56 protein-coding genes and 1 tRNA gene (1 of these 57 cut by a window edge) are annotated in these 54,490 nt (G+C 62.5%); 20 read left to right on the top strand and 37 right to left on the bottom strand.

From position 1 onward, the window contains the following. The 4 genes in view from moaB to AC2FMM_RS12205 are tightly spaced (at most 4 nt apart) and all read right to left on the bottom strand, a layout consistent with a single transcriptional unit that may run on beyond the window. Positions 1–541 carry the 5' portion of a molybdenum cofactor biosynthesis protein B gene (gene moaB, locus AC2FMM_RS12220; RefSeq protein WP_496684345.1) on the bottom strand. The gene continues 2 nt to the left of window position 1, outside the view, so only the first 541 of its 543 coding nucleotides appear in the window; the start codon lies at positions 539–541; the stop codon is cut by the window's left edge — 1 of its three bases falls inside, at position 1. 4 nt (positions 542–545) lie between these two features. Further along, positions 546–1,166: a LysE family translocator gene (locus AC2FMM_RS12215; RefSeq protein ID WP_496684343.1), complete on the bottom strand. Its 621-nt coding sequence runs from the start codon at positions 1,164–1,166 to the stop codon at positions 546–548. Further along, complete coding sequence (locus AC2FMM_RS12210) at positions 1,163–1,762, bottom strand: metallophosphoesterase family protein (protein WP_496687652.1); 600 nt, start codon at positions 1,760–1,762, stop codon at positions 1,163–1,165. The genes AC2FMM_RS12215 and AC2FMM_RS12210 overlap by 4 nt, the downstream gene beginning before the upstream one ends. Beyond that, positions 1,759–2,526, bottom strand: a complete 768-nt coding sequence (locus AC2FMM_RS12205; protein ID WP_496687649.1) for a uracil-DNA glycosylase — start codon at positions 2,524–2,526, stop codon at positions 1,759–1,761. The genes AC2FMM_RS12210 and AC2FMM_RS12205 overlap by 4 nt, the downstream gene beginning before the upstream one ends. 93 nt (positions 2,527–2,619) lie before the next feature. On the opposite strand from AC2FMM_RS12205, the gene AC2FMM_RS12200 reads away from it, so the two are divergent. The 8 genes from AC2FMM_RS12200 (at position 2,620) to AC2FMM_RS12165 (ending at position 8,406) form a co-directional block, all read left to right on the top strand. After that, positions 2,620–3,225, top strand: coding sequence for a scavenger receptor class F, member 2 (locus tag AC2FMM_RS12200; RefSeq protein ID WP_496796695.1), 606 nt, complete (start codon positions 2,620–2,622; stop codon positions 3,223–3,225). 65 nt (positions 3,226–3,290) lie between these two features. After that, positions 3,291–4,226 (top strand): aspartate carbamoyltransferase catalytic subunit, encoded by a 936-nt coding sequence (locus AC2FMM_RS12195; RefSeq protein ID WP_005979082.1) that lies wholly within the window; start codon positions 3,291–3,293, stop codon positions 4,224–4,226. Next, positions 4,223–4,741 carry a hypothetical protein gene (locus AC2FMM_RS12190; protein ID WP_496796694.1) on the top strand — a complete coding sequence of 173 codons (519 nt, stop codon included), beginning with the start codon at positions 4,223–4,225 and terminating at the stop codon, positions 4,739–4,741. The genes AC2FMM_RS12195 and AC2FMM_RS12190 overlap by 4 nt, the downstream gene beginning before the upstream one ends. Then, a complete protein-coding gene (locus AC2FMM_RS12185; RefSeq protein ID WP_496684328.1) occupies positions 4,726–5,112 on the top strand; it encodes a hypothetical protein in 387 nt (128 codons plus the stop codon). The genes AC2FMM_RS12190 and AC2FMM_RS12185 overlap by 16 nt, the downstream gene beginning before the upstream one ends. Further along, positions 5,109–6,389 carry a dihydroorotase gene (gene pyrC / locus AC2FMM_RS12180; protein WP_496796693.1) on the top strand — a complete coding sequence of 427 codons (1,281 nt, stop codon included), beginning with the start codon at positions 5,109–5,111 and terminating at the stop codon, positions 6,387–6,389. Before AC2FMM_RS12185 ends, pyrC begins: the two co-directional genes overlap by 4 nt. Beyond that, positions 6,389–6,994: a glycerol-3-phosphate 1-O-acyltransferase PlsY gene (plsY, locus tag AC2FMM_RS12175; RefSeq protein WP_496796692.1), complete on the top strand. Its 606-nt coding sequence runs from the start codon at positions 6,389–6,391 to the stop codon at positions 6,992–6,994. Before pyrC ends, plsY begins: the two co-directional genes overlap by 1 nt. A 172-nt stretch (positions 6,995–7,166) precedes the next feature. Next, positions 7,167–7,640, top strand: a complete 474-nt coding sequence (locus tag AC2FMM_RS12170; protein WP_496681783.1) for a YHS domain-containing (seleno)protein — start codon at positions 7,167–7,169, stop codon at positions 7,638–7,640. A 232-nt stretch (positions 7,641–7,872) separates the two neighbouring features. Beyond that, positions 7,873–8,406 carry an outer membrane protein gene (locus tag AC2FMM_RS12165; RefSeq protein ID WP_496796691.1) on the top strand — a complete coding sequence of 178 codons (534 nt, stop codon included), beginning with the start codon at positions 7,873–7,875 and terminating at the stop codon, positions 8,404–8,406. Positions 8,407–8,453: 47 nt separating this feature from the next. On the opposite strand, the gene AC2FMM_RS12160 is transcribed toward AC2FMM_RS12165, so the two are convergent. Continuing rightward, positions 8,454–9,437 (bottom strand): quinone oxidoreductase family protein, encoded by a 984-nt coding sequence (locus tag AC2FMM_RS12160; protein ID WP_496681786.1) that lies wholly within the window; start codon positions 9,435–9,437, stop codon positions 8,454–8,456. Between the two features lie 192 nt (positions 9,438–9,629). Here AC2FMM_RS12160 and AC2FMM_RS12155 point away from each other — a divergent pair, with 192 nt between their 5' ends. Further along, positions 9,630–10,487: a DUF2189 domain-containing protein gene (locus AC2FMM_RS12155; RefSeq protein ID WP_496741496.1), complete on the top strand. Its 858-nt coding sequence runs from the start codon at positions 9,630–9,632 to the stop codon at positions 10,485–10,487. A 20-nt stretch (positions 10,488–10,507) separates the two neighbouring features. Here AC2FMM_RS12155 and AC2FMM_RS12150 read toward each other — a convergent pair whose 3' ends face one another. Together AC2FMM_RS12150 and AC2FMM_RS12145 are read right to left on the bottom strand one after the other, a co-directional pair. Next, entirely contained in the window at positions 10,508–11,494 is a 987-nt protein-coding gene (locus tag AC2FMM_RS12150; RefSeq protein ID WP_496681791.1) for an NAD(P)H-quinone oxidoreductase, read from the bottom strand. Positions 11,495–11,558: 64 nt separating this feature from the next. Then, a complete protein-coding gene (locus AC2FMM_RS12145) occupies positions 11,559–12,251 on the bottom strand; it encodes a COQ9 family protein (RefSeq protein WP_496796690.1) in 693 nt (230 codons plus the stop codon). 112 nt (positions 12,252–12,363) lie between these two features. Here AC2FMM_RS12145 and rpsU point away from each other — a divergent pair, with 112 nt between their 5' ends. Next, positions 12,364–12,570 carry a 30S ribosomal protein S21 gene (rpsU, locus tag AC2FMM_RS12140; protein ID WP_007818122.1) on the top strand — a complete coding sequence of 69 codons (207 nt, stop codon included), beginning with the start codon at positions 12,364–12,366 and terminating at the stop codon, positions 12,568–12,570. 302 nt (positions 12,571–12,872) lie between these two features. Continuing rightward, a complete protein-coding gene (locus tag AC2FMM_RS12135) occupies positions 12,873–14,027 on the top strand; it encodes a CAP domain-containing protein (protein ID WP_496796689.1) in 1,155 nt (384 codons plus the stop codon). A 36-nt stretch (positions 14,028–14,063) separates the two neighbouring features. Here AC2FMM_RS12135 and ppk2 read toward each other — a convergent pair whose 3' ends face one another. Both ppk2 and AC2FMM_RS12125 read right to left on the bottom strand, forming a co-directional pair. After that, complete coding sequence (gene ppk2, locus AC2FMM_RS12130) at positions 14,064–15,026, bottom strand: polyphosphate kinase 2 (RefSeq protein ID WP_496796688.1); 963 nt, start codon at positions 15,024–15,026, stop codon at positions 14,064–14,066. 133 nt (positions 15,027–15,159) lie between these two features. Next, on the bottom strand, positions 15,160–15,618 hold the full coding sequence (locus AC2FMM_RS12125; RefSeq protein WP_490359842.1) for an Lrp/AsnC ligand binding domain-containing protein: 459 nt from the start codon (positions 15,616–15,618) through the stop codon (positions 15,160–15,162). A 135-nt stretch (positions 15,619–15,753) separates the two neighbouring features. On the opposite strand from AC2FMM_RS12125, the gene ald reads away from it, so the two are divergent. After that, entirely contained in the window at positions 15,754–16,872 is a 1,119-nt protein-coding gene (gene ald, locus AC2FMM_RS12120) for an alanine dehydrogenase (protein ID WP_496712255.1), read from the top strand. A gap of 99 nt (positions 16,873–16,971) precedes the next feature. Here the strand turns inward: ald and AC2FMM_RS12115 are convergent, their stop codons facing one another. From AC2FMM_RS12115 to AC2FMM_RS12100, 4 genes are all read right to left on the bottom strand, one after another. After that, a complete protein-coding gene (locus AC2FMM_RS12115; RefSeq protein ID WP_496681805.1) occupies positions 16,972–17,778 on the bottom strand; it encodes a mechanosensitive ion channel family protein in 807 nt (268 codons plus the stop codon). A gap of 57 nt (positions 17,779–17,835) precedes the next feature. Then, positions 17,836–18,264, bottom strand: a complete 429-nt coding sequence (gene mscL / locus AC2FMM_RS12110) for a large conductance mechanosensitive channel protein MscL (RefSeq protein WP_496796687.1) — start codon at positions 18,262–18,264, stop codon at positions 17,836–17,838. 261 nt (positions 18,265–18,525) lie between these two features. After that, positions 18,526–18,975, bottom strand: a complete 450-nt coding sequence (locus AC2FMM_RS12105) for a YtoQ family protein (RefSeq protein WP_005979113.1) — start codon at positions 18,973–18,975, stop codon at positions 18,526–18,528. An 89-nt stretch (positions 18,976–19,064) separates the two neighbouring features. After that, positions 19,065–19,697: a class I SAM-dependent methyltransferase gene (locus AC2FMM_RS12100; RefSeq protein ID WP_496796686.1), complete on the bottom strand. Its 633-nt coding sequence runs from the start codon at positions 19,695–19,697 to the stop codon at positions 19,065–19,067. 84 nt (positions 19,698–19,781) lie between these two features. Here AC2FMM_RS12100 and AC2FMM_RS12095 point away from each other — a divergent pair, with 84 nt between their 5' ends. After that, positions 19,782–20,666, top strand: a complete 885-nt coding sequence (locus tag AC2FMM_RS12095; protein ID WP_496796685.1) for a LysR family transcriptional regulator — start codon at positions 19,782–19,784, stop codon at positions 20,664–20,666. Between the two features lie 46 nt (positions 20,667–20,712). Here the strand turns inward: AC2FMM_RS12095 and pheT are convergent, their stop codons facing one another. The 7 genes from pheT to AC2FMM_RS12060 form a co-directional block, all read right to left on the bottom strand. Beyond that, a complete protein-coding gene (pheT, locus tag AC2FMM_RS12090; protein WP_496796684.1) occupies positions 20,713–23,109 on the bottom strand; it encodes a phenylalanine--tRNA ligase subunit beta in 2,397 nt (798 codons plus the stop codon). Between the two features lie 257 nt (positions 23,110–23,366). Continuing rightward, the gene (locus AC2FMM_RS12085; protein WP_496796683.1) at positions 23,367–23,822 is read right to left on the bottom strand and encodes a hypothetical protein; all 456 of its coding nucleotides are present in this window, start codon (positions 23,820–23,822) and stop codon (positions 23,367–23,369) included. After that, positions 23,819–24,892 carry a phenylalanine--tRNA ligase subunit alpha gene (gene pheS, locus AC2FMM_RS12080; protein WP_149776263.1) on the bottom strand — a complete coding sequence of 358 codons (1,074 nt, stop codon included), beginning with the start codon at positions 24,890–24,892 and terminating at the stop codon, positions 23,819–23,821. Before pheS ends, AC2FMM_RS12085 begins: the two co-directional genes overlap by 4 nt. Positions 24,893–24,965: 73 nt before the next feature. Next, positions 24,966–26,033, bottom strand: coding sequence for a Hint domain-containing protein (locus AC2FMM_RS12075; RefSeq protein WP_496796682.1), 1,068 nt, complete (start codon positions 26,031–26,033; stop codon positions 24,966–24,968). 112 nt (positions 26,034–26,145) lie between these two features. Next, entirely contained in the window at positions 26,146–27,516 is a 1,371-nt protein-coding gene (locus tag AC2FMM_RS12070; RefSeq protein ID WP_496796681.1) for a glutamate--cysteine ligase, read from the bottom strand. Between the two features lie 77 nt (positions 27,517–27,593). Continuing rightward, entirely contained in the window at positions 27,594–28,121 is a 528-nt protein-coding gene (locus AC2FMM_RS12065; RefSeq protein ID WP_496712247.1) for a hypothetical protein, read from the bottom strand. A 157-nt stretch (positions 28,122–28,278) separates the two neighbouring features. After that, complete coding sequence (locus tag AC2FMM_RS12060) at positions 28,279–29,004, bottom strand: 16S rRNA (uracil(1498)-N(3))-methyltransferase (protein WP_496796680.1); 726 nt, start codon at positions 29,002–29,004, stop codon at positions 28,279–28,281. A 12-nt stretch (positions 29,005–29,016) separates the two neighbouring features. On the opposite strand from AC2FMM_RS12060, the gene ubiA reads away from it, so the two are divergent. The 3 genes from ubiA to AC2FMM_RS12045 all read left to right on the top strand — a co-directional run bounded on the left by ubiA (position 29,017) and on the right by AC2FMM_RS12045 (position 32,298). Continuing rightward, the gene (gene ubiA / locus AC2FMM_RS12055; protein ID WP_496796679.1) at positions 29,017–29,979 is read left to right on the top strand and encodes a 4-hydroxybenzoate octaprenyltransferase; all 963 of its coding nucleotides are present in this window, start codon (positions 29,017–29,019) and stop codon (positions 29,977–29,979) included. Between the two features lie 65 nt (positions 29,980–30,044). Further along, positions 30,045–31,976 carry an OmpA family protein gene (locus AC2FMM_RS12050; protein WP_496681828.1) on the top strand — a complete coding sequence of 644 codons (1,932 nt, stop codon included), beginning with the start codon at positions 30,045–30,047 and terminating at the stop codon, positions 31,974–31,976. Position 31,977: 1 nt separating this feature from the next. Continuing rightward, the gene (locus AC2FMM_RS12045) at positions 31,978–32,298 is read left to right on the top strand and encodes a hypothetical protein (RefSeq protein WP_496681830.1); all 321 of its coding nucleotides are present in this window, start codon (positions 31,978–31,980) and stop codon (positions 32,296–32,298) included. A 4-nt stretch (positions 32,299–32,302) separates the two neighbouring features. Here AC2FMM_RS12045 and AC2FMM_RS12040 read toward each other — a convergent pair whose 3' ends face one another. The 3 genes from AC2FMM_RS12040 to pgsA are packed head-to-tail and all read right to left on the bottom strand — an operon-like array spanning position 32,303 to position 33,668. After that, positions 32,303–32,746 carry a molybdenum cofactor biosynthesis protein MoaE gene (locus AC2FMM_RS12040; RefSeq protein WP_170342340.1) on the bottom strand — a complete coding sequence of 148 codons (444 nt, stop codon included), beginning with the start codon at positions 32,744–32,746 and terminating at the stop codon, positions 32,303–32,305. A gap of 4 nt (positions 32,747–32,750) precedes the next feature. Beyond that, a complete protein-coding gene (moaD, locus tag AC2FMM_RS12035; protein WP_496687597.1) occupies positions 32,751–32,996 on the bottom strand; it encodes a molybdopterin converting factor subunit 1 in 246 nt (81 codons plus the stop codon). 3 nt (positions 32,997–32,999) lie between these two features. Further along, the gene (gene pgsA, locus AC2FMM_RS12030; protein WP_093963574.1) at positions 33,000–33,668 is read right to left on the bottom strand and encodes a CDP-diacylglycerol--glycerol-3-phosphate 3-phosphatidyltransferase; all 669 of its coding nucleotides are present in this window, start codon (positions 33,666–33,668) and stop codon (positions 33,000–33,002) included. A 190-nt stretch (positions 33,669–33,858) separates the two neighbouring features. On the opposite strand from pgsA, the gene AC2FMM_RS12025 reads away from it, so the two are divergent. Continuing rightward, a complete protein-coding gene (locus AC2FMM_RS12025; RefSeq protein WP_496796748.1) occupies positions 33,859–34,758 on the top strand; it encodes a DMT family transporter in 900 nt (299 codons plus the stop codon). Here the strand turns inward: AC2FMM_RS12025 and uvrC are convergent. The 8 genes from uvrC to AC2FMM_RS11985 form a co-directional block, all read right to left on the bottom strand. Continuing rightward, positions 34,743–36,617: an excinuclease ABC subunit UvrC gene (gene uvrC / locus AC2FMM_RS12020; RefSeq protein ID WP_496796747.1), complete on the bottom strand. Its 1,875-nt coding sequence runs from the start codon at positions 36,615–36,617 to the stop codon at positions 34,743–34,745. The genes AC2FMM_RS12025 and uvrC overlap by 16 nt on opposite strands. Before the next feature lie 290 nt (positions 36,618–36,907). Then, complete coding sequence (locus AC2FMM_RS12015; protein WP_496687593.1) at positions 36,908–37,687, bottom strand: SDR family oxidoreductase; 780 nt, start codon at positions 37,685–37,687, stop codon at positions 36,908–36,910. 21 nt (positions 37,688–37,708) lie between these two features. Then, positions 37,709–38,659, bottom strand: coding sequence for a calcium/sodium antiporter (locus AC2FMM_RS12010; protein WP_496687591.1), 951 nt, complete (start codon positions 38,657–38,659; stop codon positions 37,709–37,711). Between the two features lie 168 nt (positions 38,660–38,827). Then, a complete protein-coding gene (locus AC2FMM_RS12005; RefSeq protein ID WP_496796678.1) occupies positions 38,828–39,625 on the bottom strand; it encodes a S49 family peptidase in 798 nt (265 codons plus the stop codon). A gap of 104 nt (positions 39,626–39,729) precedes the next feature. Beyond that, entirely contained in the window at positions 39,730–40,491 is a 762-nt protein-coding gene (locus tag AC2FMM_RS12000; RefSeq protein WP_496796677.1) for an ABC transporter permease, read from the bottom strand. Continuing rightward, positions 40,488–41,417, bottom strand: a complete 930-nt coding sequence (locus AC2FMM_RS11995; protein ID WP_496796676.1) for an ABC transporter ATP-binding protein — start codon at positions 41,415–41,417, stop codon at positions 40,488–40,490. The genes AC2FMM_RS12000 and AC2FMM_RS11995 overlap by 4 nt, the downstream gene beginning before the upstream one ends. Before the next feature lie 90 nt (positions 41,418–41,507). After that, the gene (locus tag AC2FMM_RS11990; RefSeq protein ID WP_496687583.1) at positions 41,508–42,032 is read right to left on the bottom strand and encodes an SRPBCC family protein; all 525 of its coding nucleotides are present in this window, start codon (positions 42,030–42,032) and stop codon (positions 41,508–41,510) included. Positions 42,033–42,106: 74 nt separating this feature from the next. Further along, positions 42,107–43,399: a TAXI family TRAP transporter solute-binding subunit gene (locus AC2FMM_RS11985; RefSeq protein WP_496796675.1), complete on the bottom strand. Its 1,293-nt coding sequence runs from the start codon at positions 43,397–43,399 to the stop codon at positions 42,107–42,109. 172 nt (positions 43,400–43,571) lie between these two features. On the opposite strand from AC2FMM_RS11985, the gene AC2FMM_RS11980 reads away from it, so the two are divergent. Then, positions 43,572–44,666 carry a CaiB/BaiF CoA transferase family protein gene (locus AC2FMM_RS11980; protein ID WP_496796674.1) on the top strand — a complete coding sequence of 365 codons (1,095 nt, stop codon included), beginning with the start codon at positions 43,572–43,574 and terminating at the stop codon, positions 44,664–44,666. A gap of 80 nt (positions 44,667–44,746) precedes the next feature. Here the strand turns inward: AC2FMM_RS11980 and hemE are convergent, their stop codons facing one another. Then, entirely contained in the window at positions 44,747–45,781 is a 1,035-nt protein-coding gene (gene hemE / locus AC2FMM_RS11975) for a uroporphyrinogen decarboxylase (RefSeq protein WP_496796673.1), read from the bottom strand. 106 nt (positions 45,782–45,887) lie between these two features. Here hemE and hemC point away from each other — a divergent pair, with 106 nt between their 5' ends. Together hemC and AC2FMM_RS11965 are read left to right on the top strand one after the other, a co-directional pair. Further along, the gene (hemC, locus tag AC2FMM_RS11970) at positions 45,888–46,850 is read left to right on the top strand and encodes a hydroxymethylbilane synthase (protein ID WP_496796672.1); all 963 of its coding nucleotides are present in this window, start codon (positions 45,888–45,890) and stop codon (positions 46,848–46,850) included. Between the two features lie 554 nt (positions 46,851–47,404). Next, positions 47,405–47,494: transfer RNA gene (locus tag AC2FMM_RS11965), tRNA-Ser, on the top strand. Between the two features lie 119 nt (positions 47,495–47,613). Here AC2FMM_RS11965 and AC2FMM_RS11960 read toward each other — a convergent pair. The 5 genes from AC2FMM_RS11960 to AC2FMM_RS11940 all read right to left on the bottom strand — a co-directional run bounded on the left by AC2FMM_RS11960 (position 47,614) and on the right by AC2FMM_RS11940 (position 54,486). Beyond that, positions 47,614–48,801, bottom strand: a complete 1,188-nt coding sequence (locus AC2FMM_RS11960) for a GIY-YIG nuclease family protein (RefSeq protein WP_496796671.1) — start codon at positions 48,799–48,801, stop codon at positions 47,614–47,616. After that, positions 48,794–50,851, bottom strand: a complete 2,058-nt coding sequence (locus AC2FMM_RS11955) for a DEAD/DEAH box helicase (protein ID WP_496796670.1) — start codon at positions 50,849–50,851, stop codon at positions 48,794–48,796. The genes AC2FMM_RS11960 and AC2FMM_RS11955 overlap by 8 nt, the downstream gene beginning before the upstream one ends. Further along, a complete protein-coding gene (locus AC2FMM_RS11950) occupies positions 50,852–51,358 on the bottom strand; it encodes a hypothetical protein (RefSeq protein WP_496796669.1) in 507 nt (168 codons plus the stop codon). It abuts the gene before it with no gap. Continuing rightward, positions 51,355–54,105, bottom strand: coding sequence for a class I SAM-dependent DNA methyltransferase (locus AC2FMM_RS11945; protein ID WP_496796668.1), 2,751 nt, complete (start codon positions 54,103–54,105; stop codon positions 51,355–51,357). The genes AC2FMM_RS11950 and AC2FMM_RS11945 overlap by 4 nt, the downstream gene beginning before the upstream one ends. A gap of 237 nt (positions 54,106–54,342) precedes the next feature. Then, a complete protein-coding gene (locus AC2FMM_RS11940) occupies positions 54,343–54,486 on the bottom strand; it encodes an HGGxSTG domain-containing protein (RefSeq protein ID WP_496796746.1) in 144 nt (47 codons plus the stop codon). Positions 54,487–54,490: the final 4 nt, after the last annotated feature.

The following is a 54,490-nucleotide window of genomic DNA, read 5'->3' as shown; positions in this document are numbered from 1 at the left end:
ACTTCCGTCGCAGATGTTCGTCCAATCTGGGCATGATTTCCACGAAATTGCAGGGGCGGTGGCGGTAATCCAGCTGTTTTTCGAGGATCCCGTCCCACGCATCCTTGCAGGCACCGGGGCTGCCCGGCAAGGCGAACAGATAGGTCCCGCCCGCCACGCCGCCCGTGGCCCGCGACTGCACCGCCGAGGTGCCGATCTTTTCCATCGAGATCAGGGTGAAAACGGTTCCGAAGGCCTCAATTTCCTTTTCGTAGACATCGCGGTGCGCCTCGACCGTTACGTCGCGCCCGGTCAGCCCCGTTCCGCCGGTCGAGATGACCACGTCGATCCGGGGGTCGGCGACCCAGGCGCGCAGCTGGTCGGCGATCTGGTCGCGTTCGTCCCGGATGATCTTGCGGTCGGCCAGGATGTGACCGGCGCGTTCGATCCGGTCGACCAGCGTCTGGCCCGACCGGTCCTCGGCCATGGACCGGGTGTCCGACACGGTCAGAACGGCGATGCGGACAGGGATGAACTCGATCGTTTCGTCGATGCGGGACATGGGTTCAGGTCCTTTCCATGACGGCCAGCCGCACCGCGAGCGCCGTGAAAACGCCGCCGCTGACCCAGCCCAGAATGCGCGAGGCGCGCGGGCTGGAGACCAGCACCCGCCCGGCTCCGCCGGCAAAGGCCCCAACCAAGCCGTTTACCACCAGCCCGCCGACGGCGATGATCGCGCCCAACGTCAGGAACTGCAGCAGGACCGACCCGCTGTCGGGCGAGACGAATTGCGGGATGAAGGCCAGCACGAACAGGATCACCTTGGGGTTGGTCAGGTTCACCAGCATCCCGTCGCGAAAGGCGAAACGCGTGGGCCGGGCCGGTGTCTCGGCCAAGATCGCCCCGTTGCGGATCGCGCCCCAGGCCAGATACAGCAGATACCCGACGCCCATCCAGCGGATCACGTCGAACAACCATGGCAGCGCCGCAACTGCTGCGCCCAGGCCCAGCCCGGCCAGCAGAACATGCACCATCAGACCCGCCGACACCCCGGCGCTGGCCACGACCGCCGGGCGCGCGCCCGAACGCAGGCCCTGCCCAAAACAAAACATCATGTCGGCCCCGGGCGTGAGGTTCAGCGCCAGGGCCGCCGGAACGAATGCCAGCAGCGTGGTGGCTTCAATCATGTCTCGACCTCGAACCAGTTGACCTTGGGGCCCAGGTTGGCCACCTGCGTGCGGCCGATCCTGCCGCGCGCGCCCCAGCTGTCGTGGATATGCCCGCAAAAGTTGAATTCGGGCTGAATCCGTTCGATTGCATCGCGCACCGCGACCGAGCCGACGGACAGTCCCTGCGATGTGACATCCCCGCAGGATTTAGGCGGCGAATGGGTGATCAAGATATGGGCCCCGTCGCAGCGGTTCAGCAGTTCTTCGGCCTCGGCCTCGGTCAGATCGCAGGACCAGTCTCCGAAGGGCGTGACCGGCACGCCGTAGCCCAGCCCGAACAGTTCAACGCCGTCCAACGTCATGCCCGACCCGTGCAGCACATGCACGCCGTCCGGCGCGGCCCGGGCCAGTTCCTCGGCGCTTTCGGCATTGCCGGGCACCAGCACCATTGGCGCTGAAATGCCCGACAGCATCTCCATCGCCTGATCCAGCCCTTGCCGCCCGTTGCAGTAATCTCCAGCCCCGATCACCAGATCCGTGTCCGCGCTGGCCGCTACCAGTTCGGCCGCCCTGTTGCGGGCCAAGTGCAGGTCGGAAAAGGCCAGTATCTTCATCTATTGCCCTCCAGAAACGCGCGCAGTTCCAACAGATCGGCCCAGGCCTGACGCTTGGCATGGGGTTGGCGCAACAGATAGGCCGGGTGCAGCATTGGCAGGACCGGCAGGTTCAGCGCCTGATCCCACTGACCGCGCAGCCGCGTGATGCCGCGTTTGCCCAGTACTGCCTGACAGCTGATGTTGCCCATCACCACCAGAACCTTCGGCTTGGCCAGGGCTACGTGCCGCTCCAGAAACGGCTGCATCATGGCAATCTCGTCCGGCCGAGGGTCCCTGTTTTGCGGCGGGCGCCAGGGCAGGACATTGGTGATGTAGACGTTTTGGGCGCGGTCCATATCGATCGCGGCCAGCATCCGATCCAGCAACTGCCCGGCGCGGCCGACGAATGGCTTGCCCACGCGGTCCTCATCACGGCCCGGAGCCTCGCCGACGATCATGACAGGCGCACCGGCGGTGCCGTCGGCAAAGACCAGGTGCCGCGCGCCGCGCTTCAGGTCGCAATGAGCGAAGGCCTCCATCGCCGCGCGCAGTTGATCCAGAGACGATGCGGCCGCAGCCGACTTTTTCGCCTCGGCCACCGGGTCCAGCGCAACCGGCTTCTGCGGCGCGGCCTGAGGCGTAGCAGGTTTCCGCGCCTTGGGCGTCGTGTCCGGCAGGGCATAGCGATCGATCGGGGTGTCGACGATCGCGTCGGTCACACCCAGTTCGACCTGCCATTCCAGCAGGGCGCGCGCGGTAAAAGGATCAAGGGCCGATTCCATGCTCATCAATCTAACCAGCTTTGAGAGAAGTGAAAGCGAATTGGCCTTGCCTTGACCCATTGCCCGGCCGACCATGGCCCTGTCATGGTCCGAATGCTGAAACTCCTGTTGATTGCCCTGTTCGTCCTGCCGCCGGGCGCGACTTTGGCCCAGTCGTTTCTCGATGATCGCGGACAATGCCGCGCGGGCCAGTTCCAGTGCGGTCTGAAATGCTGCTCGGTCGGCCAACGCTGCAGCTTTGACGGGTTCTGCATTCAGGTCGGGGGCACCTATTGCGGCGGCGGGCGGTCCTGCGGACCGTTCGAGAAATGCGTGGCCGGGGGCACCCGATGTGCACCGGCAGGGGCGAACAAATGCGCCTCGCGGCTGGATTGCCCGGGCGGGACCTTTTGCAACGGGCGCGGCGAATGCGAGCGCAGTTCGCCAGACTTCGACCCCTCACCGAAACCGGCAACGCCCTGCGACGACGGGCGGACCTGCGCACCCGGCTCGACCTGCCTGCCCGGCGGAGGTTGCACGCGCCCGGGCTGGTACCTGTGCGAAGAGACCGGATCGCAATGCCGCACCGGGTTCAAATGCTCGGCCAATCAAGGCTGCGTGCCCAGAAAGGCCGTCGATTGCGGATACGGCAAGTGGTGCAAACCCGGCGAGCGGTGCCTGCCCGAAGGCGGATGCGAGAAACTGCCAGATGGGGACTGAGTCCAGTTGCCCCGGCGCGCTGCGCTTTCTATAAGCGGCGCGACTGTCAGACAGGAGCCCGGCCCATGCGTTTCGCCCATCGTCACCTACTTGGCATCGAGCATCTGTCCCAATCCGACATCACCGCCATTCTGGACCTGGCCGAAAAATACGTCGATCTGAACCGGCAATCGGCCAAGCACTCGGACGTTCTGGCGGGGCTGACCCAGATCAACATGTTCTTCGAAAACTCGACCCGCACGCAGGCCAGTTTCGAACTTGCGGGCAAGCGTCTGGGCGCGGATGTGATGAACATGGCGATGCAGGCCAGCTCGATCAAAAAGGGCGAGACCCTGATCGACACGGCGATGACGCTGAACGCGATGCATCCCGACCTGCTGGTGGTGCGGCATCCGCATTCGGGCGCGGTGGATCTGCTGGCCCAGAAGGTCAACTGCGCGGTGCTGAACGCCGGTGACGGGCGGCACGAACACCCAACGCAGGCGCTGCTGGATGCGCTGACCATCCGCCGGGCCAAGGGGCGGCTGCACCGGTTGAACGTGGCGATCTGCGGGGATGTCGCCCATTCCCGCGTGGCGCGGTCAAACCTGATCCTGCTGGGCAAGATGGAAAACCGCATCCGCCTGATCGGCCCACCGACGCTGGTGCCCGCGCAATTCGCCGAATTCGGGGCCGAGATCTATGACGACATGACTGAAGGCCTGCGCGACGTGGACGTTGTGATGATGCTGCGCCTTCAGAAAGAGCGGATGGATGGTGGGTTCATCCCGTCGGAACGGGAATACTATCACCGCTATGGCCTGGACGCCGCCAAGCTGGCGCTGGCCAAGCCGGACGCCATCGTGATGCATCCCGGCCCGATGAACCGCGGCGTCGAGATCGACGGGACGCTGGCCGATGACATCAACCGCTCGGTCATCCAGGAACAGGTCGAGATGGGCGTCGCCGTGCGCATGGCCGCGATGGAGTTGCTGGCCCGCAACTTAAAGGAGGCGGCATGAGAGATCTGACCCTATCCGCTGGCGAGCGCGGCGTGATCCGCCTGTTCGCGCTGGACATGCGCCCCGAAGAGGCGAAGTTCCTGCGCGAACCCGGCGCGGCAGATCAGGTCCTTGGGGTCTCGGGGCTGGACCCCAAGCAGATCGACGTCTTTCCGGTGTCCGACCTCGAGGATCTGGGCCTCTACGGCTATCTCAGCGAGGGCTGCGGCGTCTCCGAGGACCAGCTGGACCGGGCCAAGCTGGAGTCGGTCGACGGCTGGGTTCTGGTGCTGCGCAGCGCCGCTCTGGGTGGGCGCGCGGTCACATTGGACCCCGACCCGCGCCTGCGCCTGATCGGCCTTTACACCGAAGAGGCCACGAACTGGACCGGCGGCACTATCGCGACCGAAAGCGCGAGACCGTACTCGGCCGCGCCGAACCCGGTTTCGAGCGAGCAACCCCGCCAGACGGGATCGGCCATACTTGCCCTGATCATACTGCTGGTCATCGGAGGTGCTCTGTGGCTGATCCTGTGATCTTTGCGCCGGACAAGGGCGCCTATGTCCGCACCAACGCCTGGCTGGCCGCGGGCGCGATGGCGGGCGCGATGTTCGTGCTGTGGCTGATCGGCAATCCCTATGTCTGGACCGGCGCCCCGGCCGGTCTGGCGGCGGTGGGCGTCCGGGCGTGGTACCTGGCGTCGGAGGAACTGGCGACCAACTGGCAGATGACCAACACCACCCTGACCGGCCCCGGCGGACGCAGCGTGCCGCTGAAGCAGATCGCGGCCGTGAATATCATGGGCAGCTTCGTGCAGATCGTCACCAAGGGCGGCGACAAGCACCTGATCAAGTACCAGACCGACCCGGCCGCCACCAAAGCTGCGATTGAAAGGGCAATGGCATGACCAACCTGATCTTCACCAACGCCCGCCTTATCGACCCCGAAGCCGGAACCGACGCGCTGGGCTGGCTGCACGTGGCCGATGGACGGATCGTGGCCAGCGGGGGCGGTTCGGCGCCCGCAGCGGACGCGCAGATGATTGATTGCGGCGGCCAGTGTCTGGCCCCCGGCATCGTCGATATCGGCGTCAAGGTCTGCGAGCCGGGCGAGCGACACAAGGAAAGCTACAAATCCGCGGGCCTTGCCGCCGCAGCCGGTGGCGTGACCACAATGGTCACCCGACCCGACACCCTGCCTGCGATCGACACGCCGGAAACGCTCGAATTCGTCACCCGCCGCGCCCAGGCCGATACGCCCGTCAACGTGCTGCCCATGGCCGCCCTGACCAAGGGCCGCGACGGGCGCGAAATGACCGAGATCGGGTTTCTGATGGATGCGGGTGCGGTGGCCTTTACCGACTGCGACCATGTGGTGGCCGATACCAAGGTGTTTTCCCGCGCGCTGACCTATGCCAAGGCCTGCGGCGCGCTGGTCATCGCCCACCCGCAGGACCCTGGCCTGAGCCACGGGGCCGCCGCCACCAGCGGCAAGTTCGCCGCCTTGCGCGGTCTGCCGGCCGTTTCGCCTATGGCCGAACGCATGGGGCTGGACCGCGACATCGCCTTGCTGGAAATGACCGGCGCCGCCTATCACGCCGATCAGATCACCACGGCCCGCGCCCTACCCGCGCTGGAGCGGGCCAAGCGCAACGGGCTGGACATCACCGCCGGCACCTCGATCCATCACCTGACACTGAACGAACTGGACGTGGCGGACTATCGCACCTTCTTCAAGGTCAAGCCGCCGCTGCGCTCCGAGGATGACCGGCAGGCGGTGATCGAGGCCGTGCGCTCCGGCCTGGTCGACACGATCAGTTCGATGCACACGCCGCAGGACGAGGAAAGCAAACGGTTGCCGTTCGAAGAGGCGGCCTCGGGCGCGGTGGCGTTGGAAACCCTGCTGCCGGCTGCGCTGCGCCTGTATCATGCCGATCAACTGGACCTTCCGACCCTGTTCCGGGCCATGGCGCTGAACCCAGCGAAACGACTGGGGCTGGACTGCGGCCGCCTGAGCGCGGGCGCCCCGGCCGATCTGGTGCTGTTTAACCCGGATGTGCCCTTCGTGCTGGACCGGTTCACGCTGAAATCGAAATCGCAGAACACGCCGTTTGACGGGCAGCGGATGCAGGGTAAGGTCACCGCAACCTACGTTGCAGGCAAAGAAATCTACCGGAGACCCTGATGCCCCCTCTCGACAGCACGACGACCCAACTGATCATCTGGGCCGCGATCGGATACCTGATGGGGTCCATCCCCTTCGGTATGCTTGTCGCGCGCCTGATGGGGTTGGGCAACCTGCGCAAGATCGGATCGGGCAATATCGGCGCCACGAATGTTCTGCGCACCGGGAACAAAGCGGCGGCCGCGCTGACCCTGCTGTTCGATGCGGGCAAGGGCGCGCTGGCGGTTCTTCTGGCTCGGGCGCTGGCTGGCGAGGACGCAGCGCAGATCGCGGCGCTGTCGGCTTTTGTCGGCCATTGCTACCCGGTCTGGCTGGGCTTCAAGGGCGGCAAGGGTGTGGCCACCTTTCTGGGTCTCTGGTTGGCGCTGGACTGGCGGGTCGGCGTTGCTTGCTGCCTGACCTGGCTGGTGGCGGCGGCGATCTGGCGGATTTCATCCATCGGTGCCCTTGCGGCGGCGGCGCTGTCGACCATCTGGATCACCCTGCTGACCAACGGCGCCACCTTTGCCCTTGGCGCGGTGCTGACGCTGTTGATCTACTGGCGGCACCGTGAAAACCTGGCCCGCATCAAGGCCGGAACCGAACCCAAAATCGGCAAATCCTAGCGCCGTCTGCCCGTCCACGGCCCAATCACGTTTGATTGCTTTGAACGTGATCGGCGCCTTTCCCACCTGAGGTGTCGTGACACCCGATCTCCGGGCGCACGATACGCAATTTCGGAGCCGGAACACCCGCGCGTGGACATGCCGGGCTGGCCCGATCAGGAAAGGTGGAACCATGAACAAGATCAAATCCCTGTTGGGCGGCGTGGCGCTGTCGGTCGCAATAGCAAGCTCGGCCCTGGCGGCCGGGGTCGAAATCAACGCCTCGTCGACCGGTCTGGCCATGCAGGGCTATGACCCGGTGGCCTATTTCACCGAAGGCGAGGCGACCAAGGGCAGCTACAAGATCACGGCCCTGCACAACGACGCGCTGTACCGCTTCGCGACCGAGGAACACAAGGCAGCCTTCGAGGCCAACCCCGAGGCATATCTGCCGGCCTATGGCGGCTATTGCGCATTCGGGGCCGCGATGGGCTTCAAGTTCGACGGGGATCCGACCTATTGGAAGATCGTCGACAACAAGCTGTACCTGAACCTGTCGGAAGACATCCAGCAACGCTGGGAAGGCGACATTCCCGGCTTTATCGAAAAAGCCAGCGCAAACTGGGACACCATCGCCGACAAGGATCCGGCCGAACTGCAGCAATAATCCGCTGACACCCCGGCGGCAGTTCGCCTCTGCCGCCGGGCGTTGCTTGAAAGCCGTGTGCGCAGGTCCATTTATTTTCAATGAAGCCAGCACATTTCTTCCCCAAAAGGGCGCGTCATATGGCCCGAGCGTCAGACCAGATTGATCCACGGCCGGCGACCGGCCGTATACGATTTCACGGACCGCCGGCGACCTGTGGCCGCAGCACATCATTTGACTGAAAGGAACGAAGATGACGGGAAAATTGGCACTTCTTTCTACGGTTGCGACCTTGGCTGCCAGCACCGCGATGGCGCAATCCTCGGGCGATTGGACCGGTTTCTACGGCGGCGCGCAGATCGGCTATGCCGATATTGGCACCAGCCTGTCCGGGGTCGATGGCGACGGCGTGATCGGTGGTATCATCTTGGGCTACGACTATGATCTGGGCGATTGGGTCGTCGGCGGCGGATTCGACTATGACTGGTCGGATGTGGATCTGTCGGGGGCCGCGACGGTCGAGGATGTCTGGCGACTGAAAGCCCGTGCCGGCTATAAGGTTAACCCGCAGGGTCTGCTGTACGGCGTGGCCGGTTACGCCGAGGCCAGTACTGACACACTGGGCAGCGACGACGGCTGGTTCATCGGCGCAGGCTATGAACAGATCATCGTTCCGAACGTCTCGATCGCGGGCGAAATCCTGTACCACGAATTCGACAATTTCAATTCGACCGGCGTGGACGTGGACGCCACGACGTTCCAGATCCGCGCGGCCTACCGGTTCTGACCCCTCCCCCTAAATCGGAAGGCTCGGCCAGATGCGCCGGGCCTTTTTCATGGCAGCAGGATCGTGCTGCCGGTGGTCTTGCGCGCCTCGAGCGCGCGATGCGCCTCGGCCACTTCATCCAGCGCAAACCGCTGGTCGATGTGGATCTTGACCTCGGCGCCGGTGACCTTGTTGAACAACCGGCGGGCCATTGCCTGACAAACCGCGTGGTCGGCGATGTGGGTGAACAGCGTTGGGCGAGTGATCTTCAGAGATCCTTTCTTCGCCAGAATTCCGATGTCGAACAGCGGCACCGGGCCGGAGGCATTCCCGAACGAGATCATCATACCCAGCGGCTTGAGGCAGTTCAGCGACCCGTTGAACGTGTCGGCCCCGATCGAATCCATCACCACATCGACACCTTTGCCGCCGGTAATTTCGGCCACGCGGGATTCGAAATCTTCGGTGCGATAGTTGATGCAATGGGTCGCACCGTTGAACATCGCCAACCGGCACTTGTCGTCGGTGCCCGCGGTCCCGATCAGCTTGATGCCTTCGGACTTGGCCCACTGACAGGCGATCAGGCCCACGCCCCCGGCAGCGGCGTGGAACAGGACCGTGTCGCCCCGCTTGAGCGGCGTGGTGCGGTGGAACAGATATTCGACCGTCAACCCCTTGAGCATCATTGCCGCCGCCGTCTCGAATGAAATCCCGCCCGGCAGCGGGCAGACTTGGGCAGCCGGCATCACCCGCGCCTCGCAATAGGCGCCCGGCGGCATGGCGGCATAGGCCGCGCGCTGGCCGGGTTGCAGATGGGTTACCCCCTCGCCCACGGCCTCGATGACGCCGGCGCCCTCCATGCCCAGCGCATGCGGCAGGTCCAGCGGATACAGGCCCGAACGTTGGTAGACATCGATGAAATTCAACCCGCAGGCATGGTGCCGGATCAGAACCTCCCCCGGCCCGGGATCGCGCAGGGGCCTGTCCTCGATCTTCAGAACCTCGGGGCCGCCGGTTTCATGGATGACTACGTTACGCGCCGATTGCTGCATGCTCACCTCCTGAAAACTGCTGCCAAGCTAGCACGCCTGCGCGACAGAGCAATCACCCGATCTCGGAACAGTGAAGTGCATGTGCGACAGTTTGTGGTAGATTGAAGTTGGACGTTGCCGGGTCATCCGGCCACGGGCAACCCGATGCCGGATGCATTCCGCGGCGCGTATGGGCCAAGGAAAGGTATCAAGATGGCAAAAACGATCGGCAATCCAGTCAGTTGGGCCGCCCGCAATCTGGGTGCGACCACCGAGCATATCGCGGAAAACGTCACAGGTATCGGCAGCGCGGACACACGGCACCTGCCGCAGGTGCGCAGGCTGACCCTGCAGGACCTGCGAGCCTGCCTGAAGGCCGGGTACGAGGATTTCAAGGCGGGCCGCGCCGACGCGATCTTCATCGTCCTGATCTATCCGATCGCCGGGCTGGTGATGTTCGGGCTTGGCATGCAGGCCGACATGGTACCGCTGCTGGCCCCGCTGATCGCGGGCTTTGCCCTGATCGGACCGGTGGCGGCCCTTGGCCTGTACGAAATCAGCCGCCGACGCGAACAGGGGTACGAGGTGCATTGGCTGGACGCGTTCGGCGTGTTCCGCTCGCCGTCACTGGGCGCGATCCTGGCGCTGGGCTTCTACCTGGTGATGTTGCTGCTGGTGTGGCTGGCGACGGCGCATGCGATCTTCTTGCACACGATGGGGCCACAGGCGCCAACGGCGCTGAGCCAGTTCCTGATCCAGGCCGTCACCACCAGCGCGGGTTGGACCATGATCCTGGCCGGCACCCTGGTGGGCTTTGGCTTTGCGCTGGTTGCGCTGGCCATCAGCGTGGTCAGCTTTCCCCTGCTTCTGGACAGAAAGGTCGGCCTGCCGGTGGCCGTCGTCACCTCGGTCCGGGTACTGCGGCGCAACCCCAGGGTCATTTTGACCTGGGGATGCATCGTGGCCGCATTTCTGGTGCTTGGTGCGCTTCCGCTGATGCTGGGGCTGATCGTGGTGATCCCGGTTCTGGGTCACGCCACCTGGCACCTGTACCGCCGGGCCGTCGCCTGAAGCACGCGGGGCTGCCGCCCTCAGCCCGAAACCTTCAAAACGATCTTGCCGATATGGCCCGAGCTTTCCATCCGCGCATGCGCGGCCGCCGCCTCGGCCAAATCGAACTCGCTGTCCATGACCGGCGCAACCTTGCCCGCCTCCAGCAGCGGCCAGACCGCCTCGCGCAGGTCCTGCGCGATCCGGGCCTTGGCCAGGTCGCTTTGCGGACGTAGGGTGCTGCCGGTCAGGGTCAGACGCTTGACCATCATCAGGGCAAAGTTCAATTCGGCCACCGGCCCCTGCAGAAAGGCGATCTGGACCAGCCGCCCATCCTCGGCCAGCGCCTTGACGTTGCGGGGGATATAGTCGCCGCCCACCATGTCGAGGATCAGGTCGGCCCCGCCCTCGGCCCGTAGGGCGGCCACGAAATCCTCGGTCTTGTAGTTTATCGCCTTTTCCGCCCCCAGCGCCACGCAGGCCGCGCATTTCTCGTCAGACCCGGCGGTGGCAAAGACCCGGGCGCCGAACGCGTTGGCCAACTGGATCGCGGTGGTGCCGATACCGCTGGAGCCGCCATGCACCAGGAACCGCTCGCCCGCCCTGAGCCCGCCGCGGGTGAAGACGTTGGACCAAACGGTAAAGAAGGTTTCGGGCAAGCAGGCGGCCTCTTTCAAGCCCATGCCGGTGGGCACCGGCAGACAATGCGCAGCGGGCGTGGCGACATATTCGGCATAGCCGCCACCGGGCAGCAGCGCGCAGACCTTGTCGCCCAGGGCCAGACCCGAGACCCCCGCGCCGATGGCGACCACCTCGCCCGACGCTTCGAGCCCCGGAAGATCGCTGGCCCCCGGCGGCGGATCGTAGGCCCCGGCCCGCTGCAACGCATCAGGGCGGTTGACGCCGGCATAGGCCACTTTCAGAACCACCTGACCATGGCCGGGGTCGGGTATGGGGCGTTCGGTCAGTTGCAGAACATCCGGGCCGCCCGGCGAGGTGATCTCGACAGCGCGCATCATCTTGGTCATCGGCAAATCTCCTTTGCGCAACTGGTATCAGTCAAATCGGCAAAGGCCCAGCGGGAACAGCTGCTTACTTGCGCGGGTGCAGCATGCCCGGCAGGTCGGCGCGCATCCGGATCGGAGCCCGCACCTGGCCCGCCAGCCAGTTGGGAACGGCCAGAAACGGCTTGAGAAGCGGGTTCTTGTTCACCTGCGCCTTGAGCTTTTCGAACTGCATCACGTTTTCGATGCGACGGTCCAGAAATTCCCATGTGCGCTGATGGTCGGGGCTGTCATCGCCCAGCCAGAACAGCACGGTCGAGGAATATACCCCCGAAAGCGTCGCGCGTTTAGTGTACCAGTTCACGTCTTCGGACGTGTCGCCCAGCGCATCCCAGATCAGGTCACAGGTGCCCCAGACCGCCTTGGCGCCGTCACCGGCGTACATGGGCAGGGAAAACAGGGCCACGCCCCGGCGCACGGACTCTTTGTCGGGAACCGCCTGCAGGCGGAACCGAACCGCCGCCGCGATCCGGTCGCGAAATTTCAGATCGCTCAGATCCTCGGATTTCAGCCGTTCCAGCATCGCCGCATCGCCCCGGTCGTGAAAGGCCAAGGCCAGATCAACCGCACCGCGCGGACAGATCGCGCGCGCCAGCCCCTCGTCCAGGCCACAGTCGGCAATCGCCGCGCGAAAACTGGTGTCCGACCATCCGTCAAAGGGCACATGGGTCAGGATGGCGTCCAGCAACTGCTGCTTGGCGTCTTCATAGATCACGGTCATGGCGGCTCTCCAACTGTCTGGCATAGTACTAGACAAGTTAGGACCGCTTTGCTATACGGCCAATTCCTGCAATTTCCTTGCAACTCGAACTTAGAAAGGTGGTGACAACCACATGCAGGTTAGTGTTCGCGACAACAATGTCGATCAGGCGCTCCGTGCCCTGAAGAAAAAGCTGCAGCGCGAAGGCGTGTTCCGTGAAATGAAGCTGAGGCAGCATTTCGAGAAACCGTCCGAGAAAAAAGCGCGCGAGAAAGCTGAAGCGATCCGCCGTGCCCGAAAACTGGCACGCAAGAAAGCCCAGCGCGAAGGTCTGCTCTGAGCAAACCTCCTCCAGCTTTGGATGACACTATTGACGACCCCCGAGGCCTTGCCCGGGGGTTTGTCGTTTGCGATTGCCGAATCTGACCGCATTCCTTGTCATGCCCGGTGCAACAGCGGGGCAACGCGCATAGGCAGATTGCCGCACATTGCCGCGCATGTCTGAGTGGTGATCTGCCCAGCGGCGATTTCAGCAGGCTTTCTGCGTTCCATCGTCAAATTGTCGCCACTATGGTCCGGCCAGAATAGGCCCGAGTCACTGGAGACGGAACTTTGTCAGTCGCGAGCAACCTTGAACGGCAGATGCTGGACCTCATCAATGCCGAACGCAGCAGTCGAGGTCTTGCTCCTGTCCAACTCGAGCTGCGCCTGAATGACGCGGCCGAAGACCACAGCCGCTGGATGCTGCAGGTGGACCAGTTCAGCCACACCGGCGCCGGCGGGTCGGACCCGTGGGACAGGATGGCCAGCGCCGGGTTTTCGTTTTCGGGCAGTTGGCGCGCGACCGAAAATATTGCATGGCAAAGCGTGCGCGGAGCCCCCGGGCTGAGCGACGACGTGCAGGACCTGCATACCGCCTTGATGAACAGCCCCGGACATAGGGCGAATATTCTGGACCCCAATGTCACGGTTGTCGGAATCGGCATCGAACTGGGCAAGTACCTGCACAATGGCGTCAACTATGACGCGGTCATGGTGACGCAAAATTTTGCGCGCACTGCGGCGCCTGTCCAACTGGATACCGGTACCGCCCCAACACCGCCCGCCCCGACGGACCCACAGCGTCAGATCGTCGCCGCGGGGACGGTGGGCAGCGACGGCGACGACTGGCTGGTTCTGCAAGCCGGAGATTCCGGACGCATCGATGGCGGTGCCGGCGACGACATAGTAATCGGCCAATCCGGGCGCGATGTGCTGTTTGGGCGCAACGGGGCGGACACGCTGAACGGGCGTGGCGGCAACGACCTGATCGCGGGCGGATCCGGCGATGACCGGATCAACGGCGGCGACGGCAATGACGTGCTCAAAGGACACGGCGACAACGACCGGCTGGTCGGGGCGGCCGGCATCGATCGCTTGCTGGGTGGCGGCGGGAATGACCTTCTGCACGGCGGCGCGGGCAATGATCTGCTGCTCGGCGCGACCGGAGACGACCGGCTGGTCGGAAGCAGTGGCAATGACAGGCTGGTCGGCGGCGGAGGGGCTAACACCCTGGTCGGCGGTGGCGGAGCCGATCAGTTCGTCTTTTCCAGCGGCATCGACCGGGTCATCGATTTTGGCGCCGCCGATCTTGTCGATCTGCGCGGCAGCGACGCAATCGCCAACTATGCTGATCTGATGAACAACCACGCCGTTCAGTCAGGCAACGACGTGATGATCGACGATGGTCTGGGCCACCAGATGATATTGGAAGACATCCTTCTGGCCGACCTCGGACGCGGCGATTTCCTGTTTTGATCCCGTGAGAGGCGCGCCCCGGATCGGGGCGGTCCATCAATAGATCTTGGGCACGTACAACTCGTCGGGCAGCACACGGCGCTCGTATTCGGGGTTGTATTTGCGGTCGGGCAGCGTGACCTTTTCGTGCGGGACGTCCTCATAGGGGATCTTGGTCAGAATGTGCTCCATGCAGTTCAGGCGCTCGCGCTTCTTGTCGTTGCCTTCGACGATGTACCAGGGCGCCTCGGTGATGTTGGTACGGAACAGCATGTCCTCCTTGGCCTTGGTATAGTCCTCCCAGCGGATGCGCGATTCGAGGTCCATCGGCGACAGTTTCCATTGCTTCATCGGGTCGTGGATCCGCATCAGGAACCGCAGCTGCTGTTCCTCGTCGGTGATCGAGAACCAATATTTCAGCAGGATGATGCCGGACCGGACCAGCATCCGCTCGAATTCGGGAACGTCCTGAAAGAACTGTTCCACCTGGTCTTCGGTGGCAAAGCCCATCACACGCTCAACCCCGGCGCGGTTGTACCAGGACCGGTCGAACAGCACGATCTCGCCCGCGGCCGGCAGGTGCGGCACATAGCGCTGGAAATACCATTGGCTCTGTTCGCGCCGGCTGGGGGCCGGCAGCGCGACGACCCGTGCGACGCGGGGGTTCAGGCGCTGGGTGATTCGCTTGATCACACCCCCCTTGCCCGCCGCATCGCGGCCTTCGAACAGAATGCAGACCTTGGCGCCGGTATGCTGAACCCAGTCTTGTACCTTGATCAATTCGGCCTGAAGGCGCAGCAGGTTGCGGAAATAGACCCGGCGATCCAGCATGTCGGGGTGCTGCTCGCGGTAGATCTTGCGCACCTCCATCGACAGCATCGGCTCGCTGAACTCGATCTCGATATCCTCGTCCAGCGTGTCCTGAAGCTCGGCCTCCAGCCAGTCGGGGGTGTCGTCGTCGGCGTCGCGGCCGTTTTCATTCTGGTCGGCCAACGGGGTTTGTTGTTCTTCTTCGGCCATTGGGCTGCTCCTTGTCTTTCGTGGCTGCGGGTCTTAGCCATCCCGTGTAACCGGGACATGACGCGGCGACCGCTACCGCCGGACCCCGATCTTGGCCCGACCGCCCGGCGGATACAACCGCCGCCGGCCGCGCTCAGACCGGCAAAGCCGTGGTCTTGAACACCGTCCGCAACGCGAACGAACTTTGCATCTGCGCCACGCCCGGCAACCGAGACAGATACTGGCGGTGGATGCGCGCGAAATCCTCGGTGTTTTCGGCCACGACCTTCAGCACATAGTCGGCGGTTCCTGCCATCAGGTGGCACTCCAGCACGTCGGGGATGCGCCGCACCGCCTTCTCGAAAGCCTCCAGAACCTCTTCCGCCTGACCCTGCAGGGTGATTTCGACGAACACGGTCGTCGGAACGCCCAGCTTGCGCGCGTCCAGCAGGGCGACATAGTCGCGGATATAGCCGTCGGCCTCCAGCCGCTGCACCCGACGGTGACAGGCCGAGGGCGACAGGTTGACCTGTTCGGACAGTTCCGCATTCGACATCCGCCCCTTGCGCTGCAGAGCAGCCAGAATCTTTCGGTCGGTCGCATCCAGGCTCATTGGCGCACTTTCTTTGCAAGTTTGTCTAAGTCTATCGAATATTGTCCCGCATTTTAGTTCGAATGCGCATCGAGTTTCACAAAAATTGCGCCACAAACTGCACATAATTTGTGCAGTTTGTGAACGGAGAGCCCAATGAAAATCGGTTGCCCAAAAGAAATCAAACCGCAGGAGTTCCGCGTCGGCATGACCCCGAACGCCGCGCAGGAGGCCGTCGCGCGCGGGCATGAGGTCATCATCGAACGCGGCGCCGGCCTGGGGTCGGGGTTTGACGACGATGCCTATGTCGCCGCCGGTGCCCGCATCGTGGACACTGCCGCCGAGGTCTTCGCCACCGCCGAGATGATCGTCAAGGTCAAGGAACCCCAGGCGGTCGAACGCAAGATGCTGCGCGAAGGCCAGGTGCTGTTCACCTATCTGCACCTCGCCCCCGACCCCGAACAGACCAAGGATCTGCTGGCGTCGGGCTGCACCGCGATCGCCTATGAAACCGTGACCGATGCCAATGGCGGGCTGCCTCTCCTGGCGCCGATGTCCGAAGTCGCCGGACGCCTGGCCCCGCAGGTCGGCGCGTGGACGCTGCAAAAGGCTAATGGCGGGCGCGGCGTGTTGATGGGCGGCGTGCCCGGCGTGGGGCCGGCCAAGGTCGTGGTGATCGGCGGCGGGGTGGTCGGCACCCACGCGGCCCGCATCGCTGCCGGGATGGGCGCGGATGTCACGGTTCTGGACCGCTCGCTGCCGCGGCTGCGGTATCTGGACGATGTGTTCCGCGGCCAGTTCAAGAACCAGTACTCGACCGCCGGCGCCACGGCCGAGCTGATCCGCGATGCCGACATGGTGATCGGCGCGGTTCTGATTCCGGGCGCGGCCGCGCCGAAACTGATCAGCCGCGCTCAGCTGTCGACCATGAAGCCCGGCGCGGTTCTTGTGGACGTGGCCATCGACCAGGGCGGGTGTTTCGAAACATCGAAACCCACCACCCATGCCGACCCGATTTACGAGGTCGACGGCATCATGCACTACTGCGTGGCCAACATGCCGGGCGCGGTCGCCCGCACCTCGACCATCGCCCTTGGCAACGCAACCATGCCCTTCATGCTGGCGCTGGCCGACAAAGGCTGGCGGCAGGCCTGCCAAGACGACCCGCACCTGCTGGCCGGGCTGAACGTCCATGCCGGGCAGTTGACCTACTACGCCGTCGGCAAGGCGCTGGGGATCGACGTGGTTTCCCCGTCGGTTGTAATCAAGGGCTGATCCCGCCTCGGCCAGAAACAACGGCGCCGCGCGAAACGCGCGGCGCCACGCCCAACCGAAACAGGGCATTTCCAATGCCCGACTGACGGGCGGGAGCGCTCAGCCCTCTTTGTGGATCTCCACCGAATGCGGATAGGGGATCGAGATGCCCTTGGCATCGAACGCCTCCTTCACCGCCTTGGTCAGATCGAACTTGACGTCCCAATAGTCGGCGGCGGCACACCACAGGCGCGCGGTCAGATCGACCGAGCTGTCGCCCAGGTTGGTCACCCGCACCCAGGGCTCGGGGTCGGCATGAACGCGGCCATCCGCCTTTGCGACATCCAGAATGATCTTCATCGCCTCGTCGGCGCTGTCGCCATAGTCGATCCCGAACACCAGGTCGACGCGCCGCGTGTCATGGGCCGAGTAGTTGGTGATGATCGACCCCCAGGCCTGACCGTTCGGCACAATGATCTGCACGTTGTCCGGCGTCACCAGTTCGGTGGTGAACAGATTCAGGTCTTTCACCGTTCCCGCCGTCCCGCCGATATCGACAAACTGACCCAGCTTGTAAGGCCGGAACACGACCAGCATCACACCGGCGGCAAGATCGCTGAGCGTACCTTGCAGCGCAAGACCGATCGCCAGCGAGGCGGCGCCCAGAATGGCCACGATGCTGGTTGCCTGAATGCCGAAGATGCCAAGGACGGCGACCAGGACAATGGCCAAGATCACCCATTTGACCGTACTGGCGGCGAAATTCCCAAGGGTCGGGTCTATCTGCGGGGTCCGGTTGATACGATTTCGGACAACGCCCGAAATCGACCCCGCAGCGATCCACCCTAAAACAAGAACGATCAGCGCCTTGCCCGCGCTGATCACCAACGGCCACGCCTGGCCCGCCATATCCATTGCTTGATCCATCTGTCCCCTCCCGTCTGTTTCGGAACGGCAACCCCGAACGGGTTGCCGAAAGCGCACTTATGTTTTCAAAGCGTCGCGGATCTCCATGAGAATATCCAACTCGCTGGGTCCTGCCGGCGCCTCTTCCGCTGACTCTTCTTGTTTCGCAGCGGCATCCTTCACCCGGTTCACCATCTTGACCAGAAGGAAGACCACCCAGGCGATGATCAAAAAGTTGACGACCGCCATGATGAACGCCCCATAGGCAAAAATCGAAGCGCCGGTTTCCCTCGCAGCCTCGAGGCTGGCACCTTCCGGAACATCGCCGGCCAGAACGGCATAGTTGTTGGTAAAGTCGACGCCACCCGTGAACAGCCCGATGAGCGGGTTGATCAGATCGCCGACCAGCGAAGTGACGATTGCGGTAAAGGCTGCCCCGATGATGATACCGACAGCCATATCCATGACATTGCCCTTGGCAACAAATGATTTGAATTCCTCGAGCATTTCGTCCCCGTGCGTTTCAATTCGCGCATATACGCATCATTCGATATCTCTTTTCCACGAACCTTGTGCAGTATTTCATGGGAAACAGCACAAACTTTTCCCCAAAATGCATCTTTTGGGCATCGTTCATGCTTGGGGCGCACGGCCGAATTTCAGAACCAAAAAATCCTCCGGACCGAGATGCCGCCCGGCCTGCCGACTGTCGCCGCGGCCAGCCTGTAAATATACCGAACACGTGTCGGGCTGCAGCCTCTGTTCCGGTCAACCGGGCAGCTTTCCGGTCAGAACATATCGCAGGATCTCGACCACCTGGCGCGGCTCTTCGGCCACCGCCAACGCGGCAGCATCGACCTCTTTCAGCGCATGCTGATGTTCGGGGCCGTGCAGCACGATGATCGACTTGCCCAAGGCGGCAGCATAGCCCGCATCAAAAGCCGCGTTCCACTGTTTGTACTTGTCCCCGAACCGCACCACGACGACATCGGCATCGGCGATCCCCTTGCGGGTTCGGATCGCGTTGACCATCGCGCCTTTGTGGTCGTGCCAGTACTTGTTCGGCTCGGCCCCCAGAATGGCGACTCCGCAATCGTCGCTGGCCGCATGATCGGTCACTGGGCTGTTGAACGTGACGTCCAGCCCTTGCGCGCCTTCGATGATCTGTTCGCGCCAATCCGTGTGGATCTCGCCCGACAGGTAGACATTCAATCCCATTGCAGCCTCCTTATTTTGCTTCTGGCCCTGTTTACTGCCCAATCCCGCAAAGCCCAACGCGGAAGTTGCCTGCCGATGCGGCGCTGGCTTCACAGCTTGCGGGCCACCAGATAGCGCGAGGGCGGTTTCGCCGGGAAATTCCCGCTTTCGATGATCTCGAACCCGGCCTTTTCAATGGTCGTTTCCAGCGTCTTGATGTCGAACTGGCTGACGAATGGCGCCTTGCCCAAAAGCTGCATGACCGGCAGCAGCAGCTTCAGCAAGCCGAACTTGAACCCCAAACCACCTTGGGCAAGACACGGCGTTTTTGAAATGAACAGGCCGCCGGGTTTCAACACCTCATGAACCCCGGCCAGCGTCGCGTCGAGATCCCGGATCAGGTGTAGCAGATTGAACGCCATTACCACATCAAAGGTCCCATTCGGGGGGCGGTTCGCGTCTGCCTCGACAAAGACGACGTTTTCGATCTGCTCCTCTTGGGCCAGCCTCTGCCCCACGGCCAACATGCCTGGAGAGACATCGCTCGCCGTGATCGTAGCCGCATGGCGGGACAGCCGGAGCGCGGTGCGCCCCGTTCCGCAGCCCAGTTCCAGCACCTGATCGGTCGGCTTCAAATAGGACACCGTGCGTTGCAACGTGTGCTCGTAGGACTCCATGTCCCGGATCGGGGATTTCGCGTATTTCTCGGCGATACCATCCCAGAATTTGGCTGTGGCGGTCATGTCGGCTCTCCTTTGAGCGCAAGGTAGTGATACGCGTTTCAAAGGTGAATTGCCGAAATTCGCAGAATCTTTATACATTCATGCATGGATGATCCGCGCAAATTCGACTGGAACCATATCCGCGCCTTTCTGGCCACGGCCGAGACCGGCTCGCTTTCGGCGGCGGCACGACGATTGGACCAGACACAACCGACCCTCAGCCGCCAGATCGCCGCGCTTGAATCCGACCTGGGCGTGATGCTGTTCGAACGGGTCGGCCGGTCACTTCAGATCACCACCGCCGGGATCGAGCTGTTGGAGCACACACGGACCATGGGCGCAGCTGCAGATCGCATTGCGCTGGCGGCGTCCGGTCAGGCGCAGTCGATCGAGGGGCGGGTGCGGATCACCGCAAGCGACGTGATGTCGGCCTATATCTTGCCGGATCTGCTGCGCAAGATCCGCGCGCAGGCTCCGAAACTGCGGATCGACGTGATCGCCGCGAACGACATTCGCGATCTGATGCGGCGCGAGGCGGATATCGCCATCCGCCATGTCCGCCCCGACCAGCCAGACCTGATCGCAAAACTGGTACAAGAGGCTGACGGGCATTTCTATGCCGCCTCCGCCTACCTGAACTGCGCTGGACGTCCCAAATCACTGTCAGACTTGTCCCGGCACGAGTTCATCAGTTTCGGCGACACAGCCCAGATGATCGCCTATTTCGAACCGATCGGCCTGCACCTCACGGAAGAAAACTTCCGGCTGGGGTCGCAGAACGGCATCGTCGCGTGGGAGTTTGCCCGGCAGGGCTTTGGCATCGCGCCCATGTCCGAGCCGGTGGGCAATGCCACGCCGGGTATGGAGCGTGTGCTTCCCGACATGGAGCCGCTGCGGTTCCCGATCTGGCTGACCACCCATCGCGAACTGCATACCAGCCGCCGCATCCGGCTGGTCTTTGACCTGCTGGCGGAGTTCTTCGCAAAATGAAACACGCGCGCCCGTGGCGCGCGTGTCACTTCGGGTTCACGCCACCTCAGCCGCGCAGAACGCCGCCGGTGGCCTTGGTGACCTTGGCGATGATCTTTTCCGCCACCGTCTCGATGTCTTTTTCCTTCAGAGTCTTTTCCGTCGGCTGCAGACGAACGGTGATGGCCAGAGATTTCTTGCCCTCACCCAAGCTGCCGCCGATGAACTCATCGAACACGCGCACCTCTTCTATCAGCGCCTTGTCGGCTCCGGCAGCGGCATTCACAAGCGTCAGCGCCTCGACATCGGCATCGACGACAAAGGCAAAGTCACGCTCGACCGCCTGCAGGTCGCGCAGTTCCAGCGCCGAGCGGGTGGTGCCGGATTTGCGCGGCAGCGGCACCTCGTCCGGCCAGATGGTGAAGGCCACGGCCGGACCCTTGATATCCAACTGCTGCAGCACGCGTGGATGAAGTTCCCCGAACACGCCCAGCACCTTTTTGGGGCCCAGGCAGATCTTGCCGTGACGGCCCGGATGCCACCAGGCATCGCCATCGCGCAGGATCTGCACCTTGGCCGGGGCACCGATGGCGGCCAGCACAGCCTCGGCATCGGCCTTGGCGTCGAACACGTCGACCGCGCGGGTGGTGCCATGCACATCCTTGGGTCCGGTCCGTCCGACCAGAAGGCCCGCGATCTGGGTGCGTTCCTCGCCGGGTTCACCGCCGAAAAAGACGGGGCCGACCTCGAACAAGGCCAAATCGGCAAAGCCGCGCGCCTGGTTGCGGGCCGCAGCCTGCAGCAGGCCGGGCAGCAGGTCCGGGCGCATGTGGCTCATTTCGGACGAGATCGGGTTTTCCAGCATTGTCGCGTCATCGCCGCCGCCGAACAGCGCGGCCGAGGCCCTATCGATGAAGGTATAGCTGACGCATTCATTGTACCCCAGCGCCGCGCAGGTGCGCCGCGCCATCGACTGACGCCGCTGGGCCGGAGTCATGACCGGCTTGGGAATACCGTCCGTGACGCGCGGCAGCGGCTTGCCCTGCAGCTTGGTCAGCGAAGCGATGCGGGCAACCTCCTCGACCAGATCGGCCTCGCCCTGGATGTCGGGGCGCCAACTGGGCACATGGGCCATGTCGCCTTCCAGACGGAAACCCAGCCGGGTCAGGGTCTGGCGCTGCTCGCTTTCGGGGATGTCCATGCCCACCAGCGACTGCACCCGCGCAGCATCCAGCCGATAGGCGCGCGAATGGTCCGGCGCCTTGCCGGCCTCGACGACCTTCGAAACCTCGCCGCCGCAGATGTCCAGGATCATCTGGGTCGCGTGCTCCAACCCTTCCAGCGTGTATGCCGGATCGACCCCGCGTTCGAACCGGTACCGCGCGTCCGAGTTGATCTTGAGCGCGCGCCCCGCCAGCGCGATCTGGACATGATCCCAGAAGGCGCTTTCCAAAAACACGTTCACCGTGTCTTCGGTACAGCCGGTCTCTTGCCCGCCCATGATGCCGGCGATGGATTCCGGGCCGTTGTCGTCGGAAATCACCATCATGCCGGGCTGCAGCGTGTATTCCTTTTCATCCAGCGCCACCAGTTTCTCACCGCCCTTGGCGCGGTACACCCGCAGGTTGCCTTTGACCTTGTCGGCGTCAAAGACGTGCAGCGGGCGGTTGCTGTCGAAGGTCATGTAGTTGGTGATATCCACCAAGGCCGAAATCGGACGCAGGCCGATCGCCTTCAGCTGATCCTGCAGCCATTGCGGGCTGGGGCCGTTCTTGACGCCGCGGATCAGGCGACCGGTGAAATGCGGGCAGCCATCCAGCGTGTCGTCATCGATCGTCACCTTGATCGGGCTTTCGAAATCCCCCGGCACCGGGGCATAGTCGCGCTGCTTCAACTTGCCCAGACCCCGCGCCGCCAGATCGCGCGCGATGCCCGCAACGCCCAGCGCATCGGGGCGGTTGGGGGTGATGGCGATCTCGATCACCGGGTCGATCTTGGCCGGGTCGTTCTCGGCCAGCCAGTCCACGAAACGCTGACCCACCTCGCCCGAGGGCAGCTCGATGATGCCGTCATGTTCGTCCGACAGTTCCAGCTCGCGCTCGGACGCCATCATGCCAAAGCTTTCGACGCCGCGGATCTTGCCGACGCTGATGGTGGTGTCGAGGCCGGGGATGTAGGTGCCCGGCTTGCAGACCACGACGGTGATACCCTCGCGCGCGTTGGGGGCGCCGCAGATGATCTGCAACTCGCCCTCGTCGGTGTCCACCTTGCAGACGCGCAGCTTGTCGGCGTCGGGGTGTTTCTCGGCATGTTTCACATAGCCCAGGGTAAAATCCTTGAGCGTGTCGGCCGGGTTGATGACCTCTTCGACCTCGAGCCCGAGATCGGTCAGCGCCTCGGCGATTTCGTCAACCGAGGCGTCGGTGTCCAGGTGGTCTTTCAGCCAGGAGAGGGTGAATTTCATTGCACGCGGCCTTTTTTGGCAAACATCCAGTCGGCACAGGCAATGGCAAAGAATGGGCCAAGGTGCAAGCCTTGGGCGGGGTGGATGGGCCAACCTGTGCGCTTTGCGCCAAGCCGCGCCATCGTCAGACCGCGGGGTGGCGATCCTCGGGCTGTGGTGGGCAGTTCATGCCGGCCAGGTCCGTGTGACGTTCAAACGGTGTGCCTGCGGAGACAAATCGCCAGCCCGTGCGGGCGGTCTGGCGATGGCGCGGCGGCCTATCGGCCCTGATTCCGCGCTACCCGCCAATGCTCCTTAACGCAGTCTTGGCGCATCGCATCCGCGATTCCATCTATTTTTTTTCTTATGTCCAGTGTTCTCTCGCCGAACTCGGGCGCATCTTCATCTAATTGTGAATACTTGGCAATTGCTAAGAGTAACGGCTTCGCTTGTTCCACAACTTCTTTCGATCCGTAGATTTTCAGGGAAAGAAACGCTTGGCGATACCTTACAGTCTGAGCGTCTACTTTGGCCTCGTCACTTTCGTTGCACATTGCCAGTAGTAGACTTTCTGCCTCCGCTAGGAATTTCGTGTAAACAATTCGGCACTCCGAAAGCACTTGTTCTTTTCGGTCGACTTTCTTTTGGTGTCCGTAAGCAAGCAAACCCAAACCAGCAGCCACAAAAGGGGCTGCAACCTGTAGCCAATCAATTAGAGTAGGCCCGTCGATCACCGCGACAAACCACCATGCAGGTTCGGCATATCCAGCGCCGCAAACCCATAGTGGCGCAGCCAGCGCAGGTCGGAATCAAAGAACGCCCGCAGATCCGGGATGCCGTATTTCAGCATCGCCAGACGGTCGATGCCGATGCCAAAGGCAAAGCCCTGATAGACCTCGGGGTCGATCCCGCCGGCGGCGATCACCTTGGGGTGGACCATGCCGCTGCCCAGAATCTCCATCCAGTCGTCGCCCTCGCCGATCTTCAGCTGGCCGCCTTCCCAGGAACAGCGGATATCGACCTCGGCCGAGGGTTCGGTGAACGGGAAGTGCGAGGCGCGGAAGCGCAGTTCGACGTCGTCAACCTCGAAGAACGCCTTGACGAATTCTTCCAGAACCCATTTCAGGTTCGCCATCGAGATATCCTTGTCGATGGCCAGCCCTTCGACCTGGTGGAACATCGGCGTGTGGGTCTGGTCATAGTCGGCGCGATAGACGCCGCCCGGGCAGATCACGCGGATCGGAGCGCCCTGCTTCTCCATCGAGCGGATTTGCACCGGCGAGGTATGGGTGCGCAGCACATGCGGCGGGCGATTGTCGCCCGGCGCGCGGTGCATGTAGAACGTGTCCATCTCGGCCCGCGCCGGGTGATGGCCGGGGATGTTCAGCGCGTCGAAATTGTACCAGTCGGTCTCGATCCGGGGGCCTTCGGCGACGGAAAAGCCCAGCTCGGCAAAGATCGCGGTCAGTTCCTCGGTGGCCTGGCTGACCGGGTGGATCGAGCCCTGGCGGCGCGGGCGCGCGGGCAACGTCACGTCCAGCCACTCGGTCCGCAGACGTTCATCCAGCGCGGCATCGGCCAATGCGGCCTTCTTGGCGGCCAGCGCCGCGTTGATCTCGTCCTTCAGCGCGTTCAGCGCGGGGCCGGCGACCTGGCGTTCCTCGGGCGTCATCTTGCCCAGTTCGCGCATCTTCAGCGCCACTTCGCCCTTTTTGCCCACCGCGGCCACGCGGATCGCTTCCAGCGTGCTTTCGTCGCCTGCGTCAGCGATCTGACCCAGGTATTTTGCCTTAAGATCGTCCATGACGGTCCCCTGAATTCTGTTGCTGTCCTGCTATCACAGCAGCGCGCGAAAGCAAGAGGGCCGGGCCGCGCGATCAGGTCGCGCGCAGAACCGCTGCCTGTCGATCACACCGGACCGGGCGGATCGTGGGGCCATAGCCCTGCGGATGGGTCCGAAGTTCGGGGAACAGCGCAAACAGTTCGCGTGCGGCCTCCTGTTCCAGCCCCGAGAGCGCCTCCTGCCCCGGAAAGAAGCTCTCGGACACAAGACCCGAAGTGGTGACCAGCTGGTGCCGGTCGAAGAACAGGTGGACATAGCGGACGATGTCGCAGGGCTGCACGGTGACTGTATCGCCGTTGACCAGCGACTTGGCCGGAACCAGAACCTCATCCTCGCCGAACAGAAGTTGGGCTTGCCAGCCGCCGAAAAGAATGCGGTGCTGGGGCGAGACCAGAATGTCTGTCGTGGCGCCCAGAACACCCGCGCGGATGCGCACCGGCGCGAACCGGCCGACACCGCGCACCGTGCGGCCACCGATCCAACGCACCCGGCAGGGGCCGTCATCGACGGTCAGGACCGTGTCGCCGGGCTGCAGCGTCTCGATCCGGCGGGGCCGCTCGGGGGTATCCACCAAGGTTCCTGCCGTGAAACAGGCGGCCCCGGTATCCCCGGGCGATAAGGGGCCATATGTCAGCGTGTCAGGATCGGGCTGGTTGAACTGCAGGGTCGTCGTGGTCTGGTTCGGCCCGACCAGCACCGGCAGGTTGACCGAGGTTTCCCCGGCCGCCAGCCCATCGACCGCGACGATGTTCTGCGTGCCGCCACCGATGTCGTAGAAATCGATCACCTCACCCGTGGCGGTGTTGGTCAGCGCATAGGCTTCGTAATTGTTGGGGCCGCCGCCATTCGGGTCGGTCAAGAGGATCGGGAAATCATCGGCCGAGATGACATAGACGATCTCGTTGTTGTCCGGGTCCACGGTGACTTGAATGGCCGGATCGTCCAGCGGAATTTCGATCCCGACCTGCCCGTTGGCCTGATAGAAGGACACGGTGAAATCCGCCGGGTCTTCGTTCGGGCGAAGTGACACCTCCAGGAACTCGGACACGCCCGAACTCGCGGCATAGGCATTGGAATAGTGCAGCTCACTGATACGCGCCATGTCAGTACCACGCTCGGAAAACCTGACCCGAATATATCGCGCAAACGCCGCCGCCGAACAAGGCGCGATGCGGGAAAGTGGCTAACAGGCCCCTAATTGCAACAGGTCGCGGTCAGTAGCTGTATTCGGGGTAGATCCGCGTCAGATCGCCCTGCCAGTCGCCGTGGTAATGCTCGAGCAGTTCGTCGGCCGGTACTTTGCCGGACTGGATGCTTTCCTTCAGCGCGTTCAGGAAATGCGTCTCGTCCGGGACAAGCCCACCCGCACCCGGCCGCGCCCGCGCCTTCAGGCCGGACTCGGCAATGGCCAACACCTCGCGCGCCAGATCGTGCATGTTGATGCCGCCGACCTGCGCCTGCAGCCCGTCCCGGGCCGCGGCCACGCGCAGCCCCTCGCGGGTTTCGGCGTCCCAGCCCTTGACCAGATCCCATGCGGCATCCAGCGCGGACTGGTCATAGGTCAGCCCCACCCAGAAGGCGGGCAGCGCGCACAGGCGGCGCCACGGGCCGCCGTCAGCCCCGCGCATTTCCATGAATTTCTTGATCCGCGCCTCGGGGAAGGCGGTGGTCAGGTGGTCGGCCCAATCCGAAAGCGTCGGCGTCTCGCCCGGCAGCGCGGGCAGCTTGCCCTGCAGGAAATCGCGGAACGACATGCCCAGCGCGTCTATATACTTGCCGTCGCGATAGACGAAATACATCGGCACATCCAAGGCATATTCTACGTAGCGCTCGAACCCGAAGCCGTCCTCGAACACGAAAGGCAACATGCCGGTGCGCGCGTCATCCAAATGCCGCCAGATGTAACTGCGCCAGCTTTTGTGGCCATTGGGCTTGCCCTCGAAGAAGGGCGAGTTGGCAAACAGCGCGGTCGCCACCGGCTGCAGGGCCAGCGCCACGCGCAGCTTCTGCACCATGTCCGCCTCGGAGCCGAAATCGATGTTGACCTGAACCGTGCAGGTCCGGCGCATCATGGCGCGGCCCATGTCGCCGACCTTTTCCATATAGTCGTTCATCAGGACATACCGGCCCTTGGGCATCAGCGGCATGTCCTCGTGCTTCCAGATCGGTGCGGCGCCCAGCCCGATGAAGCCCACGCCGATCTTGTCGGCGATGTCCTTCACGTCGCGCAGATGCGCGTTCACCTCGTCGCAGGTCTCGTGGATGGTCTCAAGTGGCGCGCCCGACAGTTCCAGCTGCCCGCCCGGTTCCAGCGAGACATTGGCCCCGTCCTTTTCCAGCCCGATCAGCTTGCCCGCCTCTTCCACCGGGGCCCAGCCATGCCCATCGCGCAGCCCCTGCAGCACTGCCAGGATCGAACGTTCGCCCTCATAGGGCAGCGGCTTCAGCGTGTCCTTACAATAGCCGAATTTCTCGTGCTCGGTCCCGATCCGCCATTCGCTTTTGGGTTTGCAGCCATCGGCCAGGTATTCGGCCAGTTGTTCGTGGCGTTCGATCGGCCCGCCGCCGGACTGAGGGATGGACATGAACCGTGCTCCGATCCTGATGTGTCGAGTCGTGGGGGTCAGTGGTGGTCGCAATCTCCCCCGGTGTCAATGCATCCTCAGTTCAATCGGATGTGTGCCGGACGCGAGGGGTGGCGTTCCCAGATCACCACCGGATGCGACGCCCCGGCCCTAAGTTCCGACAGCATCCGCTCGGTCCGCAGCCCCGGCAGGGCCGAGAACACGTCGAACAGCGCCTCGGCCCCCTCGGCATTCACGGGAATGTGAAGCGGCGGCTGGCCGGGCTGCTGCAGCACCCAATGCGCGGGGCTGGCGGTGGGGTCCAGCGTCAGGCTCTCGATTTCGCGGGTGGCGACGATGCCGCCGTCCAACGGCCCCAGATAGGCAATCTGCCCTTCATCCACAGACACCAGGCCCGGCCCGCCCGCGCCCAGCCGGAACCGCGCGCGCTGTATGCCGATCACGGCCAGCGCGACCGAGACCACCACAAGCACCCAGCCCAACCAGCCCAGCAACCCGCCCGGACCGCCGATCCAGCTGAGGCCAAGGATCAGAACGAACCCGGCGGCCAGCACCTCGCGCCAGCGCCACAGGGCCAGTTTGGCTTCGGGTCGGATGAAACTCATGACGCGGCCTCCATCTGATCGCTGAACAGGACCAGTGAAAAGGTCCCGGCAGGGGCAAACCCAATCGCAACATAAGCACGCGCGGCGGCTTTTGAAGCCAAAAACAACACGGCCCTTCGGACGTCAGCGGGTTCGCGTAGCCGCGCCGGGCGCCGCATCAGGACCAATCCCCCAGCGACTGCTGCCAAAGGGTCATCGCGGCCACCGCCGCCGTATCGGCCCGCAGGATTCGCGGCCCCAGGCTGACCACATGCGTGAACGGCAGATCCTTCAGCCGCTGGCGCTCGGCATCGGAAAACCCGCCCTCGGGGCCGATCAGGATGGCCCAGGGCCGACCCTTGTCCTGCGCGGCCAGGCGCAGGGCCGACCCGGCCTCGGCCTCGTCGCAGAACATCAGCTGGCGGCCGTCGGGCCAGTTGTCCAACAGCTTGTCCAGCCGCTGCAGGTCGCAGACCTCGGGCACGAAGGTGCCGCCGCATTGCTCGGCCGCCTCGACCGCGTGGGCCTGCAGACGGTCCTGGCGGATGCGTTCGGAATTGGTGAAGGCGGTCTGGACCGGCATGATCTTCGCGGCCCCCATCTCGGCCGCCTTTTCGACGATGAAATCGGTGCGCGCCTTCTTGATCGGAGCAAACAGCAGCCACAGGTCCGGCGGCAGTTGCAGCGGTCTGGTCTGTTCAAGACAGCTCAGAACGCCGCCGCGTTTGCCCGCCTCGGCCACCTGCGCCAGCCACTCGCCATCGCGGCCGTTGAACAGGGCCACCTGCCTGCCCACGGCCAGACGCATAACGCCGAACAGGTAATGGGCCTGCTCGCGCGTCAAAGGAACCGATTGCCCCGCACCCAAAGGGTGATCTACATACAGCCTGATCTTCGCACTCATGAGACCCTACATATGCAAGGCAATGCCCCAACACCAGACGGTCAGGTCGCCGACGCCGTTACCGGCAACTGGGTCGATACCCGCGCCCCGGCCTTTGCCCGCCCCTATCTGCGGCTGTCGCGCGCGGACCGGCCGATCGGGACGTGGCTGCTGCTGATACCGTGCTGGTGGGGCCTGGCGCTGGCGATCCTGCATGACGGTCAGCCGCGGTGGGGCGACCTGTGGATTGCCGCGGGGTGCGCGGCCGGGGCCTTTCTGATGCGTGGCGCGGGCTGCACCTGGAATGACATCACCGACCGCAAGTTCGACGCACAGGTCGCCCGCACGCGCTCGCGGCCCATCCCCTCGGGTCAGATCAGCGTGCGGCAGGCCGTGATCTGGATGGGCATCCAGTGCCTTCTGGCGCTGGCAATCCTGCTGACCTTCAACCAGGCGGCCATCGCGATGGGCGTCCTGTCGCTGCTGCCGGTGACGATCTATCCTTATGCCAAGCGCTTCACGTGGTGGCCGCAGGTATTTCTGGGGCTGGCCTTCAACTGGGGCGCCCTGCTGGCCTGGGCGGCGCATCGCGGTACGGTCGAATGGCCCGCGATCCTGCTGTACCTGTCCGGCATCGCCTGGACGCTGTTCTACGACACGATCTATGCCCACCAGGACGCCGAGGATGACGAGCTGATCGGCATCAAGTCCACCGCGCGTCTGTTCGGGACCGACACCGCGAAATGGCTGAAGTATTTCCTTGTGGCGACCGTGGCGCTGATGGGGCTGGCCATCGTCGAGGCCGCCCTGCCCGATGCCAGTTTCCTGGCACTGGTCGTGGCCATCGGCGGGCCGTGGGCGATGGGGTGGCACATGGCGTGGCAACTGCGCGGGCTGGACATCGAAGACAACGCGAAACTGCTGCAACTGTTTCGCGCCAACCGGGATACCGGCCTGATTCCGCTCATCTTCCTTTGCGTCGCATTGCTGCTGTGATTGCACCGCTGTACCGCAGCCTGTAAAACCCGACCTCAATCGCCCGAGAAGATCGAAGCCCGTCCATGCGCCTGCCCTACTTCCTGACATCAGCCGTGGTCTTTGCCCTGTCGGCCGCGCTCTGCCTGCTGGCCGCCAGTTTCGCCGTGACCCGGGTCGAGGAAGACTCGGAATTGGCCGTACGCAGGGCGCTGAGCCTGCAAGGTCACGAATGGGCTGAGGTCGAGGCCGACGGGCTGCGCGTCGTTCTGACCGGCACGGCGCCCGACGAGGCCACCCGCTTTGCCGCACTGACCGCCGCAGGGTCCGAGGTGGATACTTCGCGCGTCATCGACGAGATGGACGTGGCGCCCACCGCCGACCTCGCGCCGCCGCGCTTCTCGGCCGAAATCCTGCGCAATGACAGCGGCATTTCGGTGATCGGCCTGATCCCGGCCAGCGTGGACCGAAACGCATTGGTGCAGCGGCTGCAAAGGCTGGACACAAGCGTTTCGGTATCGGACCTGATGGAAACCGCCGACTACCCCAAACCCAAAGGCTGGGATGCCGCCATCGACTATGCCGTGCTAGCCCTGTCGAGGCTCCCGCGGGCCAAGATCTCGGCCAGCCCCGAACTGGTCAAGATCACGGCCATTGCCAACAGCCGGAAAGAAAAGGAAACGCTGGAACAGGAACTGACCCGCGCCGCGCCGCCCGGCCTGCGCATCGGGCTGGCGATCTCGGCGCCGCGTCCGGTAATCACGCCGTTTACCCTGCGCTATCTGGTCACGGACGAGGGCGGGCGGTTCGATGCCTGTTCGGCGCAGGATGAACAGGCCCGCGATGCCATCATCGCCGCCGCGCAACAGGCCGGGCTGACCGGGCCCTATTCCTGCACGATCGGGCTGGGCGTGCCTTCACCCCGTTGGGCCACCGCCGCCGCGCTGAGCATCAAGGCGCTGGCCGAAATCGGGCGCGGCTCGGTGACGCTGTCGGATGCCGACATCTCGTTGATCGCCGAACCCAGCACCGATCCGGCCTTGTTCGAGAGGGTCGTGGGCGAATTGGAAAACGCCCTGCCCGAGGTTTTCGCCCTGCATGCAGTGCTGCAGAAACCCGAAACCGACAAGCAGGACGGCCCGGTCGAATTCACCGCGACGCGCAGCCCGGAAGGCTTGGTGCAGCTGCGCGGGCGCCTTGGTGACGAACTGCAACGCGAGATGATCGACAGCTATGCCCGCGCTGCGTTCGGATCCGACGTGGTTCATGCCGCCGCCCGCGTTGTCGACGGCCTGCCCCAATCCTGGCCCGTACGGGTCCTGGCCGGGCTTGAAGCCCTGTCCTGGCTGAACAATGGCGTTCTTACAGTAACGCCAGACACGGTGGCGATTTCCGGTATGAGCCATGATGAGACTACACGGGCCCAGATCGCCGGCCTGCTGTCCGAGAAACTGGGCGAAGGGCAGGATTTCGACCTGTCGATCACCTATGAACCTGCCCCCGAGCCCGAAGACGCCCTGCCCGACCCCGAGGACTGCATCGCCCGCATCGCCCAGGTCCAGTCCGAGCGAAAGATCACATTCGAGCCGGGCTCGGCCACGGTCTCTGCCGACTCACGCGACAGTTTGAACAGGATCGCCGACATCCTGCGCGAATGCGGACCGATCAGAATGGAAATCCAAGGCCACACCGACAGTCAGGGCCGCGAGGAAATGAACCAGACTCTCAGCCAGGCACGCGCGCAGTCCATTCTGAACGAATTGCGCGCCCGGCGGGTGCCGACCTCGAGCTTTTCGGCCGTGGGGTACGGTGAAGCCCAGCCGATCGCAGACAACGGAACCGAAGAAGGCCGCGAAGAGAACCGCCGGATCGAGTTTCTCCTGATCAGGCCCGAACCGGTCGCCCCCGAGGAAACCGGGCTCGAGGCGCTGGAAACTCCGGCCGGGGCGGAAGCAACCGAGCAAGCGCAAGACAACGCACAAGAAAACGTGTCCGACACGGATGCAGAGGACCAGTGACTTGAACAGAACCGAATTCATCATCGCCACCGCCCTGATCCTGTTCGCAGCCTTCTGCATGGGCTGGTTCGCGAACTGGCTGGTGCATCGTCTGACCCGGGTCCGGCAGAGCGACGTGGCTGATCTGGACCGCATGAGCCAGGAGTTGCACGAGGCCGAAGAAGCGCGCGATCAGGCCATCACCTATCTGCAGCAGCGCGAGGCGGAACTGACCAACCAACTGACCCAGACCGAGGCCGAGCTGGCCGCGGCCATGGACGGGCTGCGCGCCGCACGTGAGGAAGCCGAGGAATTGCGCGGCCGGATCAACAACGCCGACTGAGCGCCTACCAGCGCGACAGAGCGTCCTCGTCCTCGTCCTTGGCGGCAACCCAATCGGCCCCGGATGCAGTGATTTCCTTCTTCCAGAACGGGGCGCGAGATTTCAGGTAATCCATCAGGTATTCAGCGGCCTCGAACGCATCCTTGCGGTGCGGGGCTGCCGTTGCGACCATCATGATCCGGTCGCCCGGAGCCAGCCGCCCATGGCGATGGATCACCAGCACATCACCCAGCGACCACCGGTTTTTGGCTTCCTCGGCGATCTTGGCGATGGCGCGTTCGGTCATCCCGGGATAGTGCTCGATCTCCATGCAGGCCAGATCGGTCTGCGCCAGATCACGCACGACGCCGGTAAAGGTGACGATGGCGCCATTCGCCGTGTCACCCGCGGCAAAGGCATTGGCCTCGGCCCCCAGATCGAACGGCTCTTGCTGGACGGAAATCCGCATCGCCCTACCCGCCGGTCATGGGTGGGAAAAAGGCCACTTCGCGGACACCGGCCAGGGGCGCGTCGAAATCCGACAATTCCTGATCCAGCGCAACCCTCAGGGCCGACAGGTCGGCAAACGCCGCCGCATAGCGGTCTTCGCGGGCGCTGAGTTCCGCCACCAGATCGGACACCGTGGCGGCGCTGGTTTCGACCTTTTCCTTCGGCACGCCGATCCGCTCGCGGACCCAAGCGAAATACAAGACATCCATGCGTCAGCCCTCCTTCAAATGGGGCATGGCTTTACGTAGGTAGTCGTAGCCGGTGATCAATGTCAGCGTCGCCGCGACCCACAGCAGCCACAACCCGATGCGGCCCGACCAGAACATGCCATCCAGCTTCCATTGCAGGCCCGAGATGTCCTCGACCTGGCCCGACAGGATCTGGTCGATCAGGTCGGTATCCATGCCATAGGTAGACATGACGAAATAGTGCTCGAAAATGCCTTGCGAAAACAGCACGGCGATCGCCACCATCTGCGCGGTCGTCTTCCATTTGGCCAGCTTGGTGACCTTGAGAGTTCCGGCCACGTCGCCCAGATACTCACGCAGGCCCGAGACGAAGACCTCGCGGAACAGGATCACGGTGGCGGGCAGCACCAGCCAGGGCGTCCAGTGCTCGGTCGAATAGCCCACCAGGATCATTAGCGCGATCACCACCATCGCCTTGTCGGCGATCGGGTCCAGCATCGCGCCCATCTTGGTTTCCTGCTTCCACGCGCGCGCCAGATAGCCGTCGAACCAATCGGTTATGGCCGCCGACAGGAACAGGATCAGTGCGAACCAATCGGCATAGGGCCGCGTGAAATACAGAAACATCACCGCCAGGCCGGGCGCGGCCAGAAGGCGCAGCAAAGTCAGAATATTCGGCAGGTTCCACTTCATGCGCCGGACCCTACAACCATGGCCGGGAACAGAAAAGACGGCATGACAAAAAACTGCCAAGAACGCAGGTGTTTGGGCCACGTCAGATCATTCCGTCGCAGGCCGCCGATCGATGACCGTTTCCCCCTTGGCGCGGCGCGAAGAACGGGTCAGGTTGCGCGGGTATCGGCAGCCAGGAAAGATCCGCCCCGTGACCTCACATATCAGAACCGATGCGCGCGCCAACCTGACCGGCAGCGCCTGGATGATCGCGGCCATGGCTGGGTTCGCCCTGGAGGACGCGCTGTTGAAAAGTACAGCCAAAGTGCTGCCCATCTGGCAGGTTCTGGTGCTGTTCGGGCTGGGCGGGGCGCTGATTTTCGCCGGGGTCGCGTTGCTACAGGGGCGGCGGTTGCTGCACCCCGATGTCCTGTCCAAGCCGATGAAGATCCGAGTGCTGTTCGAAGTCTTCGGTCGCCTGTTCTATGTGTTGGCCATCGCCCTGACGCCGCTGTCCTCGGCCACGGTGATCCTGCAGGCCACGCCGCTGGTCGTAGTGGCGGGTGCCGCGTTGTTCTTCGGGGAAACCGTCGGTTGGCGACGCTGGAGCGCCATCATGGTCGGACTGATCGGAGTGGTGATCATCATCCAGCCAACCGGAGACAGTTTCTCGGCCCTGTCCATTCTTGCGGTGCTGGGAATGCTGGGCTTTGCCGGCCGCGATCTGGCCAGCCGCGCCGCCCCTGCCACGCTGGGGACCACCGTTCTTGGGTTTTACGGCTTTCTGTCAATTGTCGTTGCCGGTGGTCTGTACCTGGTTTTCGAGGGCGCCGCCGCGGTGCCGGTGGACGCCCAAACCGCCCTGCATCTGACCGGAGCCGTGGTGATGGGGGCGGTGGCCTATGCTTCGCTAATGCTGGCCATGCGGACGGGTGAAGTGTCGGCCGTGACCCCGTTTCGCTATACCCGCCTTCTGTTCGGCATCGCGCTGGGCGTGCTGATCTTTGACGAACGTCTGGACCAGGCCATGTGGCTGGGCAGCGCGCTGATCGTGGCCTCGGGGCTGTACATTCTTTGGCGCGGGCGCCAGCGGAATCAGCCTTTTTCGTGAAAGAAATCATAGACCTTCTGCGCCAGACCGGCCGAGATCCCGTCCACCGCCTTCAGATCCGCCAGATTGGCGCGGCTGACCGCCTTGGCGCTGCCGAAATGCGCCAGCAGTGCGCGTTTACGGGCCGCGCCCACGCCCGGGATTTCATCGAGCGGCGTCGCTCCCATCGCCTTGGCGCGTTTGGCGCGATGGGTGCCGATGGCAAAACGGTGCGCCTCGTCCCGTAGCCGCTGAATGAAATACAGAACCGGGTCGTTGCGCTTCAGGGCAAAGGGGCGCTGGCCGATGCGGTGGAACTCTTCCTTGCCATGGTCGCGATCGACGCCCTTGGCGACACCGACCATTGGGATGTCCTCGACCCCATGCGCCTGCATGATCTCGTGCACGGCGCTCACCTGCCCCGCGCCCCCGTCGATCAGCAGCAGATCGGGCCACATGCCCTTGTCGCGGTCGGGGTCCTCTTTCAGCAGGCGGGTGAAGCGGCGGGTCAGCACCTCTTTCATCATGCCGAAATCGTCGCCCGGCGTCAGGTCGTCGCCGCGAATGTTGAACTTGCGATAGGCATTCTTGATGAACCCATCGGGACCGGCCACGATCATCGCACCCACCGCGTTGGTGCCTTGGATATGCGAGTTGTCATAGACCTCGATCCGGTTCGGCGGCGCGTCCAGATCAAAGGCCTCGGCCAGACCGCGCAGGAGCTTGGCCTGCGTCGCGCTTTCCGACATGCGGCGGGCCAGCGCCTCGCGCGCGTTGCGCAGCGCGCCAGAGACCAGCTCGAGCTTTTCGCCCCGCTGCGGCACCAATATCTCGACCTTGCGGCCGGCCTTTTCGGACAGGGCCTGCTGCATCAGGTCCGCGTTTTCGATCCCGTCCGACAGGATCAGTTGGCGCGGCGGTTCCTTGTTGTCGTAGAACTGGCCCAGAAAGGCCTCCATCACCTCGGCCGGGGAGACGTCGGGCCCGACCCTTGGATAGAAATCGCGGTTGCCCCAGTTCTGGTTGGCGCGGATGAAGAACACCTGAACACAGGCCTGACCGCTGTCCATGTAGAGGCCGATCACATCCGCCTCGGCCACGCCGCGTGGATTGATGCCCTGCGCCGTCTGTACCTGCGTCAGCGCGCGGATCCGGTCGCGCAGGGCGGCGGCACGCTCGAACTCCATCGCGTCCGAGGCCTCCTGCATCTGCGCGGCCAGTTCCTCTTGGATACGGGTCGAGCGTCCGGACAGGAACCGCTCGGCGTCGCGCACGCTTTCGGCATAGTCGGCCTGCGAAATCATGCCCACGCACGGCCCCGAACAGCGCTTGATCTGATAGAGCAGGCAGGGCCGGGTGCGGCTGTCGAACATCGAATCCGAACAGTTGCGCAGCAGAAACGCCTTCTGCAGCTGGTTCAGCGTGCGGTTCACCGCGCCCGCGCTGGCGAAGGGGCCGAAATAGGCGCCCTTTTCCTTCTTGGCCCCGCGATGTTTCTTGATCTGGGGAAACGGGTGGTCCTTGGCGACGAGTATGTTGGGAAAGCTTTTGTCGTCGCGCAGCAGCACGTTGTATTTGGGCTTGAGCTGCTTGATCAGGTTCTGCTCCAGCAGCAGCGCCTCGGTCTCGGTCCGGGTGGTCAGGAACATCATCGACGCGGTCGAGGCGATCATCCGCTCGATCCGGGGCGAATGTCCCGGTCGGGTGTAGTTCGACACCCGCGCTCGCAGGTTGCGCGCCTTGCCGACATACAGAACCCGGCTGTCCGCATCCAGCATCCGATAGACACCCGGCGAACTGTCCAACGTCTTCACATAGCGCTGGATGCAGGCGTAACCCGTGATTTCAGGATCAGCTTGAGATCTGTTGTCCGCGGTCATGCTCATCAGATACGATTCTCTGCCCGTGGCTGCAATCTTGCGCGCCCCAGATCAAGAGAAAACAAATCCACGATTCCTGTGGATAACTGTGCGGACAAGTTTCCCTGAACTGGAATTCTTCCTTGAATCCTTGCGTTTTCTCCGCCTTGCACAAAAAATAGGCGGAATATCAAGCTATTGTTTTTGCATGAAATTTTTTTGACCGGCGTACAAGTGCATGAAAAAAAAGGCCTTTTTGTAACGGACATGTAACACGATCGCGAGCGGTGCAAAACTTGCACCGGATTCACCTATTCTACGCCCAGAACGTCCGGCGTCTGCCAGCCCAGATGCTGCCCGCCGTCGACGCACAATAACTGCCCCGTGACCGCATGCGCATCGAGGAAATAGCCGAGCGCGGCAGTGATGTCCGACGGGTTTGCCCCCCGTTCCAGAATGGTGTTCCTGCGCTGCGCCTGAAAATGTTCGGGGCTTTGTCGGTGGCCCTGCAAGGTCGGACCCGGCCCGATCGCATTGACGCGGATCGTCGGGGTCAGCGCCTGCGCCGCGGTGCGGGTCAGGGCCCACAACCCCATCTTGGCAATGGTGTATGACATGAATTCGGGCGTCAGCTTGCGCACCCGCATGTCGATCATGTTGACGACCAGACCAGTCGCCACCGGCTCGCCACTGTCGTCGATTGCGGGCTTGAGACCCTGCCGCGCCATGGCCTGTGTCAGCACGAAGGGGGCCCGCAGGTTGCTCTCCATGTGCCGGTCCCAACTTTGGCGCGTTGCGGTATGGATGTTGTCGTATTCAAAAATCGAGGCGTTGTTGACCAGGCAGGTGATCGGCCCGCCCAGCGCCTCGGCCGCGCGCGGCAACAGGGCCTCGACCTGGGACTCCTCCAGCAGATCGGCCTGCAAAGCAGTCGACTTGCGGCCCTGGGATTCGATCTGGGACACGACCTCGGACGCCGCCCCTTGCGAGGTCGCGTAATGTACGGCCACATCTATGCCACGTTGCGCAAGATAAAGCGCCATCGCCCGCCCCAGGCGGGCACCCGCACCGGTCACCAATGCTCGGGTCATACGCAACCTCCCCAGGTCAGATCACGCCAGCAGCGCCACGAGATAGGCCGCATAAAGAAACGTCAAGATAAAGCCCCAGGTGCGGGTAATGTCGCGCTTGAAAAACACGAACGGAACCAGCAGAAGCGACGCAGCCAGCATGACCCACAAGTCGAATCGCAGAAATTCGGGATCGACCGGGATGCGCCCGAACAGCGTAGCGATGCCGACGATGGCCAGCAGGTTGAACATGTTCGACCCAATCACGTTGCCCAGCGCAACATCCGCCTGCCGACGCAACGCCGCCATCACCGTCGTCGCCAGTTCCGGCAACGAGGTGCCGACGGCCACCAATGTCAGACCGATCACGGTTTCGCTGATACCATAGGTGCGGGCAATGATCGTGGCGTTGTCCACCAGCAGATGCGCCCCCATAGGCAGGCCGACCAGCCCCAGGATCAGGAACATCGCGACCTTCCAATAGGGCATGTCCGGGTCGGCCTCTTCCAGAAGCTCAATCTCTTCCTGCGCGGTGCAGGCGTTTCGATGAGCCCGCGCCTCGCGGAAGGCGTTCAGCAGTATCAGGGCCAGCCCCGCCAGCAGAATCGCGCCGCTGAACAGGGTGAACACGCCGCAGAAAGCAAGCCCGATGAAAAGAACCGAGGCCAGGATCATGTAGATGAAGTTCCTGCGGGTGTCGCATTCGCTGCTGTGGATGGTTGCCAAAAGCGCCGGAATGCCCAGGACCAGCAGGATGTTGGCCGTGTTCGACCCCACCACATTGCCCAGCGCGATACCGGGCGCATGTTCCTGAACTGCCTTGATCGCGATCAGCAATTCGGGCGCCGAGGTACCGAAGGCCACGATCGTCAGGCTGACGATCAATGCCGGCACGCCCAGCCGCAGGCTGAGGTTCACCGCGCCACGCACCAGCGCGTCGCCCGCCAGCAAAAGGATCAACAGACCAAGGCCGGAAAGCAGCCACGCCGTCATCCACGGCCTCCTTTTTCACATGCACAGGGGCCTTTACCAATGCGGAACCGCCCGCACCGCGGGCATTTGGCCGAGCTCAGACGTCTCTGACCGGGAAAGCGCAGCTTACCGAACATCGCCAGCACGCCCATCGCGATCAGGAAAAGAGTGACAGCCTTGATGATCATGTCACATGCCGAAACGCGCGAAGGCCGCGCGCTCCTCGAGCATAGCCAGCGCGTCTTGGGCCATTTCCGCCCCGAAACGCGACCAGATCGGCCTGCGCAGGCCATAGCGGCGGAACCGGACCTTGTCGCCGAACAGCTCCTGCATCTTGGGTTTCAGATGCGCGATGCCGTCGATCAGGCCCAGATCCTGCGCGCGCCGCGCCAGCCAGACCTCGCCGGTGAACAGATCGGCCGTTTCATCCAACCGATCGCCCCGGCGGGCTTTGACATGCGCGATGAAGTTGTGATGGATATCCTCGAGCAGCCCCTTCAGCCGCGCGACATCCTCGGGCTTTTCCGGGGCGAAAGGGTCCAGCATGGATTTCGACTGACCCGCCGTATGTACGCGCCGCTCGATGCCCTGACGCGCGATGAAGACATGCGCACCGAACCCCGAGGAAATCACCCCGATCGACCCCAGAACCGAGCTGTCGTCGGCCCAGATACGGTCCGCCGAGGCCGCCAGCCAATAGCCACCCGAGGCCGCCACGTCCTCGACGAAGGCATGCACGGGCACGTTCAGCTCGTCGGCGAGCCGACGGATTCGCGAGCCGATCAGAGAACTTTGCACCGGAGATCCGCCGGGCGAGTTGATCTCGAGCGCGACGGCGGCAGGCTTGCCCTTGCGGAATGCCTTTTCAAGAACCGGCGCCAGCACGGTATCGCTCATCGAGGCGCGACCGGCCATGCCGATGGCGCCCGACAGACGGACCACGGCAACGACGGGGTGCTTTTTCAGAAACGGCAGGCTGAGTTTCATGGGTGCCGATGTAGAGTGCGCCCAACCCGTAAACAAGGGACCGGAACCGGCGGAAACGCGACGTGACTGAAATTCGCGGCCGTGATCGGCAAAAATGCAACGCCCTAGCTGCGGATGCGCCATCCGGTTTTGAAGATCCAGCCGATCACCGCAAGGCAGATGCCGGTAAAGGCAAGGATCGCCAGCAGGCTAAGCAGGATGGGCACGTCAGACAGCCCGTAGAACGACCAGCGAAAACCCGAAATCAAATAGACCACCGGATTTAACAGCGAGATCGTCTGCCACACCGGCGGCAGCATCGAGATCGAGTAGAACGTGCCGCCCAGAAAGATCAGCGGCGTCACCACCAGCTGCGGCACCAGCGACATCTGTTCGAAATTGCTGGCCCAGATACCCACGATGAAACCCAGCAGCGAAAAGCTGAGGCAGGACAGGATCAGGAAAGCGGCCATGGCAAAGGGGTGTTCAATGCGGATATCCACGAAGAAGGTCGCCGTGACCAGGATCACCAACCCCACGAACAGCGCCTTGGTGGCCGCCGCGCCGACATAGCCGATCACGATCTCGATGAAATTCACAGGGGCCGAAAGCAATTCATAGATCGTGCCCAGGAACTTGGGAAAATAGATGCCGAAGGACGCGTTCGAGATCGACAGCATCACCACCGACAGCATGATCAGCCCCGGCACGATGAAGGCGCCGTAGGATACGCCCTCGATCTCCTGGATCCGGCTGCCGATGGCGGTTCCGAACACCACGAAATAGAGCGAGGTGGACAGGACCGGCGACAGAAAGCTCTGCGCGAGGGTGCGGAAGAACCGGGCCATTTCGAACCGGTAGATGGCGGCGATGGCAGTCCAGTTCATGCGACGTCTCCGGACACGAGCGTGACGAATATCTCCTCGAGGCTCGATTGCCGGGTCTGCACGTCGCGAAGTATCAGCCCGGCCTCGGCCACGTCGTTCAACAGGGTGGTGATGCCGGTCCGTTCGGCATTGGTGTCATAGGTATAGATCAGCGCATCCCCCTGCCCGTTCAGCACCAGGTTGTGATGGGCCAATCTGTCGGGAATGGACGGGATCGTGCAGGTCAGCATGACCTCGATCTGCTTCTTGCCCATCTGCGACATCAAAGTCTTCTTGTCCTGAACCAGCAGCAGCTCACCCTTGTCGATCACGCCCACGCGGTCGGCGATGGCCTCGGCCTCTTCGATGTAGTGCGTGGTCAGGATGATGGTGACGCCGGCGGCCTTCAGCTCGTCGACGATGGCCCACATGTCCTTGCGCAGCTCGACATCCACGCCGGCGGTGGGTTCATCCAGAAACAACACCCGCGGCTCGTGCGCCAGCGCTTTGGCGATGAGCACCCGCCGCTTCATGCCGCCCGATAGTTCCTTGATCGCGTTCTTGCGCTTGTCCCACAGCGACAGCTTGCGCAGGATCTCCTCGATCCGGGCGCTGTCCTGGCCCAGGCCGAACAACCCGCGGGAAAAGCGCACGGTGTTCCAGACCTTCTCGAACGGCTCCAGCGCGATTTCCTGCGGCACAAGGCCGATCATCCGACGCGCGGCCCGGAAATCGGCCTGAATGTCGTGCCCGCCCACGGTGACGGTGCCAGAGGTCGGCGTGGTGATCCCGCAGATGGTCGAGATCAGCGTGGTCTTGCCGGCGCCGTTGGGCCCCAGAAGTGCCAGTATCTCGCCCTGCCGGATGTCCAGCGACACGCCTTTGAGCGCCTCGAACCCGTCATCGTAGGTTTTGCGCAGATCCTTGATCGAAAGAATGGTCGTCATGCGTCCTTCCCGTTCCGGCGCAGACCCTAGCGCGCCGATCCTGCCCGGAACAGGCCAAATCCGCACAAGGGCATGCGCATCCGTGCAGACCTAGTCGCGCCCGGTCAGGCGGCCCAACCACCCTTTCTTTTCGGGTTTCGCCTCGGGGTCGGCACTCTCGTCCGGCTGGGCGGGGCCTTCGAAATGCTCCTGCAGGTTGGCAAAGAACTGGTCGGCCATCTTCTTGGCAAAGCCGTCGATCAAGCGGCTGCCCAGTTGCGCCAGCTTGCCGCCAACCTTGGCCTCGACGTCATAGGACAGAACGGTTCCGCCGCTGTCGCTGGGGGCGAAGGTCACCGTGGCGCCGCCCTTGGCAAAGCCCGCGGCCCCGCCCTTGCCTTCCCCCTCGATGGTCAGGCGCTGACCCTCGACCATGTCCGACATGGTCACCGTCCCCTTGAACGTCGCCTTCACCGGGCCGACCTTCTGCACCACGGTGGCCTCGTACCCGTCGGACGGATTGCCGGTGACCTCTTGCGCGCCGGGGACGCAGGCTTTCAGGACCTCGGGGTCCAGCAGAGCCGCAAAGACATCCGCAGGCGCCGCCTGAATCTCGCGCGTGTCACTCATCTGCATGGGTGCGCCCCCTTTCTTGCCTGGCATGGTTCCCAAAAGACCTAGCCCCGAAAGACGGTAGCTTGCAACAGCCATCATGCGCGGGTGGCGCGGTGCGCCTGCCGCAGGTCGACCTGTGCCTGCAATTCGGCAACCCGCTTCTGGACCAGATCGACATGCAGCCGCGCGTCATACTGGCCCTGCCGGTAAGCGGCCGGCAATCGAAGCTCGGCCAGCCGTTCATCCAGTTCGTGCAGACGCGCCTGCATGTCCCCAAGCTGATCCGGCGACGGGTCGGCGGCAAGCTCAAGCTCGATCTGCCGGATTTCGGGGTAATGCTGCCAGACACGCCACCGTTGCAGATAGGCATAGGCCTTGGGCAGTACACGCACCAAAGGCACCACGATGAAAAAGAATGGCAGGAACAGCAGCAACACGCGGTTGACCTGGGCCGCGATCCAATAGGGCAGAAGATTGTGCCACGTGCTGGGGCCTTCGTCGATCAACCTTCGCGCGGCACTGCTGACCGGCAGGCCCGTTCCCTCGACTCCCGGAAATTCTCCTGCATCGGTGATGATGCCCCGCGCCCGATGCAACTCGATCGCGGCCATCGTCAGACGGTTGACCAGGGCGGGATGAATGTCGGCCTGCACGACCAATCGCGCTTGCAGCGCGATCAGCTTGACCGGCCGCGGCGGCAGGACCGGATCCAGTGACATTCCGCCGGCCGGAACCGTGACCACCGTCGCATAGGACAACCGGCGCGAGATCGCCTCGACATGCTCCAGTTCAAGCACCTTCAGCCCCGGCTCCTGATAGGCCGCCAGCAGGTAGGGCGCCTCGATCGGGGCAACGAAGACCGCGATATCCAACCTGTTGTCCAGCAAGGCCTCGGCAGCCTGATCATAATCGAGCGACACATGGATGTTGTCCGCCTCGGACAGGCCGACTACACGCTCAAAATCGCGAAATGCATCGGCCGTGCCCGACCCGTCCGCGCCACGGTTGATACTAAGGTCTCGCCAAAGCGCCGGGTTGCTGGGAATACTGGCATCCGCGCGCGTCATGAATATCATCGGTTCGTAGAAAACCGTTCCGATTGCTTCGACCTTGTCGGGATCGGCCACGATGCCGCCTTGCAGCAGCGCGGCATTTGCCTCGCCGCTTTCGATCAGACGGGCATTCTCGACCGAACCTGCAGTTTCCAGAATGTCCACCCGGATCTCGTCACGCGCCAGAATCTCGGCATAGTCCTGCGCGATCTGCTCATAGGCCCCGCCGCTCGGGCCTCCGGCCATCCGCAGGCTGCCCGGAGGGTGCAGATGCAGGACGATCGCGGTCAATGCCGCCGCCACCAGCGCCGCGCCGATCATGATCCAAAGCCGCATTCCAGCCCTCGCTCCACATCCCGCCGAAAACGCTAGGCCAGCCGACCCTGGCTTGCAAGCGCCCCGAAGACCGGGCCGTTCATCGGTTTTTTCACCCGACGCCACGTTTTCGGCACCCAGCCCTTGCATTCGCATGGCCAAGCCGAAAGCATCGCGAACCGGGAGGATACATATGCTCAACGGATTCCGCGTCGTCGAAATCGAGGGGCTTGGCCCCGGCCCGTTCGCCGCCATGCTGCTGGCGGATCTGGGGGCCGATGTCGTGACCATCCACCGCAAGGGGGGTGCCGTCACACCGGGCATGCCGGACCGATCCGTGCTGGACCGGGGCAAACGCTCGATCGCGCTCGACCTCAAGGACCCCGACGACCTCGAAACCGCCCGGCGCCTGATCGCATCCGCCGACGCGTTGATCGAGGGCTTCCGGCCCGGCGTGATGGAGAAGCTGGGCTTGGGGCCCGATACCTGCCACGCTCTGAACCCGGCGCTGGTCTATGGCCGCATGACCGGCTGGGGCCAGGACAGCCCGCTTTCCGACACCGCAGGACATGATCTGAACTACATCGCCCTGTCGGGGGCACTCTGGTACGGCTCTCCACCCGGCACCGAACCGATGACCCCGGCCACGCTGGTCGGCGACATCGGCGGCGGCGCGATGTATCTGGTCACCGGCATACTGGCCGGGCTGCTGAACGCGCGCGCAACCGGCACGGGCACGGTCGTCGACGCCGCCATCTACGACGGGTCCGCGCATATGATGAACCTGCTGATGAGCCTGGGCCAGACCGGCAACCTGTCCGACACGCGCGGCCAGAGCCTGTTGGACGGCCCGCATTGGAGCCGCACCTACACCTGCGCGGATGGCGGCTTTGTTTCGGTCCAATGTCTCGAACCGAAATTCTATGTCCAATTCCTGGAAATCCTGGGTCTGTCCCACGACCCAGCATTCCAGCAACAATACGACAGCACACGCTGGCCAGACCTGACCCGGCATCTGGCGGAAATCTTCGCAACCAAACCGCGCGACCATTGGGCCAAACTGTTTGAAGGCTCAGACGCCTGTGTCGCCCCGGTGCTCAGCCCCGACGAGGCCGCAACCCATCCGATGAATACTGCCCGCCAAACCTGGCGCGCGGCAGACGGCACCTTGCAGGCCGCCGCCGCCCCGCGCTTCTCCACCCATCAATGGCAGCCGAAACCCAGCCCGGCCCGCGGCCAACACACGACCGAAATCCTGATCGAACTCCAAGGCTCCAAAAGGACCTGACACACCCTTCATCTGGCCGAAAGTATCCCGGGGGTGAATTGGCCAACGGCCAAGAGGGGGCTGGCCCCCTCGCACGCCGCCTACCCGCCGCGCACCGTGTCGATCATCAACTGCACGTTTTCCGGGTCGGCATCCGGTGTTATCCCGTGACCCAGGTTGAAAATATGCGGCCCCTTGGAAAAGGCGCGCACAATGCGACGGGTCTCATCCACCAGCGCCTGCCCGCCGGTGACCATGTGCGACGAGGCCAGGTTGCCTTGCACGCAGCCATCTACCTGCACCTGTTCGGCCGCCCATTCCGGCGCAACCGAGTTGTCCAGCGCCACGCAATCGACGCCGGTGGCCTTCGCGAAACCGACATAACCCTCGCCCGCCTCACGCGGGAAACCGATAACCGGAATGCCCGGGTGGCGTTCCTTGAGCGCCTCGGTGATGATCCGGCACGGCTCGACCGCATATTTGGTGAAAGCCTCACCTTTCAGCGACCCGGCCCAGCTGTCGAAAATCTTGACCACCTCGGCCCCCGCTTCGATCTGAGCCGAAAGATATTCGATCGTGGCCGCCGTGATCCGGTCCATCAACGCCTCGAACAGCGCAGTGTTTTCCTCACGCAGGGCGTGGGCGGGACCCTGATCTGGGGTGCCACGCCCGGCGATCATATAGGTCGCAACGGTCCACGGGGCGCCGGCAAAGCCGATCAGCGTCGTCTCGGACGGCAGTTCGCGCGACAGGATACGCACGGTTTCATAGACGGGCGACAGGGTTTCGTGGATCGTATCAACGGGTTTCAAGGCGTCGAAATCCGATTGCTGCGTGATCGTCGACAGGCGCGGCCCTTCACCGGTGACGAACCAAAGATCGGCACCCAGGGCCTGCGGCACCAGAAGGATGTCGGCAAAAAGGATCGCGGCATCGAACCCATAGCGGCGGATCGGCTGCAGCGTCACCTCGGCCGCCAGATCGGGGGTGTAGCACAGCGACAGGAAATCGCCCGCCTGTTCCCGCGTCGCGCGGTATTCGGGCAGATAGCGTCCGGCCTGTCGCATCATCCAGATCGGCGGCGTGTCCAGTACCTCGCCCGCCAGCGCCCGCAGCAGTTTCTTGTTCTCGGCCATGTCAGCCCCCACTATTCCGGTTCGCGCAACGGGTCCGCCTTCAGCGGCAAAATGTCAAGCGTGGCCCCCATTGTCAGGGCAATGTGACGCGACTAAAGCTGTGCCCATGACTTTGACCCTGCCCACCCCCGCATCGCCGCTGAAGATCGGCACCCGTGGTTCGCCGCTGGCGCTGGCCCAGGCCCATGAAACCCGTCAGCGGCTGTGCGATGCCTTCGATCTCCCGGAACAGGCGTTCGAGATCGTGGTGATCAAGACCACCGGCGACAATCGCGCCATGATCGACGCCGATCGCCCGTTGAAAGAGATCGGAAACAAGGGCTTGTTCACCAAGGAAATCGAAGATGCGATGCTGGGTGGGGACATCGACATCGCCGTGCACTCGACCAAGGACATGCCCGTCGAACAGCCGCAGGGGCTGGTGCTAGACACGTTCCTGCCGCGCGAGGACGTGCGCGATGCCTTCATCTCGCCTCGCCTCAGCTCGATCCTTGACCTGCCCGAGGGCGCGGTCGTCGGCACCTCGTCGCTGCGGCGGCGGGCACAATTGTTGCACCGCCGACCCGATCTGAACGTGGTCGAATTCCGGGGCAACGTGCAGACCCGGCTGAAGAAGCTGGCCGATGGTGTGGCCCAATGCACGTTCCTGGCCATGGCCGGCCTCCGCCGCCTGAACATGCAGGACGTGCCTGCCACCGCGATCTCGCCGGATGACATGCTGCCGGCCATCGCGCAAGGCACGATCGGCATCGAACGCCGCGCGGACGACAGCCGGGCCGCCGCAATGCTGGAGGCCATCCATCACGCGGAAACCGCCCAACGCCTGACGGCGGAACGCGCCTTGCTGGCCGCCCTGGACGGGTCCTGCGAAACGCCAATCGCCGGCTTGGCCGAGATAGCGGATGGCCAGCTGCGTCTGCGCGGCGAAGTCCTGCGCCCCGACGGCTCCGAATCGGTCTCCGAAACTTTGACCGGCGCCATCGACGACGCGTTAGAGATGGGCCGCGCCATGGCAACCAGATTGCTTCGGCAAGCAGGGCCGGGCTTTTTCGATTGGCGCAAAATTTAGAAAAATTTCGGGAATGTGAACTGCTTCACTGTCGCGGAAGTTGATCCCCGGCATAACTGGTATACCGGATCGGGCAAGTCGCTGGTCTCGAATGTATCGAAGATTTTATTTCGTATTCTTTGTAATTGGTATTCGAGGGGGCGAGACCGGATTGACGGCCTGATCGAGACGGACCGTTGCCAAAATGCTGGCAGCGGTCCGTCGACGACCGCACCAAAGCTACGACCAAATTGGTAACTGGTCGCAGACGGGAAAACTGGGCCGAATCGACCTCATTCGTCGCGCCTGTGTTTGACGTGGTTGAACTTTGCGGAGGAACGTTTTGCCATTGCGTGCAGCTTGTCCTGGTTCCGTCCGCCTTTCGGTTGGAGCAATCGCGGAAACAGACATCGTGCTCGCAACCTCTCAGCAACTGTTTCTGTTCGCGACTCATCCCGAACAAGCCAATGAGATGACACGAGTCATCCCGTCGAGTTTCTAACGTTCACAAAAAATGGATCTTTGCTGGAAAATCGCCTTGTATCCGGGTGTCGGGCAAGGATATACCCGCCAACGGAGACGTGGCCGAGTGGTCGAAGGCGCTCCCCTGCTAAGGGAGTAGGCGGGAAACCGTCTCGAGGGTTCGAATCCCTTCGTCTCCGCCACAACATCAATTTAAGCCATTGAAAATAATGTAATATTTTAGATGGCGAAAAATACATCCCCCAATACATCCCCCAGAGGTTCGCGCATCAAATCAAAAGAATCTATTGCAGGTTATTGTCTACCGCAGAGTTAAAGAGGCGCGCTCGGGATCATACCGGTAGCGAGAAATCGTCCCGTCTTTGATTCTTTCCACAGCCTCGTTGATAGCAAACAGTGGAACTAAGAACCATTCGCGCGGGACAACAGGCCGCCCAAACCTGTCCATGATCTTTATCTGAAGCCGTGCGGGCTCGAAGATGCGGTGGATCAGATTTTCGAGCTTAGTTGGGTTGATATTGTAGAGCTCATACGTCGACACGATTTCGACATTGGCCATCAAGAAGGTCGGTTGAAGCTGCGCGCCCGCAATACGCTTTTCGACGCTCATGTTGGTCACGCCGATCTTGTGCACAAGCTCACGATTCTCAGCGACGAGCGGATGATCGGACTTGCTGCGCAGCACATAGATTGTACCGCTTGCCTCATCCCCATCGTTCGTCTGATCGGAGAATAATGGACCGGCGGTCGGTTCAGTGATCCGTCGCCCTGCCTTGTCCTTGTTCAAAGCACGTTGGAGCGAGCGCATCAGCATGTTGCTCTCGGTGCCGTTGTCGAAAATTACACGAAGGCGGGCATCGGTGCGCCCCTGGTCAGTGATTGTCGTTTCCCCCTTCTCGGCGACATACGCCTTCTGACCGCCGACGATGAAAAAGCGCCCCTTCTCAATCTCAGCCTTCATCTCGAACGGCCGCGTATCACGCAGGCCACTTTCGAGCTCCTTTTGCACCTGTTCAAAGAGCGGCTTGAAGGCCTCGAAGTCCTCGCATCTGTTGCGGCTGGCCACCTCTTCAGCGGCCTTCTTCTCTGCCGTAGATCGGACGTGTTTCAGCTCGGTGATTGGTGGCGATTCCACCTCAACGCCAAGCTCGGCCAGAAGCGCATCATCATCGAGCTCTTCTGGATCCGCCACAATCGATTGTGCCGCGCCAGTGAGAAGCCCTGCGTGATCCAAGGGCGCAACCAACTCCCGGCATTCCTGAAGCTCGCGGATACGGTCTAGTCGAAGCGCAAATAGACGTTCGAAAATGTCACGGCCTTCGCCATGCTGCGGTACACGCCCATGTTCCTCCGCAAAGCGCTGAATCTCTTCAAAGCCAGCAATGATACGCTCTTCGCGCGGAGTGCGCGTGATCGGCTTCGGAGGTTCAACCTCAACACCAAGCTCAGCCAGAAGCGCGTCATCTTCTTCGGTAAACTCTCTAGCCATTGGCAGCCTCCTGCTTCATGCGGGCCAGAAACGCCACGCCTTCCGCCATCTTCTTTTCCCAAGCGTCAGGTGAAGTGATGGAAGGCAGCCTTCCCCTCTCCTGCTTGAACTTCACGGCACGACGTGCCAGGTCGCGCGCTTCGTCAGGCGTGAGATGCACCTTCTTCGCCGAGATCACCGCCGCCACCTGCTTGAGGCTTTCTTCGCTCATGGTCTTTGCGAGGATCGAATAGGCTTCGCCGAACGGATTGATGCGGTCGATCAGATCGATGTCGAGTTCGCGCACGTCCATTGCAAAATTGCGCACGCCGTCGATCAAAGCCGTGTTGCCGCTCATCTGCGCGTCATCGTCAGCGCTTGCAAGAGCGGCCTCTTTCGCCTTTTGTGTCAGGTTCAAAGCAGCAATCGCATGTTGACGCACAGCTTCCTGATCCTCGGCATCGAGATCCGGGAATTTCGCGCCGACGATCTTGCCCATACGCATTTGGGTTAACTCTTCGGGCACGAGCTCGTCATCGAAAAGCCCACGCTCAATCGCCGTTTTATCTTGGACAAAGGCTGCGATCACTTCATTCAAATCTTGCTGGCAGATACGCTCGGCCTCCTTGCTCTTGGGCATGGCCAGCCCCTTGATCTCGATTTGGAACTGTCCACTTTCTTCGCTGAACCCAATGTTTTCCTTGCCGGGATCATATCCGTCTTCGCCATAGTCATACCCTTCAACCGGCCCGCTCTTTGGCGTCTTCGGGGTGAAGTTGAATCGCGGGGCAAGTACCTGCTCCATGAGCAAGCTTGCGGCAATCGCTTTCAGCGTGTCGTTCACTGCCTCTGTGACGGCTGACTCTGAGGCATCGGGCTCGGCAATTAGGTTGGTGAAGCGGGCCCGCGTCTTGCCCTCGGCGTCGCGGGTCGCGCGGCCGATGATCTGCACTATCTCCGTCAGACTGGCGCGGTATCCTACCGTGAGCGCGTGCTCGCACCAAATCCAGTCAAAACCCTCCTTAGCCATGCCCAAGGCGATGATGATGTCCACATGATCGCGGTTACCTTTGTTGGCAGGGTCTTTAAGTGCACCGGATACCTTGTCGCGCTTTGCCGGTTCGTCATCGACCAAATCTGCGATTTTCAAAACCTTCCCCTCGGGAGTTTTCACTAACTGAAAACCCGTGGACGGATCAGTGCCCTGCCAGTCGCCTAGAGCATCGATGATGTGTTCGACCTCACGATGTTTGTCCTTTGTGCTCTCGCGCGAATTGACGTTCGGTATATGCACGATCGTCTTTTCGTTCGGATCAAGCACCTTGAGGATGTCATCGGTGTATGATCCGGAATAGAAAAAATACCCTATATCAAGCGCTTTCAGGTACTTATAGCCGTTCAACTGCTCGTAATAGGTGTAGGTGATCGTATCGAACTTCGCCTCGTTCTCGGGCAAAAGGATCGGTACGGCATCGCCCCTGAAGTAGCTGCCAGTCATAGCCACGACATGAACGCGGTCGCGGGCAATGAACTCATTCAGTTGCGAGCCAAGAATGCTGTCCTCGCTTGCTGAGACATGATGAAACTCGTCCACGGCGATCAGGCGGTCATCGAACGCCTCGACTCCGAACTTCTCCACGGCGAAGCGAAAGGTGGCGTGTGTGCACACCAGAACTTGGTCGCCGCTTTCGAGAAACGCGCCTACCGATTTGACTTTGCCACCATCCGTACCGGGCGAGTTGCACAGGTTCCACTTCGGCGCGACGGTCCAATCTGCCCAAAAGCCGAACTTGCTCAGCGGCTCGTCGTTGAAGCTCGATCCGATCGACTTCTCGGGCACCACAACAATCGCCTGCTTGAGGCCCTGATTGTGTAGCTTGTCGAGCGCGATGAACATGAGCGCCCGGCTCTTGCCCGAGGCTGGCGGCGACTTGATTAGAAGATACGGCTCGCCCCGCTTCTCATAAGCGCGCTCCTGCATCGCTCGCATACCCAATTCGTTCGATTTGGTCGAGCTGCCGGTCTGCGCGTAGGTGACAGAAACCGAGGGAACTGGTTGCGTTTTCGACATCTAGCTGCTCTCCTTGTCGACGATCGGCGCCAAAGTTTTTTTCCACCACGCCAGAACACTTTGACACAGATCGAGACAGACACGCCAACGCTCAGAAGGGTCTTTGTCGTCGCCTAGATCGATCAAGAGATACGACGCTCCGAAAGGCCCAACACCATATGGCCCGGCGCCATAGCCGTCTACCATTTCGGTGGAGCAAATCGGTTTCAGATGTTTGAAACCGTTTGCGATTTGTCGCACAAGTTTGAGGTCTGAGTTTGCAGCCTCAATTTGATCTCTCTTTGTTCGTGGGTCTTTATTGAGGACGATTCCAGACTTCGCCAGTTCTGCTTCTGAAACCTTGTGCTCCAGCCAATCCGGAACATGGTTCAGTAGCAAAACAGCGGAAAACCCCTTCAAGACGTTGTCTTGTTCTGCCGCTAGGGCGCTGACGGCCTCGTCACATAAGGAAAGGTAATCGCTGACCGAGCCGATGCCGAACAACTTGACCGAGGAACGGTTTGTCATGCCGACCCCTTCTTAGACACGCGAGTGTAAAGCTCGAACAGCTTCTCCAGCCGCTCGGTGTCGTTTTTGAAGCGGCGGCCGATGTAGATGCGTTCCAGCACCTCGTCGTTGCGGTCATGCGCAGCGCGGAGGTTTTCGGGCATCTTTTCGGGGTCGTAGAGCTCGGCGATGGTGGCGGGGAAATGCGCCTCGCGGGCCAGAAGGATGTCTTCGGCACAGCGCGTCAGGTCGGCCTTGTTCTTCTCGGTGAGTTTCGGGATGGGGAAGGTGTTCCAGCCCAGCGTGTTGGAATAGCGAAAATCCGTTTTCAGCTTTCCGCAAACGGTGGCGATCCAAATCAGGTGCAGGCGCGAGGCTATCAGCGCCATGTTCCACAGGGGCGCGTCGTAGAGGGCGAAGGCAGAATCGGAAACTATGGTGCCTGATGAGAAATATCCGATCGGCAGGTATTCCCTGGTTTCGGAGGAAACACGCGGAACAATCATCACCGTTTCATCGCCGCGCTGTCGCACCTCACCGAAGCTGTGGGGTATGTTGGCCAAGCCATTGGTTGTTGCGCGGTTAGACCCACTACGTTTTGCATGAACCGCCTCGAACCGCGCCTTCAGCCAGGCTATTGTTTTGGCAGCCTCATATTCACTATCAGCAACCCAGATGCATCTGCGTTCATTTCCGCGGATAAACTCCTGTGAGCCTAGAAACCGACGGATGAACTTTGAAGGAACTGTGTGCTGCCGAATTGCCTGCTCCGCCTCTGACGCGTCAAGCAGCAGGTGTCCACCATCATTGGGCATATTGCCAAACAACATTTCGGAAATTTGAGAGATCGGATTTCTGCGTTCAGAAACGACTATGTTCGGACCCGGGACCAGATAACCGTTTATGTTGTCGACTTCGGATACGATGGTTTCTCCATTCCCTCCGGCGAAGAACAGCCGCCGCGTTCCTCCGGTGTTGCGGCTAAGCCCGACGATGACCACGGTCACGCCTGCCATGTGGCTGGCGAGGTTCGACCATTTGAAACTGGTATGTGCAAAGGAAATTTCGTGCCCCGTCTCGAAGATCAACGGCCAGAGGATCGGCACCTGCCGTCCTTGGCAGATGGAATTGGTGGACACGAAGGCGGCGGCGGCCTCAGTGCGCATACCGTAATCAGCCGCCTTCATAAACCAACCCGCCACGTAATCGAGCGATTTCCACCGCGACGTATTCGCCTCGAAGATTGCTCTAAGGTCCGCCTTCTGCTCGGCGTCCTGCCATTGGCCCCCGATGTAAGGCGGGTTGCCACAGATATAGGTTTCGCCGCCCTCGTTCTCGAAATCGATCTGCGCCTGGTCGAGCGGCGTGCCAAAGAGGTCGTCGGCCTGCATCTTCACCCCTGTACCGGTGGGCGGGCAGACCGACAGCCAGTCGAGCCGCAGCGCATTGCCGGTGACGATCCAGTTCTGCGCATCCAGCGGCAGGAAATCCTGTATCGCCTCTTTCTGGCCGCGATAGAGCACGTCACACTGATACTCGGCGATGATCAGCGCCAGCCGCGCGATCTCGGCCGCGAAGTCACGCAGTTCGATCCCCCGGAAGTTGGTCAGCGGGATCTCGGAGCGCCGATCGGCCTCGCCGCGCCGCATGTTGATCTCGGCCTCGATGGCCCGCATCTCCTTGTAGGCGATGACCAGGAAGTTGCCCGAGCCGCAAGCCGGGTCAAACACCCGAATGCGCGAGAGCCGCTTGCGCAGATTGAGAAGCTTTCGGGGGTTGTCACCCGCCTCGTTCAGCTTTTCGCGCAGGTCGTCGAGGAAGAGCGGATTGAGCACCTTCAGGATGTTGGGCACCGAGGTATAGTGCATCCCCAATGCGCCGCGCTCTTCCTCATCGGCCACGGCCTGGATCATTGAGCCGAAAATGTCAGGATTGATCTTCTTCCAATCGAGCCCGCCGATATGCAGAAGGAAGGAACGCGCGATCTTGCTAAAGCACGGCACGTCGGTGTTGCCAGAGAAAAGCCCGCCATTCACGTAGGGAAAGGCATCGGCCCAGCGGGGAGTGCCCGCTGCCGCGCGATCCCCTGGCTTCGTGGCCATGGCGCGGAAAATGGTGGAGATTACCGCATGGGTGTTCGAGCTGTCCCGGACGCTCATGGTCGCGACGGTGTCGGTGAAGAGGTCATCGCGCGCAAAGATTTCTGTGTCTTCGGCGAAGAAACAGAAGATGAGCCGCGCCATGAAGTGGTTCATGTCATGGCGACGCTCAGCGGCGCCCCAGTCGGGGTTGTCCCTCAGCAGCTGGAGATAGAGCCTGTTGAGCCGACCCGTGGCCTTGATGTCAAACGAGCTCTCGCGGATTTGCTTGACCGTACTGATCCCGGCGAGCGGCAGGAAGAAACCGAAATGGTCGGGGAAGTCGGCATAGGCGCAGGCGATCGTCTCGCCCGAGGACAAATCCTCGGCTTCAAGATCAATGCCATCAGTAGCAAGGATGAACTTTGCTTTGGCTTTGGTGGTGGCAGGGCTCGCCTTTAGCTGCGCCAAGGTGGAGGTGACCTCCCCCGCCTCACAAACCTTTAGATGAATGTTGTTGGTCTGAAGAACGCCGCCTTGGTCGGATTTGTTTGAAGAGCCGGTGCGCAGGCGCTTAATGGTGGTCGCCTTGTTTCCGAAAGCTTCGAGAAAGGCGAAAGGGAACTCATCTGCATCGAAAGGTTGCTCGGCCAATGCCGAAATTGCCTCTTCAATTTCAACGGCATTCACTGATTCACTACTCCCTTATTTGCGCCGAGAATAACGGGCCAGCCAACGGTCTGCACGCGCAGTGTCTGCAAAAGTTGATACGGTCTCAACTGCAACAATCGAGTTTCTACAAGCCATGCTTATGGCACAGACTGGCCAGCGACAAGCCCGTCTAACACCCGTCCAGAAAGCCATATCAGCTCGTTACCGATGCAGCTTCCTTTCGGCCCAACCTCACCGCGTGGCCATGGCTTTTTTTTAAGAAGTCTCAGGAAACTCCTTTTTCCCCCTTGCGCACTTCTTTGGGCCCGTACTGAGCCCTCCGTGCAGGCGGCACCGTCGCTTTCCGGGCACCACGCGCGCTTTGCAGCGGCCACCAGAACGAGTTTTGGCGCCACACACTGGG

The organism is Ruegeria sp. BHSC043, from assembly GCF_059612985.1.
This window is presented reverse-complemented; position numbering and strand designations above follow the sequence as displayed.

What these genes read in the sequence shown, in the direction of transcription:
- AC2FMM_RS12215 (WP_496684343.1), bottom strand. Translation starts at nt 1,166, where the DNA reads ATGATTGAAGCCACCACGCTGCTGGCATTCGTTCCGGCGGCCCTGGCG.
- AC2FMM_RS12210 (WP_496687652.1), bottom strand. Translation starts at nt 1,762, where the DNA reads ATGAAGATACTGGCCTTTTCCGACCTGCACTTGGCCCGCAACAGGGCG.
- AC2FMM_RS12205 (WP_496687649.1), bottom strand. Translation starts at nt 2,526, where the DNA reads ATGGAATCGGCCCTTGATCCTTTTACCGCGCGCGCCCTGCTGGAATGG.
- AC2FMM_RS12200 (WP_496796695.1), top strand. Translation starts at nt 2,620, where the DNA reads ATGCTGAAACTCCTGTTGATTGCCCTGTTCGTCCTGCCGCCGGGCGCG.
- AC2FMM_RS12195 (WP_005979082.1), top strand. Translation starts at nt 3,291, where the DNA reads ATGCGTTTCGCCCATCGTCACCTACTTGGCATCGAGCATCTGTCCCAA.
- AC2FMM_RS12190 (WP_496796694.1), top strand. Translation starts at nt 4,223, where the DNA reads ATGAGAGATCTGACCCTATCCGCTGGCGAGCGCGGCGTGATCCGCCTG.
- pyrC (WP_496796693.1), top strand. Translation starts at nt 5,109, where the DNA reads ATGACCAACCTGATCTTCACCAACGCCCGCCTTATCGACCCCGAAGCC.
- plsY (WP_496796692.1), top strand. Translation starts at nt 6,389, where the DNA reads ATGCCCCCTCTCGACAGCACGACGACCCAACTGATCATCTGGGCCGCG.
- AC2FMM_RS12170 (WP_496681783.1), top strand. Translation starts at nt 7,167, where the DNA reads ATGAACAAGATCAAATCCCTGTTGGGCGGCGTGGCGCTGTCGGTCGCA.
- AC2FMM_RS12165 (WP_496796691.1), top strand. Translation starts at nt 7,873, where the DNA reads ATGACGGGAAAATTGGCACTTCTTTCTACGGTTGCGACCTTGGCTGCC.
- AC2FMM_RS12160 (WP_496681786.1), bottom strand. Translation starts at nt 9,437, where the DNA reads ATGCAGCAATCGGCGCGTAACGTAGTCATCCATGAAACCGGCGGCCCC.
- AC2FMM_RS12155 (WP_496741496.1), top strand. Translation starts at nt 9,630, where the DNA reads ATGGCAAAAACGATCGGCAATCCAGTCAGTTGGGCCGCCCGCAATCTG.
- AC2FMM_RS12150 (WP_496681791.1), bottom strand. Translation starts at nt 11,494, where the DNA reads ATGACCAAGATGATGCGCGCTGTCGAGATCACCTCGCCGGGCGGCCCG.
- AC2FMM_RS12145 (WP_496796690.1), bottom strand. Translation starts at nt 12,251, where the DNA reads ATGACCGTGATCTATGAAGACGCCAAGCAGCAGTTGCTGGACGCCATC.
- rpsU (WP_007818122.1), top strand. Translation starts at nt 12,364, where the DNA reads ATGCAGGTTAGTGTTCGCGACAACAATGTCGATCAGGCGCTCCGTGCC.
- AC2FMM_RS12135 (WP_496796689.1), top strand. Translation starts at nt 12,873, where the DNA reads ATGCTGGACCTCATCAATGCCGAACGCAGCAGTCGAGGTCTTGCTCCT.
- ppk2 (WP_496796688.1), bottom strand. Translation starts at nt 15,026, where the DNA reads ATGGCCGAAGAAGAACAACAAACCCCGTTGGCCGACCAGAATGAAAAC.
- AC2FMM_RS12125 (WP_490359842.1), bottom strand. Translation starts at nt 15,618, where the DNA reads ATGAGCCTGGATGCGACCGACCGAAAGATTCTGGCTGCTCTGCAGCGC.
- ald (WP_496712255.1), top strand. Translation starts at nt 15,754, where the DNA reads ATGAAAATCGGTTGCCCAAAAGAAATCAAACCGCAGGAGTTCCGCGTC.
- AC2FMM_RS12115 (WP_496681805.1), bottom strand. Translation starts at nt 17,778, where the DNA reads ATGGATCAAGCAATGGATATGGCGGGCCAGGCGTGGCCGTTGGTGATC.
- mscL (WP_496796687.1), bottom strand. Translation starts at nt 18,264, where the DNA reads ATGCTCGAGGAATTCAAATCATTTGTTGCCAAGGGCAATGTCATGGAT.
- AC2FMM_RS12105 (WP_005979113.1), bottom strand. Translation starts at nt 18,975, where the DNA reads ATGGGATTGAATGTCTACCTGTCGGGCGAGATCCACACGGATTGGCGC.
- AC2FMM_RS12100 (WP_496796686.1), bottom strand. Translation starts at nt 19,697, where the DNA reads ATGACCGCCACAGCCAAATTCTGGGATGGTATCGCCGAGAAATACGCG.
- AC2FMM_RS12095 (WP_496796685.1), top strand. Translation starts at nt 19,782, where the DNA reads ATGGATGATCCGCGCAAATTCGACTGGAACCATATCCGCGCCTTTCTG.
- pheT (WP_496796684.1), bottom strand. Translation starts at nt 23,109, where the DNA reads ATGAAATTCACCCTCTCCTGGCTGAAAGACCACCTGGACACCGACGCC.
- pheS (WP_149776263.1), bottom strand. Translation starts at nt 24,892, where the DNA reads ATGGACGATCTTAAGGCAAAATACCTGGGTCAGATCGCTGACGCAGGC.
- AC2FMM_RS12075 (WP_496796682.1), bottom strand. Translation starts at nt 26,033, where the DNA reads ATGGCGCGTATCAGTGAGCTGCACTATTCCAATGCCTATGCCGCGAGT.
- AC2FMM_RS12070 (WP_496796681.1), bottom strand. Translation starts at nt 27,516, where the DNA reads ATGTCCATCCCTCAGTCCGGCGGCGGGCCGATCGAACGCCACGAACAA.
- AC2FMM_RS12065 (WP_496712247.1), bottom strand. Translation starts at nt 28,121, where the DNA reads ATGAGTTTCATCCGACCCGAAGCCAAACTGGCCCTGTGGCGCTGGCGC.
- AC2FMM_RS12060 (WP_496796680.1), bottom strand. Translation starts at nt 29,004, where the DNA reads ATGAGTGCGAAGATCAGGCTGTATGTAGATCACCCTTTGGGTGCGGGG.
- ubiA (WP_496796679.1), top strand. Translation starts at nt 29,017, where the DNA reads ATGCAAGGCAATGCCCCAACACCAGACGGTCAGGTCGCCGACGCCGTT.
- AC2FMM_RS12050 (WP_496681828.1), top strand. Translation starts at nt 30,045, where the DNA reads ATGCGCCTGCCCTACTTCCTGACATCAGCCGTGGTCTTTGCCCTGTCG.
- AC2FMM_RS12040 (WP_170342340.1), bottom strand. Translation starts at nt 32,746, where the DNA reads ATGCGGATTTCCGTCCAGCAAGAGCCGTTCGATCTGGGGGCCGAGGCC.
- moaD (WP_496687597.1), bottom strand. Translation starts at nt 32,996, where the DNA reads ATGGATGTCTTGTATTTCGCTTGGGTCCGCGAGCGGATCGGCGTGCCG.
- pgsA (WP_093963574.1), bottom strand. Translation starts at nt 33,668, where the DNA reads ATGAAGTGGAACCTGCCGAATATTCTGACTTTGCTGCGCCTTCTGGCC.
- uvrC (WP_496796747.1), bottom strand. Translation starts at nt 36,617, where the DNA reads ATGACCGCGGACAACAGATCTCAAGCTGATCCTGAAATCACGGGTTAC.
- AC2FMM_RS12015 (WP_496687593.1), bottom strand. Translation starts at nt 37,687, where the DNA reads ATGACCCGAGCATTGGTGACCGGTGCGGGTGCCCGCCTGGGGCGGGCG.
- AC2FMM_RS12010 (WP_496687591.1), bottom strand. Translation starts at nt 38,659, where the DNA reads ATGACGGCGTGGCTGCTTTCCGGCCTTGGTCTGTTGATCCTTTTGCTG.
- AC2FMM_RS12005 (WP_496796678.1), bottom strand. Translation starts at nt 39,625, where the DNA reads ATGAAACTCAGCCTGCCGTTTCTGAAAAAGCACCCCGTCGTTGCCGTG.
- AC2FMM_RS12000 (WP_496796677.1), bottom strand. Translation starts at nt 40,491, where the DNA reads ATGAACTGGACTGCCATCGCCGCCATCTACCGGTTCGAAATGGCCCGG.
- AC2FMM_RS11995 (WP_496796676.1), bottom strand. Translation starts at nt 41,417, where the DNA reads ATGACGACCATTCTTTCGATCAAGGATCTGCGCAAAACCTACGATGAC.
- AC2FMM_RS11990 (WP_496687583.1), bottom strand. Translation starts at nt 42,032, where the DNA reads ATGCAGATGAGTGACACGCGCGAGATTCAGGCGGCGCCTGCGGATGTC.
- AC2FMM_RS11985 (WP_496796675.1), bottom strand. Translation starts at nt 43,399, where the DNA reads ATGCGGCTTTGGATCATGATCGGCGCGGCGCTGGTGGCGGCGGCATTG.
- AC2FMM_RS11980 (WP_496796674.1), top strand. Translation starts at nt 43,572, where the DNA reads ATGCTCAACGGATTCCGCGTCGTCGAAATCGAGGGGCTTGGCCCCGGC.
- hemE (WP_496796673.1), bottom strand. Translation starts at nt 45,781, where the DNA reads ATGGCCGAGAACAAGAAACTGCTGCGGGCGCTGGCGGGCGAGGTACTG.
- hemC (WP_496796672.1), top strand. Translation starts at nt 45,888, where the DNA reads ATGACTTTGACCCTGCCCACCCCCGCATCGCCGCTGAAGATCGGCACC.
- AC2FMM_RS11960 (WP_496796671.1), bottom strand. Translation starts at nt 48,801, where the DNA reads ATGGCTAGAGAGTTTACCGAAGAAGATGACGCGCTTCTGGCTGAGCTT.
- AC2FMM_RS11955 (WP_496796670.1), bottom strand. Translation starts at nt 50,851, where the DNA reads ATGTCGAAAACGCAACCAGTTCCCTCGGTTTCTGTCACCTACGCGCAG.
- AC2FMM_RS11950 (WP_496796669.1), bottom strand. Translation starts at nt 51,358, where the DNA reads ATGACAAACCGTTCCTCGGTCAAGTTGTTCGGCATCGGCTCGGTCAGC.